56 protein-coding genes (2 of these 56 cut by a window edge) are annotated in these 56,292 nt (G+C 57.4%); 22 read left to right on the top strand and 34 right to left on the bottom strand.

Annotated features, from left to right (window positions below; genetic code table 11):
• The 4 genes from tusC to fkpA all read right to left on the bottom strand — a co-directional run.
• Positions 1 to 96: the 5' portion of a sulfurtransferase complex subunit TusC gene (tusC, locus tag HP564_RS15810; RefSeq protein WP_371244635.1), read on the bottom strand. 264 nt of this gene lie to the left of the window's left edge; the window shows 96 of its 360 coding nt (coding positions 1-96); it begins with the start codon at positions 94 to 96; its stop codon lies off the left edge, out of view.
• Positions 96 to 482, bottom strand: coding sequence for a sulfurtransferase complex subunit TusD (tusD, locus tag HP564_RS15805; RefSeq protein ID WP_371244633.1), 387 nt, complete (start codon positions 480 to 482; stop codon positions 96 to 98). Before tusD ends, tusC begins: the two co-directional genes overlap by 1 nt.
• The gene (locus HP564_RS15800; RefSeq protein WP_371244631.1) at positions 482 to 1,204 is read right to left on the bottom strand and encodes a transcriptional regulator; all 723 of its coding nucleotides are present in this window, start codon (positions 1,202 to 1,204) and stop codon (positions 482 to 484) included. Before HP564_RS15800 ends, tusD begins: the two co-directional genes overlap by 1 nt.
• Before the next feature lie 164 nt (positions 1,205 to 1,368).
• On the bottom strand, positions 1,369 to 2,196 hold the full coding sequence (fkpA, locus tag HP564_RS15795) for an FKBP-type peptidyl-prolyl cis-trans isomerase (protein ID WP_371244629.1): 828 nt from the start codon (positions 2,194 to 2,196) through the stop codon (positions 1,369 to 1,371).
• A gap of 278 nt (positions 2,197 to 2,474) precedes the next feature.
• Here fkpA and HP564_RS15790 point away from each other — a divergent pair, with 278 nt between their 5' ends.
• A complete protein-coding gene (locus HP564_RS15790) occupies positions 2,475 to 2,693 on the top strand; it encodes a SlyX family protein (protein WP_371244627.1) in 219 nt (72 codons plus the stop codon).
• Positions 2,694 to 2,813: 120 nt separating this feature from the next.
• Here the strand turns inward: HP564_RS15790 and slyD are convergent, their stop codons facing one another.
• The 4 genes from slyD to kefG form a co-directional block, all read right to left on the bottom strand.
• Entirely contained in the window at positions 2,814 to 3,365 is a 552-nt protein-coding gene (gene slyD, locus HP564_RS15785; protein ID WP_371244625.1) for a peptidylprolyl isomerase, read from the bottom strand.
• A gap of 192 nt (positions 3,366 to 3,557) precedes the next feature.
• Positions 3,558 to 3,752, bottom strand: coding sequence for a YheV family putative zinc ribbon protein (locus HP564_RS15780; RefSeq protein ID WP_371244623.1), 195 nt, complete (start codon positions 3,750 to 3,752; stop codon positions 3,558 to 3,560).
• Positions 3,753 to 3,773: 21 nt separating this feature from the next.
• Complete coding sequence (gene kefB / locus HP564_RS15775; protein ID WP_371244621.1) at positions 3,774 to 5,579, bottom strand: glutathione-regulated potassium-efflux system protein KefB; 1,806 nt, start codon at positions 5,577 to 5,579, stop codon at positions 3,774 to 3,776.
• Positions 5,579 to 6,130 carry a glutathione-regulated potassium-efflux system ancillary protein KefG gene (gene kefG, locus HP564_RS15770; protein ID WP_371244620.1) on the bottom strand — a complete coding sequence of 184 codons (552 nt, stop codon included), beginning with the start codon at positions 6,128 to 6,130 and terminating at the stop codon, positions 5,579 to 5,581. Before kefG ends, kefB begins: the two co-directional genes overlap by 1 nt.
• A 112-nt stretch (positions 6,131 to 6,242) precedes the next feature.
• On the opposite strand from kefG, the gene HP564_RS15765 reads away from it, so the two are divergent.
• Positions 6,243 to 8,147 carry an ABC transporter ATP-binding protein gene (locus HP564_RS15765; RefSeq protein WP_371244618.1) on the top strand — a complete coding sequence of 635 codons (1,905 nt, stop codon included), beginning with the start codon at positions 6,243 to 6,245 and terminating at the stop codon, positions 8,145 to 8,147.
• A 176-nt stretch (positions 8,148 to 8,323) separates the two neighbouring features.
• Here HP564_RS15765 and tauD read toward each other — a convergent pair whose 3' ends face one another.
• From tauD to tauA, 4 genes are read right to left on the bottom strand one after another with little or no spacing between them, the layout of a single operon-like run.
• Positions 8,324 to 9,163 (bottom strand): taurine dioxygenase, encoded by an 840-nt coding sequence (gene tauD / locus HP564_RS15760; RefSeq protein WP_371244616.1) that lies wholly within the window; start codon positions 9,161 to 9,163, stop codon positions 8,324 to 8,326.
• The gene (tauC, locus tag HP564_RS15755; protein WP_371244614.1) at positions 9,160 to 9,987 is read right to left on the bottom strand and encodes a taurine ABC transporter permease TauC; all 828 of its coding nucleotides are present in this window, start codon (positions 9,985 to 9,987) and stop codon (positions 9,160 to 9,162) included. Before tauC ends, tauD begins: the two co-directional genes overlap by 4 nt.
• Positions 9,984 to 10,751, bottom strand: a complete 768-nt coding sequence (tauB, locus tag HP564_RS15750; RefSeq protein WP_371244612.1) for a taurine ABC transporter ATP-binding subunit — start codon at positions 10,749 to 10,751, stop codon at positions 9,984 to 9,986. The genes tauC and tauB overlap by 4 nt, the downstream gene beginning before the upstream one ends.
• A gap of 10 nt (positions 10,752 to 10,761) precedes the next feature.
• Complete coding sequence (gene tauA / locus HP564_RS15745) at positions 10,762 to 11,742, bottom strand: taurine ABC transporter substrate-binding protein (RefSeq protein ID WP_371244610.1); 981 nt, start codon at positions 11,740 to 11,742, stop codon at positions 10,762 to 10,764.
• A 237-nt stretch (positions 11,743 to 11,979) separates the two neighbouring features.
• Between tauA and HP564_RS15740 the strand changes: the two genes are divergently transcribed.
• The gene (locus HP564_RS15740) at positions 11,980 to 12,960 is read left to right on the top strand and encodes a LacI family DNA-binding transcriptional regulator (protein ID WP_371244608.1); all 981 of its coding nucleotides are present in this window, start codon (positions 11,980 to 11,982) and stop codon (positions 12,958 to 12,960) included.
• 1 nt (position 12,961) lies between these two features.
• Here the strand turns inward: HP564_RS15740 and HP564_RS15735 are convergent, their stop codons facing one another.
• Entirely contained in the window at positions 12,962 to 13,564 is a 603-nt protein-coding gene (locus tag HP564_RS15735) for a LysE family translocator (protein WP_371244606.1), read from the bottom strand.
• 57 nt (positions 13,565 to 13,621) lie between these two features.
• On the opposite strand from HP564_RS15735, the gene HP564_RS15730 reads away from it, so the two are divergent.
• From HP564_RS15730 to HP564_RS15720, 3 genes are all read left to right on the top strand, one after another.
• Positions 13,622 to 14,638 carry a hydrolase gene (locus tag HP564_RS15730; RefSeq protein WP_371244604.1) on the top strand — a complete coding sequence of 339 codons (1,017 nt, stop codon included), beginning with the start codon at positions 13,622 to 13,624 and terminating at the stop codon, positions 14,636 to 14,638.
• The gene (locus HP564_RS15725; RefSeq protein ID WP_371244602.1) at positions 14,635 to 14,853 is read left to right on the top strand and encodes a YheU family protein; all 219 of its coding nucleotides are present in this window, start codon (positions 14,635 to 14,637) and stop codon (positions 14,851 to 14,853) included. Before HP564_RS15730 ends, HP564_RS15725 begins: the two co-directional genes overlap by 4 nt.
• 61 nt (positions 14,854 to 14,914) lie before the next feature.
• On the top strand, positions 14,915 to 15,784 hold the full coding sequence (locus HP564_RS15720) for a phosphoribulokinase (protein ID WP_371244600.1): 870 nt from the start codon (positions 14,915 to 14,917) through the stop codon (positions 15,782 to 15,784).
• A gap of 126 nt (positions 15,785 to 15,910) precedes the next feature.
• On the opposite strand, the gene HP564_RS15715 is transcribed toward HP564_RS15720, so the two are convergent.
• Complete coding sequence (locus tag HP564_RS15715; protein WP_371244598.1) at positions 15,911 to 16,315, bottom strand: OsmC family protein; 405 nt, start codon at positions 16,313 to 16,315, stop codon at positions 15,911 to 15,913.
• A 302-nt stretch (positions 16,316 to 16,617) separates the two neighbouring features.
• Between HP564_RS15715 and crp the strand changes: the two genes are divergently transcribed.
• Together crp and HP564_RS15705 are read left to right on the top strand one after the other, a co-directional pair.
• Positions 16,618 to 17,250, top strand: a complete 633-nt coding sequence (gene crp, locus HP564_RS15710; RefSeq protein ID WP_000242758.1) for a cAMP-activated global transcriptional regulator CRP — start codon at positions 16,618 to 16,620, stop codon at positions 17,248 to 17,250.
• A gap of 58 nt (positions 17,251 to 17,308) precedes the next feature.
• Positions 17,309 to 19,384, top strand: coding sequence for a YccS/YhfK family putative transporter (locus HP564_RS15705; RefSeq protein WP_371244582.1), 2,076 nt, complete (start codon positions 17,309 to 17,311; stop codon positions 19,382 to 19,384).
• Here the strand turns inward: HP564_RS15705 and HP564_RS15700 are convergent, their stop codons facing one another.
• The 5 genes from HP564_RS15700 to ppiA form a co-directional block, all read right to left on the bottom strand.
• Positions 19,385 to 20,605 (bottom strand): aspartate aminotransferase family protein, encoded by a 1,221-nt coding sequence (locus HP564_RS15700; RefSeq protein WP_371244580.1) that lies wholly within the window; start codon positions 20,603 to 20,605, stop codon positions 19,385 to 19,387.
• 88 nt (positions 20,606 to 20,693) lie between these two features.
• The gene (locus tag HP564_RS15695; RefSeq protein ID WP_371244578.1) at positions 20,694 to 21,269 is read right to left on the bottom strand and encodes an aminodeoxychorismate synthase component II; all 576 of its coding nucleotides are present in this window, start codon (positions 21,267 to 21,269) and stop codon (positions 20,694 to 20,696) included.
• Positions 21,270 to 21,310: 41 nt separating this feature from the next.
• Positions 21,311 to 21,907: a putative adenosine monophosphate-protein transferase Fic gene (locus HP564_RS15690; RefSeq protein WP_371244576.1), complete on the bottom strand. Its 597-nt coding sequence runs from the start codon at positions 21,905 to 21,907 to the stop codon at positions 21,311 to 21,313.
• On the bottom strand, positions 21,894 to 22,067 hold the full coding sequence (locus HP564_RS15685; protein ID WP_371244574.1) for a YhfG family protein: 174 nt from the start codon (positions 22,065 to 22,067) through the stop codon (positions 21,894 to 21,896). Before HP564_RS15685 ends, HP564_RS15690 begins: the two co-directional genes overlap by 14 nt.
• Before the next feature lie 111 nt (positions 22,068 to 22,178).
• The gene (ppiA, locus tag HP564_RS15680) at positions 22,179 to 22,751 is read right to left on the bottom strand and encodes a peptidylprolyl isomerase A (RefSeq protein ID WP_371244572.1); all 573 of its coding nucleotides are present in this window, start codon (positions 22,749 to 22,751) and stop codon (positions 22,179 to 22,181) included.
• Positions 22,752 to 23,019: 268 nt separating this feature from the next.
• Between ppiA and tsgA the strand changes: the two genes are divergently transcribed.
• From tsgA to cysG, 4 genes are all read left to right on the top strand, one after another.
• Positions 23,020 to 24,198, top strand: a complete 1,179-nt coding sequence (gene tsgA, locus HP564_RS15675) for an MFS transporter TsgA (RefSeq protein WP_371244570.1) — start codon at positions 23,020 to 23,022, stop codon at positions 24,196 to 24,198.
• A gap of 242 nt (positions 24,199 to 24,440) precedes the next feature.
• Positions 24,441 to 26,981 carry a nitrite reductase large subunit NirB gene (nirB, locus tag HP564_RS15670; protein WP_371244568.1) on the top strand — a complete coding sequence of 847 codons (2,541 nt, stop codon included), beginning with the start codon at positions 24,441 to 24,443 and terminating at the stop codon, positions 26,979 to 26,981.
• Positions 26,978 to 27,304, top strand: a complete 327-nt coding sequence (gene nirD / locus HP564_RS15665) for a nitrite reductase small subunit NirD (protein WP_371244566.1) — start codon at positions 26,978 to 26,980, stop codon at positions 27,302 to 27,304. Before nirB ends, nirD begins: the two co-directional genes overlap by 4 nt.
• Positions 27,305 to 27,388: 84 nt before the next feature.
• Positions 27,389 to 28,753, top strand: a complete 1,365-nt coding sequence (cysG, locus tag HP564_RS15660) for a siroheme synthase CysG (protein ID WP_371244564.1) — start codon at positions 27,389 to 27,391, stop codon at positions 28,751 to 28,753.
• Between the two features lie 120 nt (positions 28,754 to 28,873).
• Here cysG and trpS read toward each other — a convergent pair whose 3' ends face one another.
• The 12 genes from trpS to pilM all read right to left on the bottom strand — a co-directional run bounded on the left by trpS (position 28,874) and on the right by pilM (position 38,777).
• Complete coding sequence (gene trpS, locus HP564_RS15655) at positions 28,874 to 29,878, bottom strand: tryptophan--tRNA ligase (RefSeq protein WP_371244562.1); 1,005 nt, start codon at positions 29,876 to 29,878, stop codon at positions 28,874 to 28,876.
• Positions 29,879 to 29,891: 13 nt separating this feature from the next.
• On the bottom strand, positions 29,892 to 30,572 hold the full coding sequence (locus HP564_RS15650) for a phosphoglycolate phosphatase (RefSeq protein ID WP_371244560.1): 681 nt from the start codon (positions 30,570 to 30,572) through the stop codon (positions 29,892 to 29,894).
• On the bottom strand, positions 30,556 to 31,239 hold the full coding sequence (gene rpe / locus HP564_RS15645; protein ID WP_371244558.1) for a ribulose-phosphate 3-epimerase: 684 nt from the start codon (positions 31,237 to 31,239) through the stop codon (positions 30,556 to 30,558). Before rpe ends, HP564_RS15650 begins: the two co-directional genes overlap by 17 nt.
• 66 nt (positions 31,240 to 31,305) lie before the next feature.
• A complete protein-coding gene (gene dam, locus HP564_RS15640; protein ID WP_371244556.1) occupies positions 31,306 to 32,115 on the bottom strand; it encodes an adenine-specific DNA-methyltransferase in 810 nt (269 codons plus the stop codon).
• A 94-nt stretch (positions 32,116 to 32,209) separates the two neighbouring features.
• Positions 32,210 to 33,253 carry an SPOR domain-containing protein gene (locus tag HP564_RS15635; RefSeq protein ID WP_371244554.1) on the bottom strand — a complete coding sequence of 348 codons (1,044 nt, stop codon included), beginning with the start codon at positions 33,251 to 33,253 and terminating at the stop codon, positions 32,210 to 32,212.
• A 72-nt stretch (positions 33,254 to 33,325) separates the two neighbouring features.
• A complete protein-coding gene (aroB, locus tag HP564_RS15630; protein ID WP_371244552.1) occupies positions 33,326 to 34,414 on the bottom strand; it encodes a 3-dehydroquinate synthase in 1,089 nt (362 codons plus the stop codon).
• A gap of 38 nt (positions 34,415 to 34,452) precedes the next feature.
• Complete coding sequence (gene aroK, locus HP564_RS15625) at positions 34,453 to 34,974, bottom strand: shikimate kinase AroK (RefSeq protein WP_033753090.1); 522 nt, start codon at positions 34,972 to 34,974, stop codon at positions 34,453 to 34,455.
• 363 nt (positions 34,975 to 35,337) lie between these two features.
• Complete coding sequence (gene hofQ, locus HP564_RS15620; protein WP_371244550.1) at positions 35,338 to 36,615, bottom strand: DNA uptake porin HofQ; 1,278 nt, start codon at positions 36,613 to 36,615, stop codon at positions 35,338 to 35,340.
• On the bottom strand, positions 36,545 to 36,943 hold the full coding sequence (locus HP564_RS15615; protein WP_371244549.1) for a HofP DNA utilization family protein: 399 nt from the start codon (positions 36,941 to 36,943) through the stop codon (positions 36,545 to 36,547). Before HP564_RS15615 ends, hofQ begins: the two co-directional genes overlap by 71 nt.
• Positions 36,933 to 37,379: a hypothetical protein gene (locus HP564_RS15610; RefSeq protein WP_371244547.1), complete on the bottom strand. Its 447-nt coding sequence runs from the start codon at positions 37,377 to 37,379 to the stop codon at positions 36,933 to 36,935. The genes HP564_RS15615 and HP564_RS15610 overlap by 11 nt, the downstream gene beginning before the upstream one ends.
• A 40-nt stretch (positions 37,380 to 37,419) precedes the next feature.
• Positions 37,420 to 37,962, bottom strand: coding sequence for a PilN domain-containing protein (locus HP564_RS15605; protein WP_371244546.1), 543 nt, complete (start codon positions 37,960 to 37,962; stop codon positions 37,420 to 37,422).
• Complete coding sequence (gene pilM / locus HP564_RS15600; protein WP_371244544.1) at positions 37,962 to 38,777, bottom strand: type IV pilus biogenesis protein PilM; 816 nt, start codon at positions 38,775 to 38,777, stop codon at positions 37,962 to 37,964. Before pilM ends, HP564_RS15605 begins: the two co-directional genes overlap by 1 nt.
• Positions 38,778 to 38,894: 117 nt before the next feature.
• Between pilM and mrcA the strand changes: the two genes are divergently transcribed.
• Positions 38,895 to 41,447 (top strand): peptidoglycan glycosyltransferase/peptidoglycan DD-transpeptidase MrcA, encoded by a 2,553-nt coding sequence (gene mrcA / locus HP564_RS15595; protein ID WP_371244542.1) that lies wholly within the window; start codon positions 38,895 to 38,897, stop codon positions 41,445 to 41,447.
• Between the two features lie 61 nt (positions 41,448 to 41,508).
• On the opposite strand, the gene nudE is transcribed toward mrcA, so the two are convergent.
• Positions 41,509 to 42,075 carry an ADP compounds hydrolase NudE gene (gene nudE, locus HP564_RS15590; protein ID WP_371244540.1) on the bottom strand — a complete coding sequence of 189 codons (567 nt, stop codon included), beginning with the start codon at positions 42,073 to 42,075 and terminating at the stop codon, positions 41,509 to 41,511.
• Positions 42,076 to 42,468: 393 nt separating this feature from the next.
• On the opposite strand from nudE, the gene HP564_RS15585 reads away from it, so the two are divergent.
• The 5 genes from HP564_RS15585 to pckA all read left to right on the top strand — a co-directional run bounded on the left by HP564_RS15585 (position 42,469) and on the right by pckA (position 48,563).
• Positions 42,469 to 44,604, top strand: coding sequence for an intracellular growth attenuator family protein (locus tag HP564_RS15585; protein WP_371244538.1), 2,136 nt, complete (start codon positions 42,469 to 42,471; stop codon positions 44,602 to 44,604).
• Between the two features lie 86 nt (positions 44,605 to 44,690).
• On the top strand, positions 44,691 to 45,353 hold the full coding sequence (gene yrfG / locus HP564_RS15580) for a GMP/IMP nucleotidase (protein ID WP_371244537.1): 663 nt from the start codon (positions 44,691 to 44,693) through the stop codon (positions 45,351 to 45,353).
• A gap of 12 nt (positions 45,354 to 45,365) precedes the next feature.
• Positions 45,366 to 45,767, top strand: coding sequence for a ribosome-associated heat shock protein Hsp15 (gene hslR / locus HP564_RS15575; RefSeq protein ID WP_371244536.1), 402 nt, complete (start codon positions 45,366 to 45,368; stop codon positions 45,765 to 45,767).
• Between the two features lie 25 nt (positions 45,768 to 45,792).
• Positions 45,793 to 46,665: an Hsp33 family molecular chaperone HslO gene (gene hslO / locus HP564_RS15570; RefSeq protein WP_371244535.1), complete on the top strand. Its 873-nt coding sequence runs from the start codon at positions 45,793 to 45,795 to the stop codon at positions 46,663 to 46,665.
• 278 nt (positions 46,666 to 46,943) lie between these two features.
• Entirely contained in the window at positions 46,944 to 48,563 is a 1,620-nt protein-coding gene (pckA, locus tag HP564_RS15565; protein ID WP_371244533.1) for a phosphoenolpyruvate carboxykinase (ATP), read from the top strand.
• A gap of 33 nt (positions 48,564 to 48,596) precedes the next feature.
• Here pckA and envZ read toward each other — a convergent pair whose 3' ends face one another.
• Positions 48,597 to 49,949: a two-component system sensor histidine kinase EnvZ gene (gene envZ / locus HP564_RS15560; protein WP_371244531.1), complete on the bottom strand. Its 1,353-nt coding sequence runs from the start codon at positions 49,947 to 49,949 to the stop codon at positions 48,597 to 48,599.
• Entirely contained in the window at positions 49,946 to 50,665 is a 720-nt protein-coding gene (gene ompR, locus HP564_RS15555; RefSeq protein WP_001157751.1) for a two-component system response regulator OmpR, read from the bottom strand. The genes envZ and ompR overlap by 4 nt, the downstream gene beginning before the upstream one ends.
• Positions 50,666 to 51,194: 529 nt before the next feature.
• Between ompR and yjbE the strand changes: the two genes are divergently transcribed.
• The 4 genes from yjbE to HP564_RS15535 form a co-directional block, all read left to right on the top strand.
• Positions 51,195 to 51,434, top strand: a complete 240-nt coding sequence (gene yjbE / locus HP564_RS15550; protein WP_371244529.1) for an exopolysaccharide production protein YjbE — start codon at positions 51,195 to 51,197, stop codon at positions 51,432 to 51,434.
• 155 nt (positions 51,435 to 51,589) lie between these two features.
• Positions 51,590 to 52,066, top strand: a complete 477-nt coding sequence (greB, locus tag HP564_RS15545; protein WP_371244527.1) for a transcription elongation factor GreB — start codon at positions 51,590 to 51,592, stop codon at positions 52,064 to 52,066.
• Between the two features lie 101 nt (positions 52,067 to 52,167).
• Positions 52,168 to 54,507 carry a Tex family protein gene (locus tag HP564_RS15540; protein ID WP_371244525.1) on the top strand — a complete coding sequence of 780 codons (2,340 nt, stop codon included), beginning with the start codon at positions 52,168 to 52,170 and terminating at the stop codon, positions 54,505 to 54,507.
• A gap of 130 nt (positions 54,508 to 54,637) precedes the next feature.
• Positions 54,638 to 56,292, top strand: partial view of an alpha-amylase family glycosyl hydrolase gene (locus tag HP564_RS15535; protein WP_371244523.1) — the 5' portion only. 37 nt of this gene lie beyond the right edge of the window; the window shows 1,655 of its 1,692 coding nt (coding positions 1-1,655); it begins with the start codon at positions 54,638 to 54,640; its stop codon lies off the right edge, out of view.

Here is a 56,292-nt window from a genome sequence, read left to right as displayed (position 1 = left end):
GCTCAGCGCCCCTGTTGCCAGCGCGGCATCAAGACCTTCCCTGCCTGCGCTGCTGCCGTGCGGCGAGCGAGTAAAAACAAAGGCGACGCGATTCATTAAAACTGTACCAGTCGATCGCAGCTGAGTGCGGCTTCAGCCAGCGCGCCCAGGCCACTGAGTTCAAATCCCGGCTGCAGATTGCTGCCAGCCAGCTGCAACCGTTCCGCCTCCTGCGCGTTGGTAACCCCGCGGCGCAGCGCGGCCGCGACGCAAATGTTGAGTGCCACGCCCTGCTCCTGATGTAACGCAAGCCAGGCGCGGACAATATCCGTCTCATCGCTGGCTGGTGCCGTCAGTTGGTTGGCGTTCAGCACGCCTTCACGATAAAAAAAGACGCTCTCCAGCTGATGGCCAGCCGCCAGCAGCGCACGCGCAAAAAGCAGTGCGCTGCTGGACTGCTGTGTACCGTATGCCGGACCGGTGACCAGCAAGGTATAGCGCATCAGCGCTCCTGCCCCTGGAAGTCGCCATTTTTAAACTGGCGAATATAGAGGTAGACGGTATGCCTGGAGATATTCAGGCGATCGGCAACCTGACTGATGGCATCTTTTATGTCGAAAATGCCTTTTTCATACAGGTTCAGCACGATCTGGCGATTCTTGGCGTTATTGGAAACGTTGCGATCGGCGCTGACTTCCTCAATGGTGAACTCCAGCGTCTGGGTCACCAGATCCTCGACCGAGCTGGCAAAGTTGACGCTGGAATCCACCTGCTGCATTTCCGGCGGCATAAACGTCGACATAATCTGCGAGAAGGGTACGTCGAGGTTCATGTTGATGCAAAGCAGCCCGATAACGCGCTGCTGGCGGTTGCGAATAGCTATCGTCACCGATTTCATCAGCACGCCGCTTTTGGCACGCGTAAAATAGGCGCGGGAAACGTTGCTGTCTGCACCATGCATATCGTGAAGCATACGCAGTGCCAGATCGGTAATCGGTGAGCCCACCTTACGGCCGGTATGTTCGCCGTTGGCGATACGTACCGCCGAACACTTCAGGTCTTCCAGCGAGTGAAGCACGATTTCACAGTGCGAGCCGATCAACATAGCCAGGCCATCAACGACCGCTTCGTAGGATTTAAGAATATCGTAGTCCGTTTGCTCAAACGGGCGCTGCTCCAGTAAATCGAAGTCGCTCAGTTCGCCGGGATTGAATGGATTTGACATCGAAGACATTACCCTAAATGGCTGGAGCCTGTCTCAGCGCAGCGGGCAGACTCTTTTATTGGGAAAGTTATGCAGTCGATAGTCTGGCAAATGTCGCCTGCTTATGCCAGAGCTTTGTCGTTCAGACGAAATGAAACCGCCGCCCGAAGGCGGCGGTGAACAGATTATTGCGACTTCTTCGCGTCGGCGGCGGGCGCCTGCGCTTTCTCATCTGCCTTAGGTGCAGGTTTAATGTCGAGCAGTTCAACATCAAATACCAGCGTAGAGTTGGCCGGGATACCTGGTACGCCGTTTTTGCCGTAGGCCAGCTGCGGTGGGATAACCAGCTTGATCTTGCCACCTTTTTTAACGTGCTTCAGGCCTTCGGTCCAGCCCGGAATCACGCCGTCAAGACGGAAGGAGAGCGGTTCGCCGCGGGTATAGGAGTTATCAAACTCCGTACCGTCAATCAGCGTGCCTTTGTAGTTCACCACGACCGTATCGCTGTCTTTCGGTGCGTCACCGCTGCCCTCTTTCTCTACTTTATAGAGCAGGCCAGACTCGGTTTTCTTCACGCCGCTCTCTTTAGCGAATTTGTCAGCGAAAGCGGTGCCTTTATCCGCGTTCTCTTTCGCATCTTTCTCCATTTTCGCCTGCGCAGCGCCTTTCACACGGCCTTCGAAGGCCTGCAACGTCTGCTCGATTTCCTGGTCAGAAAGTTTGCTCTTACCGGCAAACGCGTCCTGAACGCCCGAAATCAGCTGATCTTTATCCAGCTTGATGCCCAGTTTTTCCTGTTCCTTCAGGGAGTTGTCCATGTAGCGACCCAGCGAGGCGCCCAATGCGTAGGCTGATTGCTGGTCTTCGTTTTTGAAGGCCGCATTTTTCGGTGCCTGCGGTGCCGCATCGGTCGCAGCAGGGGCTGCGGTCGTTTCGGCAGCCATCGCCAGCGGCGCGTTCAGCGCAACGGCCATGGTGGTAGCTAACAATGTGACTTTAAACAGTGATTTCATCCTTTCTCCAAAACCGAAGCGTGTGACCTCGGCAACTATTGCGGACTAAAGCTCCACACTATAACGGTACGCGGCAGTGGCGAAAACTCCCGCAGCGTAATTACCTGGTTAACCTCCGACCTTTTTTGCATCAGGAAGTTTCATCAGAGATGATGATGCCAGCGCCCATATTCAACCCTTTACCGGCGAAGCGGTAAAAAATCGGGTGATTCTGGCAGGAGAAAACGTAGAATCTGCGCCGGATGCGATAGTCGCAACGCCATAATTGAGGAGCGATCATGCAACAATCAGAGTGGGAACAACGGCTTGAGGCGCTGGAAAGCAAGCTGGCCTTTCAGGAGCTAACCATCGATCAGCTCAATCAGACGGTGGTTCAGCATGAGCTGGAGATGGCGAAGATGCGCGAACAGCAGCGGCTGCTGCTGGACAAGCTAAAGGCGGCCGCGCCGTCGATGATGGCGTCGCAGTCGGAAGAGACGCCGCCGCCTCATTACTGATTTCGTCAGCGGGCTGCGCTCGCGTGAGAGGCTTACCGCGCCAGTCTCCTGGCGCATCTGGAGCCTGAAGGCAAAAAAAAGCCACCTGCGAAGGTGGCCTTGTTATCGGTGTCGTCTGGCTTAGTGGCTGCAGCCGCAACCGCCGTGGCTGCCGCAGCCGCCGTTGCCGTGATCGTGGTCATGATCGTGGTCGTGATGATGACCGTTCTCGCCGTGAACGTGGCCGTGGGCCAGCTCTTCAGCCGTGGCTTCACGGATGGCGACCACTTCTACGTTGAAGTTCAGGTTCTGGCCAGCCAGCATGTGGTTACCGTCAACCACAACGTGCTCGTCTTCGACTTCGGTGATTTCAACCGGAACCGGGCCCTGATCGGTTTCTGCCAGGAAGCGCATGCCGACCTGCAGTTCGTCAACGCCCATAAAGACGTCTTTAGGTACGCGCTGTACCAGGTTGTCGTCATACTGACCGTAGGCATCGTTAGCGGGAATATGCACGTCAAACTTATCGCCGACATCATGGTTTTCCAGCGCTTTTTCCAGACCAGAAATCAGGGAACCATGACCGTGCAGATAGTCTAACGGAGCACTCACCGGTGACTCGTCAACCAACACACCATCTTCTGTACGTACCTGATAGGCCAGGCTCACCACCAGGTCTTTTGCTACTTTCATGATATCTCCTAACCGTTGAGAACTGAGATCCCGTCTCATTGGTCTATTCTTGCGTGCAATAACACCAACCAGAAAGGTTCGGGGCTGAGGCCGCGCATTTTGCTACGCGTTAACCTCAGCCTTAGTGGCGCCGATTGTATCGGAATTCAATCCCGCTGTAAGTTTAAGCGTAAAAAAAGCTGCGCCATTTCGCTACTCGGGATGGAAAATACCGATCACTTGCTCCTGGCTGCGAACCTGATCGCGAACCTGCTTGTCTGCTTCGCGCATCTGATGCCCGCATTTCACGCACTCCACTACGTCGACACTGTTTTCACGCCACATTGCCAGCGTGTCTTTTTCCTGACAGTGCGGGCAAACCGCACCGGCAATAAATCGTTTACGCATGTTAGTTCGCCTGTGTTGCTGTTACTGATCTTCATCCCAGTCGTCTATTTGTCGCTTCTCACGCTGCATCTCACGCTGGAAAATATCCTCCAGCTCGCGCCTCGCCTCACGCACCCGCGAAATCTGCGCATTATCCGTATGATTCGGCATCAGCTCACGCAGCATACGCATGTCGAGACGACGGAAATGGAGCTGTGCGCGCTGCGCCTGGTGCGGATGCATGCCAACCGAAATCAGCGCTTTGCGTCCCAGCTCCAGCGCGCTGGAAAAAGTCTCACGCGAGAACTGCGTCACGCCAGCCTGCAGCAGCTCATGTGCTTCCACGCGTCCGCGTGCCCGCGCAACGATTTCCAGCTGGGGAAAGTGCTGCTGGCAGAGATGCACAATCGCCATGGTATCTTCAGGCTCATTACAGGTAATGACTATTGACTGTGCGCTGGCGGCACCCGCAGCACGCAGCAGTTCAAGTTCGGTGGCATCACCATAGTAGACCTTGTAACCGTACTTGCGCATCAGGCTCACTGCACTGATGTCGCGCTCCAGTACCGTAATTCTCTTATTATTAGCCATCAGCAGACGGCCCACCACCTGCCCCATTCGTCCAAAGCCCACCACGATCACCTGCGGCTGATCATCTTCGACAAAAGGCTTCTCACTGTCTTCATCGGTGTCGTTAAAGCGACGCGCCAGCAGTCGGTCAATTCCCTGCATCAGCAGCGGCGTGGTCATCATCGACAGCGTCACCGTAACCAGCAGCAGCGGCAGCTGATCGCCAGAAAAAAGATGTACCGATGACGCCGCTGAAAAGAGCACAAAAGCAAATTCTCCGCCCTGGCTCAGCACGCCGGCAAACTGCTGACGCTCGGAGCTGCGCAGCCCGTAGAGGCGAGCCAGCACATACAGCACCAGCGTTTTCACCGTGACCAGAATTAATACGCCAAGCAGGATCTCAATGATGTGCGTATAAAGCACGCCCAGATTAAGCGCCATACCGACAGAGATAAAGAAGAGGCCGAGCAGCAGCCCTTTAAAGGGGTCGATAGCCACTTCCAGTTCGTGGCGATATTCGCTCTCTGCCAGCAGGATGCCTGCAATAAAGGTCCCCAGTGCCATCGACAGTCCAAGCGCATCCATAAACAGCGCCGAGCCGAGCACCAGCAGCAGCGCGGCGGCGGTAAAGACCTCGCGCACGCCAGAAGCAGCGATAAAGCGAAAAATGGGTCGTAGCAGGTAGCGCCCGCCCACCAGCATGCCAGCGAACGCCAGCACCTTCATGCCGAGCTTCATCCAGTCAATGTTGCCGCTGTCGCTGCCTGCCAGCAGCGGCACCAGCGCCAGCGCCGGGATCACGGCTAAATCCTGAAACAGCAGCACCGAGAAGCCGAGCTGCCCTGCCTCACTGCGGTTCATGCCCTTATCACGCATCAGCTGTAACGCCATCGCGGTTGAGGACATTGCCAGGCCAATACCGCCAATCACCGCCGCCTGCCAGCTAAAGTCACTCAGCCACAGCAGGGCGCCAAGGATGCCGGCAGAGATCACCACCTGCGCCGCACCCACGCCAAAAATCGACCGCCGTAGCGACCAGAGCTTTGAAGGGTTTAGCTCCAGACCGATGATAAACATCAGAAACACTACGCCCAGCTCGGAGAAGTGCAGGATCTCCTCGACGTCACTGATAAAGCCCAATCCCCAGGGACCGATAGCAATCCCTGCCAGCAGATAGCCGAGCACCGCGCCAATCCCCAGCCGTGCAGCAACGGGCACAATCAGCACCGCCGCGACCAGATAAATGACGCCTGCGGTCAGCAGCGTTTGTCCTTCCATTACAGACCTCCGTCGGGCAATGGCGCAGCCAGCCATTCGCCGTATGCGCGCGCAAACTGATTCATCACCTCTTTTGGCTGACGTCGCGCCCAGTAGAGCACCATTGGCGTCATCCAGTGCATACGGCACATCTGTGCAGTGAGCTCGAACGGACGCATGATGTCTGCTACGGGATAGCGGTTAAGCCCGCTCTGGTGATAGGCCGTTTCTGGCTCGCCAGTGGTGATGACGCTGCGCCAGTATTTGCCTTCCAGCGCGTTGCCGTCGGCACCGTTGGCGAAGCCGCGCGACAGCACGCGATCAAGCCACTCTTTCAGCAGCGCCGGGCAGCTGTAGGTGTAGAGCGGATGCTGGAAAACAATCACCTGATGCTCGCGCAGCAGCTGCTGTTCATAATGGATATCAATAAAAAAATCGGGGTAGTGCGCATACAGATCGTGTACGGTGACATTCTCCTGTTTTTGCGCCGACTGCAGCAGAACCCGATTGGCTATCGACTCCTGCGTTTCTGGATGCGCGTAAAGCAGCAATACTTTTGCTGGCTGCGACATAGTTATCCTCTTCCAAAGCGTCGTCACGGCGGCGGTTTTCCGCTACCATGCATGCGCAATACACTCTAATTATGTTGTGTGTAATTTAACATATTCTGACGATACGGCGCTTATGATTGTCTTCTCTTCTCTGCAAATCCGCCGCGGCGTTCGCGTGCTGCTTGATAACGCTTCCGCCACCATCAACCCAAGCCAGAAAGTGGGTCTGGTGGGTAAAAACGGCTGCGGCAAATCCACTCTGCTGTCGCTGTTAAAAGGCGAGATCAGCAGCGATGCGGGCGGCGTGACCTTTCCCGGAAACTGGGCGCTGGCCTGGGTTAACCAGGAAACGCCAGCCCTGAGCAAAGCGGCGCTGGAATACGTCATTGACGGCGATCGTGAATACCGCCAGCTGGAAGCAGAACTGGCCGATGCCAACCAGCGCAACGACGGCAACGCGATTGCCCTGCTGCACGGCAAGCTCGACGCGATCCAGGCCTGGAGCATCCACGCTCGTGCCTCTGGCCTTCTGCACGGACTCGGCTTTAGCCAGGAGCAGCTGGCGCGCCCGGTAAGCGATTTCTCCGGCGGCTGGCGCATGCGCCTAAACCTGGCACAGGCGCTGGTATGCCGTTCCGATCTGCTGCTGCTCGACGAACCGACCAACCACCTCGATCTCGACGCGGTAATCTGGCTGGAGCGCTGGCTGAAAAGCTACGAAGGCACGCTGATTTTGATCTCGCACGACCGCGACTTTCTCGATCCGGTGGTCGATAAGATCATTCATATCGAGCAGGAAAGCCTGATTGAATACACCGGCAACTACACCTCATTTGAGCGGCAGCGCGTAGCGAAGCTGGCCCAGCAGCAGGCGCTGTTTGAAAGCCAGCAGGAAAAAGTAGCGCACCTGCAAAGCTACATCGATCGCTTTCGTGCCAAAGCATCCAAGGCAAAGCAGGCGCAGAGCCGCATCAAGATGCTGGAGCGCATGGAGATGATTGCGCCAGCGCACGTCGATAACCCGTTCAGCTTCCGCTTCCGTGCGCCGGAAAGCCTGCCCAATCCGCTGCTGAAGATGGAGAAGGTCACCGCTGGCTACGGTGACCGTATTATTCTTGACGCCATCAAGCTCAACCTGGTGCCGGGCTCGCGCATCGGCCTGCTGGGGCGCAACGGCGCGGGCAAATCAACGCTGATTAAGCTGCTGGCGGGCGAGCTGACCCCGCTCGACGGCGAGGTCGGGCTGGCAAAAGGCATTAAGCTTGGCTACTTCGCGCAGCATCAGCTGGAGTATCTGCGCAGCGACGAGTCGCCACTGCAGCATCTGGCGCGCATTGCGCCGAAGGTGCTGGAGCAGCAGCTGCGCGACTATCTGGGCGGCTTCGGCTTCCAGGGCGACAAGGTCAGCGAAGTGACCGCGCGCTTCTCCGGTGGCGAAAAGGCGCGGCTGGTGCTGGCGCTGATCGTCTGGCAGCGCCCTAACCTGCTGCTGCTCGACGAACCCACTAACCACCTCGATCTCGATATGCGCCAGGCGCTGACCGAAGCACTCATCGACTTTGAAGGCGCACTGGTGGTGGTCTCGCACGATCGCCATCTGCTGCGCGCCACCACCGACGATCTCTATCTGGTGCACGACGGTAAGGTCGATGTCTTCGCCGGCGATCTGGAAGATTATCAGCAGTGGCTAAGTGACCTGCAAAAACAGCAGGCGCAGGCGAACGCCGCGCCGAAGCAGGAGAATGGCAACAGCGCGCAGGCGCGCAAAGATCAGAAGCGCCGCGACGCTGAACTGCGCGCTCAGACGCAGCCGCTGCGCAAAGAGATTGAGAAGCTGGAAAAGCAGATGGCGAAATGGCAGAGCCAGCTCTCCGAAGCGGAAAACCAGCTCGCCGACGGCGATATTTACGATCCCGCGCGCAAAGCCGACTTAACCGCGGCGTTGCAGCGTCAGGCGGAGAGCAAAGCGGCGCTGGAAGAGGTCGAGATGGCGTGGCTGGATGCGCAGGAGCAGCTGGAGGCGATGCTCGCCTCCTGACGGTTAGCCTTTGGCCTTTGGCCTTTAGCCTTTAGCCTTTAGCCTTTAGCCTTTAGCCTTTAGCCTTTAGCCTTTAGCCTTTAGCCTTTAGCCTTTAGCCTTTTACAGACTTAAAACAATCGTACCGGCGCAGCAACGTCGTCGCAGCCCGGTACGGACATTTTAACAGAGACCGCTTAAAAAGGCCGATCCCCCAGCACCGTCGCCCGGTGCATCACTCGCCTTGCCGGATAATAATCTGCATTCGCATAGTGCTGCGTCACGCGGTTATCCCAGATCGCCACATCGTTCGGCTGCCAGCGCCAGCGCACCTGAAACTCCGGTTTGGTCGCATGGGCATAGAGCAGCTCCAGCAGCGCGTGACTCTCTTTTTCGCTCAGCTCAATGATGCGCGTGGTAAATCCCTCATTCACAAACAGCGCCTTGCGCCCGCTGACCGGATGCGTGCGGACCACCGGATGCTGCACTGGTGGATGTTTCGCCACCGCTTGCTGCCAGCGCTGATGCTCCTCCTCGCTGCGTCGATATTTATATTCCTGAAAGGATTTCTTAAAGTCGTGTTCGGCGTGCAGCCCTTCCAGCAGGGTTTTGATCGGAGCCGACAGCGTGTCATACGCGGCAATGCCGCTCGTCCAGAGCGTATCGCCACCCGAAGCGGGCAGCAGCTTTGAGGCCAGCATGGCTATTGCGGGTGGTGTATCAATAAAGGTGACATCAGTGTGCCAGTTATCGTTGTCTGGCGGGTTATCCTGATGGGTATCCAGCACGATAATCTCGTCAACGCCTTCGGCGTGCGGATAAACCGGATGAATATGGAGATCGCCGAAGCGTGCCGCCAGCGCACGCTGCTGGTGGGGCGTAATCACCTGGTCACGCAAAAACAGCACCTGATGGCGCAGCAGCGCATGGTAAAGCTGCTCAAACTGGCTGTCGCTCAGCGGCCGCGCTAAATCGAGATGGGTGACCTGCGCGCCAATGTAAGGGCCAAGCGCCGTGATATTCAGCTTTTCGTTCATGGTTGTTCTCCGTTCCAGGGCGTCAGCCGACGCTGCAGGGCGCGCAGCCCGAGTTCTAACGTAAACGCAATCAGCGCAATAACCGCAATGCCTGCCAGCACCACATCGGTGGCAAGGAATTCACCGGCGGACTGCACCATAAAGCCGAGCCCGCGCGTCGCTGCAATCAGCTCCGCCGCCACCAGCGTCGACCAGCCAACGCCCAGCCCGATCCGCAGACCGGTCAGGATCTCCGGCAGCGCCCCCGGCAGAATCACAAAGCGCAGCAGCTGCCAGCGGCGGGCACCCAGCGCCTGCGCAGCGCGAACACGCACCTGCTGCGTATTTCGCACGCCTGCCAGCGTTGACAGCGTCACCGGCGCAAAGATAGCCAGATAAATCAGAAGGATTTTTGAGGTTTCACCGATGCCAAACCAAATCACCATCAGCGGCAGGTAGGCGAGTGGCGGCACCGGGCGATAGAGTTCAATCAGCGGATCGAGCAGGCCGCGCGCCGTTTTACTCAGCCCCATGGCGATCCCTGTCGGGATACCGATCGCCGCCGCCGCGAACAGCGCAATCAGCATACGCGTCAGGCTGGCCGCCAGATGCTGCCAGAGCGTGGCATCCATAAACCCCTGCGGGCTGGCGATCAGCAGCAGTTTGCTCAAAACCTGCTGCGGCGCAGGCAGAAACAGCGGGCTAATCAGCCCCAGCGCCGTGACGCTCCACCAGATTAGCAGCAGCAGCGCCAGGCTAAGCAGGCTCAGGCTAAACTGCCGGGAAAAAGGCCAGCGCACGCGGCGTCGCCCCGCCGGGGTTTTGTCATTGATTACCGCGCTCATACAAACGCCTCCCGCTGCTCAAATACCTGGCTCAGTACATATTCACGCTTTTCAATAAAGGCAGGATCGGATTTGATGGCGCGGCAGGGCTCGCCCGCGGCGAAGCGCTGGCCAAAGTTAAGTTTCAGGCGTTCAACAATGCGGCCCGGTCCCGGCGAGAGCAGCACCAGTTCGCTGGCGAGAAAGACCGCCTCTTCAATATCGTGCGTGATCAGCAAGATTTGCTTGCCGCTGTCGCGCCATAGCGTCAGCAGCAGCGTTTGCATCTGCTCGCGCGTAAAGGCATCCAGCGCGCCAAAAGGCTCATCAAGCAACAGCAGCTGCGGATCGGCCGCCAGCGCGCGGGCGATGCCTACGCGCTGGCGCTGGCCGCCTGAAAGCTGCCAGACAGGCCGGTTTTCTGCCCCTTCCAGCCCTACCTTTTTAAGCAGGCGGCGGGCGATAGCGTTACGTTCGCTGCGCGCTATGCCCGCCAGCTGAAGGCCAAACGCAACGTTATCCAGCACGTTACGCCACGGCAGCAGCCCTTCATGCTGAAATACGACGCCACGCTCTGCACCCGGTCCGCTGATGGGTTTGCCCTCCAGCGTAATGCTGCCAGACTCCACCGGCAAAAACCCCGCAATCAGATTAAGCAGCGTGGTTTTGCCGCAGCCAGACGGGCCCAGCACCACCAGCAGCTCACCCTTATCGAGTTGCAGACTAATATCCTGCAAGGCAGGGCGTCCGGCATAACGCGCATTAAGATGAGCGATGCGCAGCATGGCGATCTCCTTACTGTTTCGCTAATGGCTCGACAAAGCGGCTGGTGACAAAATTGCTGTAATCAGCCTTCGCCTGCGGCACTTTGCCCTGCTCTTTCAGGAATATCGCCGTATCGACGATCGCCTGGTTAACCGGCTTGCCCAACTGTTCCACCTGCTGCTGCGCAGTAAGATAGGTATTGCCCTTTACCAGGCCTGGCACCTGCGCCTCCGGTACGCCACTCAGGCGCGACAGCTTGCTCAGATTATCCGGCTGCTGCAGCCAGCGCTCCGGGTTGTTGAGATAGGCTTGCTGCGCGTCGATAGCGCTACGGGCAAATGCGGTCACGACTTCAGGATGCGCGCTGGCAAAATCTTTGCGCACCACCCAGACGTCAAGCGTTGGCGAGCCCCACTGACCGACCTGTGAAGAGTCCGTCAGCACTTTACCTTCTTTCTCCAGTTCGTTAACGGCAGGGGCCCAGACATAGGCACCGTCAATATCACCGCGTTGCCAGGCCGCAATAATAGCGGGCGGTTGTAGATTGATAAGCTGCACCTGCGTCGGCTTGATGCCCCAGTGCTTTAGCGCGGCCAGCAGGCTGTAGTGTGTGGTGGAGATAAACGGCACGGCGATGCGCTTGCCGATTAAATCTTTCGGGCTGTCGATCCCTTTCTTCACCACCAGCGCTTCGGAATTGCCGAGCTGCGACGCCAGCAGGAAGGCTTCGATGGGTAACTGTTGCGTCGCGGCAACCGCCAGCGGGCTGGAGCCGATGTTGCCAATCTGTACATCACCCGAGGCCAGCGCACGCAACACACCGGCACCGCTGTCAAATTTGCGCCAGTCAACGGTCGCGCCACTCTCTCTGGCAAAGGTGTCGTCCGCCTGGGCCACCTTTGCCGGTTCCGCAGAGGTCTGGTAAGCCACCGTGACATTCACGGCCTGCGCCTGAAACACCAGCAGCGACAGCGCTGCGGCCAGCATGGATAACGATCTTTTCACTGCCATGAGGGGGTACTCCGCCGGGATGGTTGATGAGCGCAGTGTCGCCAGCGGCGATGATTTCATAAAGGAATTAAAAATTATTCTTAATAAACAGACGTTCTTAGATCATGATCGGCAAAGAAGATGCAAAATTCGGGAAAAGCGAGCCGCAATAATTCAGACAAATTGTCAGGCGCTCACATTGCCGCTGTGCTATTGATAGGGGCTGACTCTTAACCTGCGAGAAAGGTATGCGGCAATATGTCTATTGAGAAGGTCGCCCTGTTGGCGGGCGTCTCCAAAGCTACGGTATCCCGTGTACTCAACGATCATCCTGGCGTAAAAGCCGACACGCGCGATCGGGTGCTGGCGGCCATCTCAACCAGCGAATACCAGCCCAACCTGTTAGCGCGTCAGCTGCGTACGGCGCAAAGCCACATGCTGCTGGTGCTGATTTCCGACATCACCAACCCGTTCTGCTCGCGCGTCGTGCAGGGTATCGAAGCAGAGGCCGAAGCGCAGGGCTATCACATTCTCCTCTGCAACTCTGCCTCACAACTGCAGCGTAAATCGGCCTATCTGGGCCTGCTCACCGGCAAAGTGGTAGATGGCGTCATCAGCCTGGACGCCGCGTCTACGCTAAAGGAGATCGCCGGAATTATCGGTGATGCGCCCTGGGTGCAGTGTGCCGAGCACGATCCCGCAATCGCGGCATCCTCTGTCACTATCGACAACCGCGGCGCGGCGCGAGAAACCATACGCTATCTGGCAGGCAAAGGTCGCCGGCGTATTGGGCTGGTTAACAGCGATATGCGCTACCTTTATTCACACGAGCGTGAAGCAGGCTACTACGAAGGGCTGGAACAGCTGGCGCTGTCGTGGCACGGCGTGGCCTATGCCGATGAGATCTCCTGCGAAGCGGGAAGTCAGGCGCTACGCCAGCTGTTGCAGCAGGCTGAGCCACCGGATGCTGTGCTGGCTGTATCAGATGTGCTGGCGTTAGGCGTGGTGCACGCGGCGCAGGAGGCGGGCCTGCGCGTGCCGGAGGATGTGGCGGTTGTGGGCTTTGACGGCATACCTTTTACCCGCAGCCTGAATCCTCCGCTGACCACCATCGAGCAGCCGATGTATCAGCTTGGCGCGCGCAGCGTACAACTGCTGCTGCAGCGTATTCGTCGTCCCGATTCGGCGGTCGTACGTGAAGTTCTGGCATGGCAGCGCATTGAGCGCGCCTCCAGCTAGCTCAGCGCCAGATAAGCAGCACGCAGGCAGCGGTCAGCAGGCCCATTGCCAGATTGAAAATAGTCCAGGCGCGGCGGCTCTGCAGAATACGGCCAATCAGCGCGCCGAACCCGATCCAGATTGCGCCGGCCACCAGATTGACCAGAAACATGCCGGCGCTGATCGCCGTTACCGAATGCAGATAGGCGCTGCCCGCAAGGCTAAAGCTTGCGATGGCGCCGAGCGCCATCAGCCAGGCTTTCGGATTGATCAGCTGTAGCAGGCCGCCTTGCCAGAAGGGCATTGGTTTTGGTGGTGCGTCGCCGGTTTCCAGCTTTTCATAGGCGGCCGTGGCAATTTTCCACGCCAGCCAGAGCAGATAAAGGCTACCGGCAATTTTGAGGATAAGGTGCAGAGCGGGATAGAGCAGGATTAGCCCCCCCACGCCAAACGCCACCATCAGCAGCATGACCTGCATGCCAATCATGATGCCGACCATTAACGGCAGCGTGCGCCAGAAGCCGAAATTGGCACCGGACGCAGTGAGTAACATATTATTGGGGCCAGGCGTGATGGCGGCGACCCAGAGAAAACCTAACATAGAGAAAAACAGGCTCAGTTCCATTAGCGGGTGCTCCTCATCCCAGACTCACTACAACCCTAACGAAGCTAACAGTGTGATATGGATCAGACAAGTGCTTGTGACATGAATTTTACGCCCGACGCGACAGCCAGCTTTATGCCGCCGCGCAGCCTGCGCAATCCGCATCTGCAGACGGTTTTGCCACGCCTGGTGCGTCGCCGTATTTTACTGCGCCCATACTGGCAGCGGCTCGATCTGCCGGACGGAGATTTTGTCGATCTCGCCTGGAGTGAAGATCCCCGGCAGGCGAGCCACAAGCCGCGCGTGGTGCTGTTTCACGGTCTGGAGGGCAACTTTCACAGCCCTTACGCCCACGGGCTGTTGCACGCCTGTCAGCGTCAGGGGTGGCTCGGCGTAGTGATGCATTTTCGCGGCTGCGGCGGCGAACCGAACCGACTGCACCGCATCTATCACTCTGGCGAAACCGAAGATGCGGCTTTTTTTCTGCACTGGCTGAAGACGCGCTGGGGCGATGTGCCGACCGCTGCAGTCGGCGTATCGCTTGGCGGCAACATGCTGGGCTGCCTGCTGGGAAGACTGGGTGACGCCGCTCCGCTCGACGCTGGCGTCATTATTTCTGCGCCGCTGCTGCTGGAACCGTGCAGCCTGAAGCTCGAACAGGGATTTTCCCGTTTTTACCAGCGCTACCTGCTTGATCAGCTAAAAAAGAATGCCGAACGCAAGCTACGTGCCTGGCCGGGGACGCTGCCGGTTGACCTGCTGCAGCTCAGAGCACTGCGTCGCCTGCGTGACTTTGACGATGCCATCACTGCCCGCGCGCACGGCTTTGTTGATGCGCAGGATTATTATCGTCGCGCCAGCGCCCTGCCGCTGCTCAAAAACGTACGTAAACCCTTGCTGATTGTGCACGCGAAGGACGATCCTTTTATGACGGATGAGGTGATCCCGCAGTCGGATCAGCTCTCAGCCAGCACCACCTATCAACTCACGCCGCATGGCGGACACGTTGGCTTTGTCGGTGGCACACTGCGTCAACCGCAGATGTGGCTCGAACAGCGCGTGCCGCAGTGGCTTACACAGTGGCTTAGCTCATGATGATTCCCTGGCAACAGATTGACCCTGAAACCCTCAACAACCTGATTGAAGCCTTTGTGCTGCGTGAAGGCACCGACTACGGCGAGCAGGAGCGCAGCCTGGCGCAAAAGGTCGACGATGTGCGTCGTCAGCTGGAACGTGGAGACGCGGTGCTGGTCTGGTCGGAACTGCACGAAACCGTCAATATCATGCCGCGCAGCGAATTTCGTGGCTGATGCGCCACCGCGCTTTTCATGTTAACAATGCCTATCGCCCGACGTTACAGGAAGCTTCAACATGTCAGCACGACACCCGATCATCGCGGTGACCGGCTCCAGCGGAGCCGGGACCACCACCACCAGCCTGGCGTTTCGCAAAATTTTTCAGCAGTTCAACCTGCATGCCGCCGAACTGGAAGGCGACAGCTTCCATCGCTTTACGCGACCAGAAATGGATATGGCGATCCGCAAGGCACGCGATTTAGGTCGCCATATCAGCTACTTTGGGCCGGAAGCCAACGATTTTGGCCTGCTTGAGCAAACCTTCAGTGATTACGGCAGCGCAGGCAAAGGCCAGTCGCGCAAATATCTGCATACCTATGATGAAGCGGTGCCGTGGAACCAGGTACCCGGCACCTTTACGCCCTGGCAGCCGCTGCCGGAAAATACCGACGTGCTGTTTTACGAAGGACTGCACGGCGGTGTGGTGACGCAGCAGCATAACGTGGCGGAAAAGGTGGATCTGCTGGTTGGCGTGGTGCCGATCGTTAACCTGGAGTGGATCCAGAAGCTGGTGCGCGACACCAGCGAGCGCGGCCACTCACGCGAAGCGGTTATGGACTCAGTGGTGCGTTCAATGGAAGATTACATCAACTTCATTACGCCGCAGTTTTCGCGTACTCACATCAACTTCCAGCGCGTGCCAACCGTCGATACGTCTAACCCCTTCGCCGCGCGCGAGATCCCGTCGCTGGATGAGAGCTTCGTGGTTATTCACTTTCGCGGACTGGAGAATATCGACTTTCCCTACCTGCTGGCGATGCTCCAGGGATCGTTTATTTCGCATATGAATACGCTGGTGGTGCCGGGTGGCAAGATGGGGCTGGCGATGGAGTTAATTATGGCACCGCTGGTGCAGCGGCTGATAGAAGGAAAGCAGATCGCCTGACGACGGAAGCAGCAGACGGCCTGGCCACGCAAAAGCGACAGACGCACCCAGCGATAAGGTGCGTCATTACGCAGGGCAGCGCTGAGTAAGACGTGCTGTCCTTGTCACCGGCACCAGCGGTTTGGCTTACTGCGCCACAACCTCATAGCTGTGGGTAATGTCGACCCCTTTGCCCAGCATCAACGCCACCGAACAGTACTTCTCCGCTGACAGATCTACCGCGCGCGCCACGGCTTTGTCGCTCAGCGCCTTGCCGGTAACCACGAAATGAAGATTAATATGGGTAAACAGGCGCGGTGCCTCTTCACGGCGTTCCGAGGTCAGCTTTACCTCGCACTCCACCACATCGTTGCGGCCCTTTTGCAAAATAGAAACCACATCGATGGCACTACAGCCGCCAGTCGCCATCAGCACCATTTCCATCGGGCTGGGCGCTTTATCGCCCGAGTTACCGTCCATCAGGATCTGATGCCCTGAAGAGGACTCACCCAAAAAGGTTAATCCTTCGATCCACTTCACTCTTGCCTGCATTGTTTTTCCCTCGAGAATAGCCTGTTTGCCGCCAGAGTACGCGTTCACCTGACAAACAGCAATCCAGAGTAATCCCCCCTCTGCTGAAGCGAGACAACAGAAGACAGCTGACAAAAGCTGTGCTACAAACAGTGCTGAAAATAGTTTCGTCTTATTAAGGACGAAGGCGGGACACCTCAAGCGCCTGGCGCAAAATGGAACCCCGAATAATCTCCCTCTCGGGAAACGCTTGAAGCTTTCATCGCCTGGCAGAGAATATGACTCTGCATTTTGGGCACGATTACAACAGAGGATAATAGCGAATGGTTCTCGGCAAACCGCAAACAGACCCTACACTCGAATGGTTCCTGTCCCATTGCCATATTCACAAATATCCATCCAAAAGTACGCTGATTCATCAAGGTGAGAAGGCTGAAACGCTTTACTACATCGTGAAAGGTTCCGTTGCGGTACTGATCAAAGATGAAGAAGGTAAAGAGATGATCCTCTCTTACCTGAATCAGGGTGATTTTATTGGCGAGCTTGGCCTGTTTGAAGAAGGTCAGGAGCGCAGCGCCTGGGTACGTGCAAAAACCGCGTGCGAAGTGGCCGAAATTTCTTACAAGAAATTCCGTCAGCTTATTCAGGTGAATCCGGATATTTTAATGCGTCTCTCTTCGCAGATGGCGCGCCGTCTGCAGGTTACCTCGGAAAAAGTGGGCAATTTAGCTTTCCTCGACGTGACCGGACGTATTGCACAAACCCTGCTCAACCTGGCAAAACAGCCAGACGCCATGACGCATCCCGACGGCATGCAAATCAAAATTACTCGTCAGGAAATTGGCCAAATCGTTGGTTGCTCACGCGAAACCGTGGGCCGCATTTTGAAAATGTTGGAAGACCAGAATCTGATTTCCGCCCACGGCAAGACCATTGTCGTGTACGGCACCCGCTGATTTCCTCTCTCTCCCGGCGTGATGTTTCTGTCACGCCGCTACTGTTTTCAGTGAAGTGATGTGGCGTCGAATCATCTATCACCCCGAAGTTAACTATGCGCTGCGGCAGACGCTGGTGTTGTGCATTCCTGTGGCGCTTGGCTGGCTGTTTGGCGATTTGCAAAAAGGCCTGCTCTTCTCTCTCGTTCCCGCCTGCTGCAACGTGGCTGGCCTGGACACGCCGCATAAACGCTTTTTCAAACGCCTGGTGGTCGGCGGCTCGCTGTTTGCGCTCGGCAGCTTTCTGATCCAGCTGCTGACGCTAAAAGGCGTCCCGCTGCCTGCCGTGCTTTTTGCCTTGCCGCTGCTGCTGGGCGTGACTGGCGAAATCAGCCCGCTGCACGGTCGTCTGCTCCCTGGCACGCTGGTCGCGGCTATCTTTACCCTTAGCCTGATTGGGCGTATGCCAGTCTATGTGCCACCGCTGCTCTACATTGGTGGCACGCTCTGGTACGGGCTGTTCAACTGGTTCTGGTTTTGGCTGTGGAAAGAGCAGCCGATGCGTGAAACCCTGAGCCTGATCTATCGCGAGCTGGCGGATTACTGCGACGCGAAATATACGCTGCTGACCCAGCTCACCGATCCCGAAAAAGCGCTGCCGCCGCTGCTCGCGCGCCAGCAGAAAGCGGTTGATCTGATTAATACCTGCTACCAGCAGATGCACATGCTCTCTGCCAGCCGCGACAACAGCCATAAACGGCTCATGCGCGCTTTTCAGGTAGCACTCGATTTGCAGGAACATATCTCTGTCAGCCTGCATCAGCCAGAAGAGGTTCAGAAGCTGGTCGAGCGCAGCCATGCGGAAGCGGTGATCCGCTGGAATGCCAAAATTATTTCAGCACGGCTACGTGCGCTGGCCGATGCCATCCTCTATCACCAGCTACCGAGTCGCTTTGAGATGGAAAAGCCGCTCGGCGCGCTGGAGAAGATCACCCGTCAGCACCCCGATAATCCCGTCGGGCATTTCTGCTTCTATCATTTCAGCCGTATCGCCCGGGTGCTGCGCACGCAAAAACCGCTCTACCAGCGTGACCTGATGAGCGATCGCCAGCGCCGCCTGCCCCTGCTGCCCGCCCTGCGCAGCTACCTCTCCTTTAAATCTTCAGCGCTGCGCACGGCGGCACGCTTTGCGGTGATGTTGATGTTTGGCAGCGCGCTGGCGATGCTGTTCGATATTCCCAAGCCTTACTGGATCCTGATGACCATTATGTTTGTCAGTCAGAATGGCTACAGCGCCACCCGCGTGCGTATTCAGCACCGGGCGTTGGGCACCTTTGCCGGGCTGGTCATTGCCGCCGCCTCGCTACGCTTTGCCGTGCCGGAATCCCTGGTGCTGCTGTTTATGCTGGTGGTTACGCTACTCAGCTATCTGGTCACGCGCAAATATTACGGCTGGTCGATGATTGGCTTTACCGTTACGGCGGTCTATTCGCTGCAGCTGCTGTCGCTGAACGGCGCGCAGTTTTTACTTCCACGCCTGATGGACACGCTGATGGGCTGTTTGATCGCCTTCGGCGGAATGCTCTGGCTATGGCCACAATGGCAGAGCGGGCTGCTTCGCCAGAATGCGCACGACGCGCTGGAAACCTGTCAGGATGCGCTGCAGCTGCTGCTGGGACCCGAGCAGGAGGCGAAAAAGCTGGCCTATCAGCGTATGCAGGTTAACCAGGCGCATAATGCGCTGTTTAACTCGCTCAACCAGGCGATGCAGGAGCCGGGCTTTAACGCCCAGTACCTGAAAGACATGCGCCTGTGGGTCACGCACAGCCAGTTTATCGTCGAGCATATCAATGCCATGACCATTCTCGCGCGCGAGCACACGATGCTGACACCCGATCTGGCGCAGCGCTACCTGCAGTCATGCGAAATCGCCATCCAGCGCTGCCAGCAGCGGCTGGAATATGACGGGCCTGGCTCACAGACCAACATCATGGAAGAGGTCAATAATTTGGGTGAAGGGGCGGTCACGATTCTGGAGCAGCATGTGCGCCGTATCCTGGAGCACCTGAACGTGATGCATACCATTTCGTCACTGGCGTGGAGCCAGCGGCCACAGCATGGCCGCTGGCTCATCAGGCATTTACGTAAAGGTTAATCAGGCTGCCAGGACGCCTTCCACCGCGCGGGCGAAACGCGCCATACCCTCTTCAATGTCGGCTGGCTCAATAACCAGCGAAGGCGCAAAGCGGATCACGTCAGTGCCCGCTACCAGCACCATCAGGCCTTCGGCCGCTGCCGCATTGAGAATGGCGCGCGCTTTTCCCGCATGCTGCGGTTTTAGTGCAGCGCCGATCAGTAGTCCTTTGCCACGAATCTCTGTAAAGAGATCGTGCTTCGCGTCGAGCGCCTTCAGGGCCGTCACAAACTGCTCGCGACGCGCCTGCACCCCTTCCAGCACTTCTGGCGTATTGATCACGTCCAGCGCCGCTTCGGCCACTGCGCAGGCAAGCGGGTTGCCGCCATAGGTGGTGCCATGCACGCCTGGCGACATGGTCGAGGCGATCGCATCGGTGGTCAGCATGGCGCTCACCGGGAAACCACCGCCCAGCGCTTTCGCGGTGGTGAGGATGTCGGGCGTGACGCCATAGTGCTCGTAGGCAAACAGCTTGCCGCTGCGTCCCATGCCGCTCTGCACCTCATCCAGCACCAGCAGCGCCTGATACTGGTCACACAGCTCGCGCAATCCCTGCATAAACTCAGGGGTAGCCGGCGTTACGCCACCCTCCCCCTGAATGGGTTCGACCACGATGGCGCAGGTATGGTCGTCGATAACCGCTTTTACCGCCTCCAGATCGTTAAAGGGAACGTGCACGATATCCGCAGGCTTCGGACCAAAGCCGTCGGAATACTTTGGCTGGCCGCCAACGGAAACGGTAAAGAGCGTGCGGCCGTGGAACGCATTATGGAAAGCGATGATTTTACTTTTGAACGGGCTGTGGCGCTGGCAGGCGTAGTAGCGCGCCAGCTTGAAGGCGGCTTCATTGGCTTCCGCGCCAGAGTTAGCGAAGAAAACGCGCTCGGCAAAGGTTGCATCGATCAGCTTGCTGGCCAGGCGCAGCGCAGGCTCATTGGTGAAGACGTTACTCAGGTGCCACAGCGTTTCGCCCTGGTTTTTCAGCGCCGCCACCAGCGCCGGATGGCAGTGGCCGAGCGCCGTTACGGCGATACCGCCGGAAAAATCGATATACTCTTTTCCCTGCTGATCCCAGACACGGCTGCCCTTGCCCTTCACCGGCACAAAGTGCGCAGGTGCATAAACAGGCAATATCACCTTATCAAACGTTTCCCGCGTTACCGCTAATTTCTCCGATGCCATCGACGACCACCTTTGATTATTTATTAAACCACGATGAAATATTAGTCATAAAATATGCATAACAAATCAATCAAAGGCAAACATATCTTCAGGTTTCCAGAAAATTATGCAGCAGCTGGTGCCCCTGTTCACTCAGGATACTCTCTGGATGAAACTGCACGCCCTCCAGCGCCAGCGTCCTGTGACGAAATCCCATGATCTCATCCGGCTCCCCCTCTTTCAGGCTCCAGGCCGTAATTTCGAATTCATCAGGCAGCGAATCGCGCGCCACGATCAAAGAGTGATAGCGCGTCACGGTCAGGGGATTATTGAGGTTGCGGAATACGCCTTGATGGTTATGAACGATAGCAGAGGTTTTTCCATGCATGGCCTGCCGAGCCCGGACCACTCTGGCCCCATAGGCCTGTGCAATGGCCTGATGCCCCAGGCAAACGCCCAGCACCGGAATGCGTCCGGCGAAATGGCGAATGGCGTCCATAGAGACGCCAGATTCATCCGGCGTACAGGGACCCGGTGAAATCACCAGATGTGACAGCGGTAGCGCCGCCATCTCATCCAGCGTGATGGCATCGTTGCGTACCACGCGCACCTGCGCGCCAAGCTCGCAAAAATACTGGTAAAGATTCCAGGTAAAGGAATCATAGTTGTCGATTAGCAGCAGCATGGTCTGTCCTGACAGAGAAAACCGCCGCTATTCTACGCGTTTTACAGGCTGGCGCGACTCACAACACGAGCAAAGACGGCTTCCAGCGGGGCCAGATCGCCATTTGCGCCGGCCTGGTTTGCCTCACGCCACTGCTGCGCCTCTACGTGCTGCCACTCGAGGAAGTACCCGGCATGCAGCGCCAGCTGCTCAAAGAAAATGCGCTGAGCGCGGCCATTTCCCTCGCGGAAGGGATGCAACATATTGATTTCGCAATAGTAGTGTGCAATGCGCGCTACAAACGACTGCTGTTCCAGGTTGCGCAGCCCCTCTTCCTCTTCCAGCGCGTCCATCAGCGTGTTGCCCTCTTTTTCGATATATTCGAAATGGCAAAACGGCGTGTCGTCGCGCCAGATATCAATGGTGCGCAGCTCGCCTGCCCAGCTGTAGAGGTCCTGAAACAGCGTGCGGTGAATATGACACAGAAAAGGCAGGCCAATGGTAGCGGGTCCCAGCTCCAGCGTGGCGAGGCGCGCACTGCTGAACGCCAGCTCAGCCTTACGCAACTGTGCGGCATCGTGAATATTCAGACGATTTTTCAGCACGTCATCGTTTTGCCACAGGTAGGGATCGCGCGCGACAGCACTATTCGGCACCATACTGTCTCCTCAGCGAGTCGAGTCTCGCTTCAGCCTGGTCGTAGGTGCTGACGGGCTCCGCCAGGGTAAAACCCTCCAGCCGACAGCTGGCCTGATAACTGGCAATGCGTCGCTGCTGCCAGAGCGTATTTTTCTGTTTCTCGGTGAGTTTATTTGCCATGCCGCCTCCTGCTCGGGGTTGTCCAGACTCTTGAAGCTGAGTATAGGAGCTAATTTCCCCTTTGCCGGAGAGGGGCAAGGCAACGCCGCCACTGGATGGCGGCGCAATACGTCAGGGCAGGACTTTCGCAGACAGGATAACTACTGGTTTTACCGGAACATTTTGATAAGGACCGACATCTTTGGTCGGGACCTGAGAAATTTTTTCAGCCACGTCCATCCCTTTCACAATTTTACCAAATACCGCGTAGCCAAAGTCGCGCTGGCCGTGATCGAGGAAAGCGTTATCGGCGACGTTGAGAAAGAACTGGCTGGTTGCGCTGTCTTTCTCTGCGGTACGTGCCATTGAGATGGTGCCGCGCAGGTTGCGCAAGCCGTTATCCGCCTCATTTTTGATGGGTGCACGGGTCTGCTTCTGCTGCATATCCGTTGTAAACCCGCCGCCCTGCACCATAAAGCCAGGGATCACGCGGTGAAAAATCGTATTGTTATAGAAGCCGTTGTTAACGTATTCGACGAAGTTGTTCACCGAAACCGGTGCTTTTTGGTTGTTCAGTTCGAGTTCGATGTTACCGGCGGAGGTGGTGAGCAGGACGTGCGTATCGCCTTTAGCAGCCAGCGCGGAGACAGAAACGGTGGAGAGCGCAAGCAGGGCGACGGCCGCAGTAAAAGTACGTTTAAGCATGAATAATTCCTTCCTTACCTTGGAGAGCAGCTTTTAACGAGATTGATTGTAAAGAGCATAAAATACAAGAGCCAGCGTGTTTTACCGTTATTTACGCACGGTGGCCTGTGCGCCTGCCCCCTGCACACGCAAACGTTTTCGTGATATAAATCACATTATCAATGAAATCTGAAAACTGATTTTCAGTCTTTATTTATTAAGATCACAGTTCCGTTTACACTTTCTGACAGTTTTATGCCGCCCTCTCTGTTTTCCACAGGTTCACAACATGACAAATCGTAATCGTATCGGGCTTACCTGGATAAGCTTTTTCTCATACGCGCTAACCGGCGCGCTGGTGATCGTTACCGGCATGGTTATGGGCGACATCGCGAAGGACTTTCAGCTGCCGATTGAAAGCATGGGCAACACCTTTACGTTCCTTAACGCCGGCATTCTTGTTTCGGTTTTCCTGAACGCCTGGCTGATGGTGATTGTGCCGCTGAAGCGCCAGCTGATATTTGGCTTTATCCTGATGGTGCTGGCGGTGCTGGGATTAATGACCAGCCGCGATCTCTCTGTTTTCTCGCTCTGCATGTTCGTGCTGGGCGTGGTCAGCGGTATCACCATGTCAATTGGTACTTTCCTGATTACCCACCTGTATGAAGGGCGTCAGCGAGGTTCGCGCCTGCTGTTTACCGACTCCTTCTTTAGCATGGCCGGTACGCTGTTTCCCGTGCTGGCTGGTATTTTGCTGGCGCGCGCACTGCCCTGGTACTGGGTCTACGTCTGTATCGGGATTATCTATGTAGCGATCTTTATCCTGACGCTGTGCGTCGAGTTCCCTGTGCTGCGTAAGCCAGAGAACAGCCCAACGGCGGAGAAAGAGAAATGGGGCATCGGCGTGCTGTTTCTTTCCATCGCGGCGCTCTGTTATATCCTTGGTCAGCTCGGCTTCATCTCCTGGGTGCCGGAGTACGCGACCAAAACCATGGGCATGGACATTGCCAGCGCAGGCCAGCTGGTTGGCAATTTCTGGACGGCCTACATGGTAGGCATGTGGGTGTTCAGTTTCCTGCTGCGCTTCTTTGACCTGCAACGCATCCTGATGGTGCTGGCAGGCGTCGCAACCGTCCTGATGTACTGGTTCGTCACCGCGTCAGACGCCAGCATGCTGCACTGGATCATTATGATTCTGGGCTTCAGCTCCAGCGCTATCTACACCACCATCATCACGCTCGGCTCCCTGCAGACGAAAGTCTCTTCGCCGAAGCTGGTCAATTTTATTCTGACCTGTGGCACCGTGGGCACCATGCTGACATTTGTCGTCACCAGCCCCATCGTGAAGCAAAGTGGCGTTCATGCCGCACTGCTGACCGCAAACGGCCTTTATGCCGTGGTATTTGTGATGTGCGTTCTGCTGGGCTTTGTCACCCGCCATCGCCAGCATGGCCATGTGATGCATTGACAGCAAACCGGGCGGCGCAGGCCGCCCTTTTTTGGCACCTTTACGCCCGCCTTTACCCTCTCGCCTGAACATCGCCCCGCTAAAAAGTCGCCTCCGCTTTCCAGAGAAGCAAATAATCAAAAAACACCAGTAAACAGCAATCTACCTCAAAGTAGGTATACGAAAAGGCGCTTGATGTATATCAATATGCGCGAAAAATGGCGCGCTATTGTAGCGCCAGTTTCCGCAATTTTGAGGCAAGCATGAGCAAACACAATGTCGTGGTGATTGGTAACGGCATGGTTGGGCATCGCTTTATTGAAGAGCTGATCGACAAGGCCGAACCCGGCCAGTTCGCACTAACCGTCTTCTGTGAAGAACCCCGCGCCGCCTACGACCGCGTTCACCTTTCCGCCTGGTTCTCTCACCATACCACTGAAGAACTCTCTCTGGTCCGCGAGGGCTATTACGAAAAACATCAGGTTGAGCTGCTGTTGGGCGAGCGTGCCATTACCATTAATCGTGATGAAAAGCTGATCCACTCTAATACCGGCCGTGCCGTTCACTACGATACCCTGATTTTTGCCACTGGCTCTTACCCCTGGATCCCCCCCATTCAGGGAGCGGAGGGGCCAGATTGCTTCGTTTACCGCACCATTGAAGATCTGAACGCTATCGAGGCGTGTGCGCGACGCAGCAAACGGGGCGCCGTCGTTGGCGGTGGCCTGCTTGGCCTGGAAGCGGCAGGCGCGCTGAAAAATTTAGGCATTGAAACGCACGTGATTGAGTTTGCCCCGGTGCTGATGGCGGAACAGCTCGATGTACAGGGTGGCGAGCAGCTGCGCCGGAAAATCGAAGAGATGGGTGTGCAGGTGCATACCAGCAAGCATACTCAGCAAATTGTGCACCACGCCAGCGGCGGCAAGACCCTGCAGTTTGCCGACGGCAGCACGCTGGATGTCGATTTTATCGTATTTTCTACAGGCATACGCGCGCAGGACAAGCTGGCGAAGCAGTGCGGCCTGGCACTCGGCCAGCGTGGCGGCATCGCCATAGACGACCGCTGTCAGACCAGCGATCCCGCGATCTACGCTATCGGCGAGTGTGCCGCCTGGCAGAACCGCACCTTTGGTCTGGTTGCGCCGGGATACAAGATGGCGCAGGTCGTCAGTGACGTGCTGCTCAACCGCGACAATGCTTTTCATGGCGCAGACATGAGCGCCAAACTGAAACTGCTCGGCGTTGACGTTGGCGGCATTGGCGACGCCCACGGCCGCACGCCTGGCGCACGCAGCGTTGTCTGGCTGGATGAGCGCCGTTCGGTCTATAAACGCCTGGTCATCAGCGAAGACGGTACTACGCTGCTGGGTGCCGTGCTGGTGGGGGACACCAGCGACTACGGCAACCTGCTTCAGTTCGTACTCAACGCTGTGCCGCTCCCTGAAAATCCAGAGCAGCTTATCCTGCCCGCAGGCAGCGGCGAAAAAAGCGTCATGGGCGTTGACTCACTGCCGGACAGCGCACAGATTTGCTCCTGCTTCGACGTCAGCAAAGGCGATATCATTCAGGCGGTTCAGCGTGGCTGCCATACCGTAGCTGCGCTGAAGAGCGAAACCCGCGCCGGAACCGGCTGCGGCGGCTGTATCCCACTGCTGACGCAGGTGCTGAACAGCGAGCTGAGTCGTCAGGGCATCGAAGTTAACACCCATCTCTGCGCCCACTTCCCCTACTCACGTCAGGAGCTTTACCATCTGATCCGCGTGGAAGAGATCAAAACCTTCAACGCGCTGCTGGCAAAATATGGCGCAGGCTATGGCTGCGAGATCTGTAAGCCTACCGTCGCCTCCTTGCTGGCATCATGCTGGAATGACTACGTGCTTGCGCCACAGCACACCCCGCTACAGGACAGCAACGACCTCTTCCTCGGTAATATCCAGAAAGATGGCACCTACTCCGTGATCCCGCGTACGCCGGGCGGCGAAATTACGCCGCAGGGACTGAAAGTCATTGGCGAAGTCGCCACGCGTTATCAACTCTACACCAAAATCACCGGCTCACAGCGTATCGGTCTGTTCGGTGCCCAGAAGGACGATCTGCCCGCTATCTGGTCGCAGCTGATCGACGCGGGCTTTGAGACCGGCCAGGCCTACGCGAAAGCGCTGCGCATGGCGAAAACCTGCGTGGGCAGCACCTGGTGCCGCTACGGCGTCGGCGACAGTCTTGGCTTCGGTGTCGAGCTGGAAAACCGTTATAAAGGCATCCGCACACCGCACAAAATGAAGTTTGGCGTTTCCGGGTGTACGCGTGAGTGTGCCGAAGCGCAGGGCAAAGATGTCGGCATTATTGCCACAGAGAAAGGCTGGAATCTCTATGTCTGCGGCAACGGCGGCATGAAGCCGCGCCATGCTGACCTGCTGGCCGCTGATCTCGATCGCGACACGCTGGTCACCTACCTTGACCGCTTTATGATGTTCTATATCCGTACTGGCGATCGCCTGCAGCGCACCTCTCTCTGGCTGGAGAGCCTTGAGGGCGGCATCGACTATCTGCGCAGTGTCATTATCGACGACAAGCTGGGTATTAACAGCAAGCTGGATGCCGAGCTAAGTGCGCTGCGCGCGCGCGTTCACTGCGAGTGGAAAGCGACGGTGGACGATCCCGCCCAGCACGCCCGCTTTGCCCACTTTATCAACACGCCGCAGCGCGATCCCGACGTGCAGATGGTGCCTGAACGTCAGCAGCATCGTCCGGCGCGTCCGGCAGAGCGCATCGCCGTTACCCTGATTGAGGAGAGCGAAGAATGAGTCAGTGGAGAGCCGTTTGCGATATCGAACAGATTCTGCCCGCAACCGGCGTGTGTGCGCTGGTGAATAATCAGCAGATCGCTATTTTCCGGCCGCATCACAGCGATGAGCTGTTCGCGATGAGCAATATTGATCCCTTTGCCCAGGCCAGCGTTCTGTCGCGCGGCATCATTGCCGAGCACGACAATACGCTCTGGGTCGCCAGTCCGCTGAAGAAGCAGCGCTTCCGCCTCAGCGATGGCTACTGCATGGAAGATGCGGCGCACTCTGTCGCCACCTATCCCGTGCGCGTCAACGCAGGCAAGGTCGAGGTTTGCGCCTGACCTCCCCCTCTCCCTGATGCTATGCTGCGCTGCCGGTAACGCGCTTACCGGCAGCATGCTCTCCTCTCGCTTTCAGGACGTTTTATGGATTATTTCCCTCTCTTTTGCCGCCTTCAGGGCAAGCGCTGTTTACTGGTAGGCGGCGGCGACGTTGCCGAACGCAAAGCGCGTCTGTTGATAGCGGCGGGTGCCGATCTGTACGCTGGCGCGCAACATTTTTCTCCGGCCTTTCACCAGTGGGCTGCTAACGGCGAGCTGACGCTGATAGACGGCGCGTTTGAGGCTGGGTGGCTGGAAGCGTGCTGGCTGGTGGTCGCCGCAACAAACGATGACGCCGTTAATCAGCAGGTCGCGGCGGCAGCCGAAGCGCGTCGCATCTTCTGCAATCTGGTCGATGCGCCCGAGCAGGCCAGCGCCATCATGCCGTCCCTTATCGATCGCTCGCCACTGATGGTGGCGGTCTCTTCCGGCGGCCGCGCGCCGGTGCTGGCGCGCCTGCTGCGCGAGAAGATAGAGGCTATGCTGCCGCAGCACCTCGGCCAGCTGGCATCGCTGGCAGGCACGCTGCGCACACGGGTCAAACAGCGTTTTGCCTCTCTGGCGCAGCGCCGCTATTTCTGGGAGCGCTTTTTTACCAGCGATCGGCTGGCGCAGACGCTGGCCAACGGCGACAGCGCAAAGGCGGCCCAGCTTGCCGACTTGCTGTTCAGCGCAGAGCTGCCGACGCAGGGCGAAGTGACGCTGGTAGGAGCCGGGCCAGGGGATGCCGGCCTGCTGACGCTGAAAGGGCTACAGCAGATCCAGCAGGCGGATGTGATTGTCTACGATCGGCTGGTTTCAGAAGCCATCCTGAACCTGGTACGGCGCGACGCCGAGCGCATCTTCGTCGGCAAACGCGCCGGGCACCACTGCGTGCCGCAGGCAGAGATCAATCAGCTGCTGCTGGAGCAGGCACAGCGCGGCAAACGGGTGGTCAGGTTAAAAGGCGGCGATCCCTTTATTTTCGGGCGCGGCGGTGAAGAGCTGGAGACGCTGGCGCAGCATCAGGTTCCGTTTAGCGTGGTGCCGGGCGTGACCGCAGCCTCAGGCTGCGCGGCCTACAGCGGCATTCCGCTGACGCATCGCGATCATGCGCAGAGCGTGCGGCTGGTCACCGGTCATTTACAGCAGGATAACGCGCTGGAATGGCAGAAGCTGGCTGCTGAACAGCAGACGCTGGTGTTCTATATGGGGCTGGCGCAGGCAGCCCATATTCAGCAGCAGCTGATCCATCACGGTATGCGCACAGATATGCCGGTGGCACTGGTGGAGAATGGCACCAGCACGCAGCAGCGCGTGGTAAGCGGCACGCTGGAGCAGCTCAGCGAGCTGGCACAGCAGGTAGAGAGTCCGTCGCTGATTATTATCGGCAGCGTGGTCAGTCTGCGCGACCGGCTGCGCTGGTTTTAACCTGACGGCGAGAGAGGAGGATCGACGCGGGATGGCGTCCCTGCGAGATCCCCCAACCGTTTACGGGATTATCTGCGGTCTGGAAAGGCGGAAAAGCATCCGCCTTTAACGTGTTTGTAATCAGGGCGCGGCAACAAAGCCGATAGCTTCATAGACCTTTTTCAGCGTCTCCTGCGCACGCTCACGTGCCTTCTGTGCGCCGTCACGCATGACCTGCTCAAGGAAAGCTTCGTCGTTACGATAGCGGTTGTAGCGCTCCTGCAACTCCGACAGCATGCCAGAAACCGCATCCGCCACTGCACCTTTCAGGTGGCCATACATCTTGCCTTCGAACTCCGCTTCCAGCTCGGCAATGCTCTTGCCTGTCACGCCCGACAGGATATCCAGCAGGTTTGATACGCCCGCTTTTTCCTTCACGTCATAGCGCACCACTGGTGGCTCTTCGGAGTCGGTAACGGCACGTTTGATCTTCTTCACCACCGATTTCGGATCTTCCAGCAGGCCGATAACGTTATTGCGGTTGTCATCAGACTTGGACATCTTACGCGTCGGCTCCAGCAGCGACATCACGCGCGCACCCGATTTCGGGATAAACGGCTCAGGTACGCGGAAAATATCACCGTAGATCGCATTGAAACGCTGCGCGATATCGCGGCTCAGCTCCAGATGCTGCTTCTGATCTTCGCCTACCGGCACCTGGTTGGTCTGATAGAGCAGAATATCCGCCGCCATCAGCACCGGATAATCGAACAGGCCGGCATTGATGTTCTCTTCATAGCGCGCTGACTTGTCTTTAAACTGCGTCATACGGCTCAGCTCGCCAAAGTAGGCGTAGCAGTTCAGCACCCAGCTTAACTGGGCATGCTCCGGTACGTGCGACTGGACAAAGATGGTGCTTTTGCTGGGATCGATGCCGCAGGCGAGGTAGAGCGCCAGCGTATCCAGCGTGGCCTTACGCAAGGCAGCAGGGTCCTGGCGAACGGTGATGGCGTGCAGATCGACGATGCAGTAAATGCAGTGAAAATCGTCCTGCATCTGCACCCACTGACGCAGCGCACCCATATAGTTGCCAATGGTAAGTTCGCCGGACGGCTGTGCGCCGCTGAAAACAATGGGTTTGCTCATGCTTGTGTCCTGATTAGTGCAGCCCGAGAGCGGGCAAAAGTTCATCAAAAGAGTCGAGAGTCAAATTAGGGTTGCTGCCGGAAATCGGCTCACCGTAGTTGTAGCCATAGGTCATGGCGACATTAGGCACACCTGCCGCCTGCGCCGCCTGAATATCGTTACGTGAATCGCCAACAAACAGCAGCTGATCGGGCATAACGCCAAAATGGCCCAGCACCAGGAAAATCGCCGCCGGATGCGGCTTTTTCACGATCACATCATCACCGCCGATAATCAGCGTAAAGGCGTCGGCAATGCCGAGTGACGCCAGCAGCGGCGCAACAAAAGGGGTTGGCTTGTTGGTGACAATCGCCAGTGGCAGCCCTTTCGCGTGCAGCGCCAGCAGCGTCTCTTTTACCTGTGGAAACAGCGTGCTGCCCGCTTCCACCGTGTCAGCATAGTGTTTATCGAACAGCGCACGCGCATCGCGCTGCTCATCGGGCTGCGGCTCACGGCCCAGCGCCCAGGTCAGCGCACGCGACATCATGATGTCTGCGCCATTGCCGATCCAGGTGGAGGTGCGTGCCAGGCCAGCAGGCGGCAGCTGCAGGTCGGCCAGCGCCCGATCAATTGCCTGTGCCAGGCCTGGCGCACTGTGCACCAGGGTACCGTCAAGATCGAACGCCAGCGCGCGAATATCAGTGAAATGAGCCATTAACCTTCTCCAGTTCGTGACGCATTTCATCAATCACTTTTTTGTAATCGGGATGGCCAAAGATGGCAGAGCCGGCAACGAACATATCCGCGCCCGCCGCAGCGATCTGCGCAATATTGTCGATTTTTACCCCCCCGTCGACCTCAAGACGGATGTTGTAGCCGCCCTGATCGATGCGCCTGCGCGCTTCGCGCAGTTTATCCAGCGTGCCTGGGATAAAGGACTGCCCGCCGAAGCCCGGGTTAACGGACATAATCAGGATAACGTCGAGCTTGTCCATCACGTAGTCAAGATAGCTAAGCGGCGTTGCTGGATTGAACACCAGGCCCGCTTTGCAGCCGTGCTCTTTAATCAGCTGTAACGTACGGTCAACGTGCTCGCTCGCCTCAGGATGAAAAGTGATATAGCTGGCACCTGCTTTTGCAAATTCCGGGATCAGCGCATCCACCGGTTTTACCATCAGGTGTACGTCAATCGGCGCGGTAATGCCGTAGTCGCGCAGCGCTTTCAGTACCATTGGTCCCATCGTAAGATTGGGAACGTAGTGATTGTCCATCACGTCGAAATGCACCACGTCGCCGCCAGCGGCCAACGCTTTTGCGGTATCTTCACCGAGGCGGGCAAAATCCGCCGCAAGGATGGAAGGGGCCAGCAAATATTGTTTCATCCGATTCTCCCAATGTTGTGCGCCAGCCAGCGGGCTGACGTAATGCCTGGTCGCGGACGAAACAGGCTAGCTATAAAGAGCCAGCAGTTCGTCTACCTTGGTGCGACCCGTTATGCTCCGGCTAATAGAACGCCGCGCTTTCACCACATGCAATTCTGCATTCTGATACCAGAGACGCGTCAGAGCGGTATCGTGATTAGAAATCAATACCGGAATTCGGCTCTTTTGCGCCTGTTCCGCCAGCTCAGCCAGATGCTGCTGCTCGCGCAGGCTAAAGCTGTTGGTGTGGTACGCTGTAAAATTTGCTGTCGCCGACAGCGGCGCATAGGGCGGATCGCAATAGATCACCGAACCTTCCTGCGCGCTGGTCAGGGTAACATCGTACGATTCGCAGACAAAGGTCGCCTTTTGCGCGCGTTCGGCAAACCATAACAGCTCGGCTTCAGGGAAATACGGTTTTCGGTAACGGCCGAAGGGCACGTTAAACTCGCCGCGCAGATTGTAACGACATAAACCGTTATAGCCGTGCCGGTTCAGATAGAGAAACAGCAGCGCGCGCTCGTAGGGATCGCTGCTGGCGTTAAAGGCGGCGCGGCGCAGGTAGTAGCATTCCGACGTATTACCTTCCGGTGAAAACAGCCGACGCGCATCCTCGATGAAGCGTGCGCTGCGGTCTTTAACGATGTTATAGAGATTGATCAGGTCGCTGTTGATATCAGCCAGATGGTAGCGCGCATAGTCGGTGTTGAGAAACACAGAACCCGCGCCGACAAAAGGCTCGATCAGGCAGTCGCCTTGCGGCAGATGGCGTCGAATATCATCCATCAGAGGAAATTTTCCTCCTGCCCATTTCAGGAAAGCGCGATTTTTCTTCATGCTGTCGTGGTTATACATCTTATTGTGGAGCTGTGGCGGACCGACAGCAGAACGGCGCTTATCAACGGGGCCGGATTAACCGGCCCCACATAGTTTACTGGCTGGCTTCTTTCTTAACCTGGCTTACGGGCTTCACCCAGGGGTTTTGCGCACGGACTTCGGCGGGTAGCGAGGCCACTGCGCGTCGGGCCTCTGCCGAGCTGGCGTAAGATCCACTGACCAGCACGTACCACGGCTGGCCGTTGCGCGTGGTTTTATAAACGTGATAGTTGCTGAGATTTTGCTTTCTGGCCCAGGCGTTCAGGCTCTCCTCGCGCGAAGCGCCGCTTAGCTGAAGCGTATAGTTACCCGCCGGCAGCGGCTTGCTGGAGGCTGCGCCGCTACTGGCTGTCGCACGGCTACCTGTCGAGCCGCTGATGGCCGGACGCGCTGGCGTCGTGTGCGTACGGCTTTCGCTGCCAGAAGATTTGGCCGCAGCGCTGTTTTTGTGTGCGGGTTCGCGAGACGTGTGCGTCGGAGCAGTGGTGCGAGGGGCCGTCGGGCGCGTCGCCGCAGGCGCTGTGATAGCGTTGCTGCTGCTGTTGCCTGCGCTACCGCTGACGGTGGCCGGTGCGGTGGGCAGTGAACTGCCACTTTGCGCGGCATTATCAACCTGCTGCTGCTGATTGCTCAGCGCGCTGTTGAGATCGCCGGGTAACGTTACGCGCTGCTGATTAGCTGGCGTATCAACGGGGGCTGCCTGAGTCGGGGTAGAAGAAACGGGCGGCATAGAAACATCGCGCGGCGCATTGCTGTCGGCCGGGGCCGTGCCTGCTGGCGCGTTTTCTGTCGGCGCACTCTGTCCACCGCTCATGGCCGTTGAACCGGAGAGGTCGATGCTCTTTTCACCGCCATTGCTGGCAGTAGAAGCCGGTGCATTATTCGCACTGTTACCCGCGCTCGGCTTGCTTTCATCCGGGCCTTTCAGCGCCGAACCAATGCCGAGTACCAGCAAAAGCAGGACCAGAATGCCGATGCCCATCATCATATGCTGGCGCGAAACCGGCACTTTGGGTGCAGAAGACGTCTTACGCGGGCGCGATGGACGGCGGTCGCTGGCGTCAGGTTTTAACTCATCTTCCGGTTTAAACTCATCCATTTTGCCTCCTCCGTAAAGCGGCATTCGGCCATGCGCACCCCGCGCGCCGCGTCACCACTTAACTGCTTTTGTTCAGGGTTTTAGACAGTCGTTAATCGCAGCCAGCACCATATCATGCGCCACGCCGCTGCGCACTTCGGCACGGCCTATTGCCAGCGGTAGCACCAGACGCAGTTCACCAGCCAGCACTTTTTTATCGCGCAGCATATGTGGCAAATAGGTGTCTGCCGTCATGCTTTCCGGTCCCTGCACGGGCAAACCCGCACGCTGCAACAGCGCGATAATGCGTCGCGTATCCGCCTCGCTGAACTGGCCCAGCCGCTGCGCCGTACGCGCCGCCATCACCATACCCGCCGCGACAGCCTCGCCATGCAGCCAGTTGCCGTAGCCCATATGCGTCTCAATGGCGTGGCCAAAGGTATGCCCCAGATTCAGCAGCGCACGCTGGCCGTGCTCATGCTCATCCGCAGCGACAACCTCTGCTTTAAGCTCGCAACAGCGGCGAATGCACCAGGCGATTGCCTGTTCATCCAGCGCCAGTAGCGCATCAAGATTTTGCTCCAGCCAGCTAAAGAAGTCGCCATCCAGAATGATGCCGTACTTAATCACTTCTGCCAGGCCTGATGCCAGTTCACGAGGTGGCAGCGTACGCAGACAGTCGGTGTCAATAATCACCGAAGCAGGCTGATAAAACGCGCCAATCATGTTTTTGCCGGACGGATGGTTTACCGCCGTTTTACCGCCGACCGACGAATCGACCTGCGACAGCAGCGTGGTGGGCACCTGAATAAAGCGCACGCCGCGCTGATAGCTGGCGGCAGCAAAGCCGGTAAGATCGCCAATCACGCCGCCACCCAACGCAATCAGCGTGGTGTCGCGACCGTGTGGTTTTTTGAGTAACGCGGTAAAGACGTCATCCATCACGGCGAGCGTTTTGTATTGTTCGCCGTCGGGTAAAATCACCTGATCCACCTTGACGCCCGCTGCCGTCAGCAACGCCGACAGGCGCTCAAGATAGAGCGGAGCCAGCGTCTGGTTAGTGACCAGCATCGCATTATCGCCCGCTTTTAGCGGCCAAAAAGAAGCCGGATCCTTGAACAGTCCGGCGGCGATGGTAATGGGATAGCTACGCTCTCCCAGTGAAACAGTGATCTTCTCCATGATGCTCGATACCTGTTACTGAGCCTTTCGGCATGGGATCAGTTTTTTTCCAACATGTGGATAATCTGGTTAGCCACCACTTTAGCACTTTGATCGTCAGTACGAATGGTGACATCCGCGATCTCTTCATAGAGCGGATTACGCTCGCCAGCCAGCGCTTCAAGCACTTCGCGCGGTGGGGAATCGACCTGCAACAGCGGGCGCTTTTTATCGCGCTGCGTGCGTGCCAGCTGTTTCTCAATAGTGGTTTCAAGATAGACCACCACGCCGCGGGCGGAGAGACGATTGCGTGTTTCACGGGATTTAACGGAACCACCGCCAGTTGCCAGGACAATGCCCTGCTTTTCGGTCAGTTCGTTGATGATTTTTTCTTCGCGGTCACGAAATCCAGCTTCGCCCTCGACGTCAAATACCCAGCCCACATCCGCTCCGGTACGTCGCTCAATTTCCTGATCGGAATCGAAAAATTCCATATTGAGTTGCTGAGCTAACTGACGACCAATAGTGCTTTTGCCGGCACCCATCGGCCCAACCAGAAAGATATTGCGTTTCTCTGCCATTTTTGTCGGTATTACTAAGAATTCGTTGATGATACCCCGCGTGCAGCTAACTAGCTGGCGGGACAGGAACTGAGACCTCATGAGCGTTAGCAAGAGTCAGATGAAAAATTATCTCAACACTCAAGGGCGTTTGGCAACCGAATAAATCGCCCCCCGGCATTCCTCTTGCGGGGCCGGTGTGCGATATGCGAAACGATGCGCATTAGCGCTGCGCTTTTACGCGCCGCCTTAAGAGAAGAGATATCTGACCCTGACGGATACGCGCCGTCGGGACGGTTACAGCGTTCTAAAAATCGCTAAACCTTGTAAGCTAATTCCTGCCCTGCGTCAACGCAGTTGGCACCACGGAACGTATTTTCCGGTTTATCCGGACGTAAGCGCTGCTTCCCTGACCAATCGAGGCGTAATAAAGATAACCAGCTCGCGTTTTTTATTTTCGGCGGTCTGGTGGCGAAACAATGCGCCCAGTAGCGGAATATTGCCGAGCACCGGAACACGGTTTTCCCCCTGGCTGCGCTGCTGCTGGAAAATACCGCCCAGCGCCAGCGTCTCGCCATCTTTTACCGTGACCTGTGTTTCGATCTCCTGTTTATCAATTGACAGCGCGCTGCTGTCACCGCTTTCGACAATGCGGCCCGGCACGTTCTGGCTGATACGAATTTTCAGTTGAATACGGCCGTTGCCCAGCACCCTGGGCGTCACCTCCATTCCTAATACTGCCTCTTTAAACTCAATGGTCGTGGCGCCACTGGTGCCTGCTGAGACCTCATAGGGAATTTCACTGCCCTGCTTGATCGTCGCTTTTTGCTGATGCGAGGTGAACAGGCGTGGGCTGGCAATAATATCCACCTGGTTCTCCTGCTCCAGCGCGCTCAGCTCCAGATCCAGCAGGCGGCCGCCAACGCGCGCCAGCGTGACGCCTGCGCTCATTCCCGGTGAGCTGACCGCCAGGGGAATTGCCATTCGTGGATTGCGTAGCGCTGCCGTTGCTGCGTCTGAACCAGAAGAGAGGGTCCAGTTCACGCCAAGCTCACGCAATGTCTCTTCGCTGATGGTGACAATCTGTGCCGCCAGTTCTACCTGCTCAAGCGGCACATCCAGCGCCCGCAGCCAGCGTTCAGCATCATCAAGCGCTGCCGGCGTATCACGCAGCAGCAGCGCGTTAGCACGTGCGTCCAGCGTCACGCTGCCGCGCGGCGTCATCAGGGTTTGTCGCTCACCTTGCAGGCTGCGAAACACCTCTTCGGCACTGGCGTAGTGCAGCGTCACGTTTCGCAGTGCCAGCGGCTGTTGCTGTTCGCGGGCCGCGTGCTCTGCACGCTCTGCCTGCTGCTTTTGCTGTTGCCAGCTACCGGGATAAACCAGTAGTACATTTTCCTCTTCCACTACCTTAAGGTCGGCAAGCCGCGTGACCAGCGACACCGCCTGCCGCCAGGGAAGATCGTCGAGCCGAAGCGAAAGCCGACCCTTAACGCCCGGCGCGATGAGCAGATTGACGTGCTGATACTCTGCCAGCGCCTGAAGGATCTGTTCGACCGGCGCGTCATCAAAATTCAGGCTAAGCCGCTGATTATCGTTGTCCCTGGCGAAGGCGGGCGGCAGGCAGATACACGCCAGCAGAAAGAGAGCCATCCTGAGCATAAACGCTTCCTTTTAATGAGAAGGTGGTGGACTGGGGTGCACAGCCGCTGCGCGTCCTCAGCGTCAGGCTGCGCCGATCAATCGCACTTAATTGCCAGCCCGGTAGTGCGACGGGTTCTGTGGGTGCAATTGTCAATACCGCGTTTTGTGGCGAAACCAGCCTGGCACGGAGTCCAGGCTCGCGTCCCAGCACCCCCTGCAGCCGCCAGCCGGTCAGCACGGCAGGAGGTGCCTCACACAGGCTTTGCGCTGCAGGCTGGAAAGGATCGCGTGGAGCGGCACAAAGGCTGGCGGTGATAAACCAGAGCATGATGAGTTCAGCGCGCATCCTGTTTCTCCAGCCAGACACTGACCCGTAACCGCCCCTGCTCCGCCTCCAGCAAAAAGCGGGAGGGGAAAGGGGTAGCCGCCTGTGCCAGTTCCGCAAACAGTGGCTGGAACTGCGGCCAGGCCAGCTGTAGCGTCAGCATTCGCGGCTCTGCTTCCGGCTGCCATTTCTCCAGCTGATGACCGCGTGCTGCCAGTAACGCCTCAAGTCGTGCGCTGCGCGTGGAGAGACTGGGCGCACGCGCCAGCTCAGCAAGCTGTGCATGCATTTGTGTCTCGGCAGGCAGCGCCCTGAGCTGCATTAGCTGATGCTGATAAGCGTGCTCAAGCAGGCTCACCTCAGCATGCACCCTCTGCTGCGCCAGCCGCCGGGGCTGAATCAGCATCAGCCATAGCGCGAGTGCCATCATCGCCAGCGCCGTCGTTGTAAACGTCATTTGCCTGCGCAGCGACAGGTGCAGCCACACATCCAGCAGGTTATTCACTGTCAGATTCGCGGGTTTGCGCACGCAGCGCGAAATGATAAAGACCATCCTGCTGCCGCTGCACGCTGCCCTGCATCACCGCGCTAAACAGCGGTAGCGCTTTCAACTGCTGACGAAATTCGCGTATTGCCTGCATGTCTTGCGCCCCGCCCTCTATGCGCAGCTGTGCAGATGATTTTTCTATACGCAGTAGCCAGAGGCGATCCGGCAGCAATGACGGAAGCAGCTGCCAGAACTGATGCCAGCGTATCAGACGGTCGGTATGGTACTGCGTCAGCCGTCGCGCTGCCTGTCGGGCCAGCAGCTGCTGGTGTAGCGCCTGCTGATGACTGAGCCGCTGCTCAATCGCCGTCAGCGCGTCACGCGCCTGCCGCTCCGCGGCCTGTAGCTGCTGGCTGCCACGCTCAAGCCGCCACAGCTGTAGCGCCATCGAGAGCAGCAAGAGCACGAGCATGACGCAGGCAAAGGTAGTGCTGATGCGCCGCTTGCGCTGCAGGCGCGCATCGCGCCACGGCAGTAGATTTACCGCAACCATCAGCTGTCCTCCGGACGCAGCGCCAGCCCAGCGGCAATACAAAAGGGGGCTTCCTGCTGCGGCAGCGGCGGCTGCCGGCAGGCAAACAGGCTGAGCGGTGAGAAAGGCGTGAAGGTATCTGGCAAGGCAATATGCGCCGGTACACAGCCATAGCGCACGCTGGCCGACGGGAAACAGCGCTGCGCCAGCGTCTCGGGCGCGATCGCGCAATCGGCATAACCAACAGGGACGTTGCTGGTGCGGCTATACCAGAGCCAGTGCGTATCCTGATGTAACAGCAGGGCAGCACCTTCTTCCAGACCGCCCAGTTGGGCCGTCAGCGCCAGCGCATGCGTCGTCAGCTCAAAAACGGCAGGTTGCAGGCCGCTTTGCTGCAACGGCGTCAGCCACTGAGCTATCGCTTCCCGCCGGGCAGCGGTGACACAGAGCTGATTCTCCCGATCGCTGGCGCGGTAGTCCAGCGCCAGCACGTCCGCGTCAACCGGAAAAAGCCGCTGCGCGGCGGCTGTCACGTAGCGCCCCAGTGCTGGCTCCTGTAAATGCTGCGCTGGCAGGGTCAGCGGCCGCTGCAATACCAGCTGGGCAGGCAGCCCGACGCGCAGCGAGTAGCGTTGCGGCAGCTGCTGTTGCAGCTTACACAGCGCCGCCTGTAACGCAGGCGAAGATTGCAGCATGCCGTTTCTTAACGTATCTTTCGGCAGCCCTTGCTGCCACCAGCGACGCAGCTGCCAGCCGTCACGACGACGTTGAATAGCGAGGGCACAGAGCTGCGTATTCTGAATATCCAGTCCGACTTGCCATGTCTGAAAAGCCATGCGCGCGATCTCCTTATCTACAGGGGTAAAAGGACGTATCAAAGCGTCTGGCTTGCCTTTATACTACCGCGCGGTTGTTTATAAACTGCCCAAACGACAACAGATGGGAAATTCCAGGTGAAGTTCGTAAAGTATTTATTAATCCTTGCAGTGTGTTGCATCTTGCTGGGAGCTGGCTCGATTTATGGTCTGTACAAATACATAGAGCCGCAGCTGCCGGACGTAAACACGCTGAAAGATGTACGTCTGCAAACGCCCATGCAGGTGTACAGCGCGGATGGCGAACTGATCGCCCAGTACGGGGAAAAACGCCGTATCCCGCTTACTCTTGAGCAAATGCCGCCAGAGATGATCAAGGCTTTCATTGCAACGGAAGACAGCCGTTTCTATGAGCACCACGGCGTCGATCCGGTCGGCATTTTCCGCGCGGCCAGCATTGCGCTGGTGTCAGGCCATGCTTCGCAAGGCGCGAGTACCATTACTCAGCAGCTGGCGCGTAACTTCTTCCTGAGTCCTGAGCGCACGCTGATGCGTAAAATCAAGGAGGCGTTTCTTGCTATTCGCATTGAGCAACTGCTGAATAAAGATGAGATCCTTGAGCTTTACCTGAACAAAATCTACCTTGGCTACCGCGCTTATGGCGTCGGTGCCGCCGCGCAGGTTTATTTCGGTAAACCCGTCGATCAGCTTTCGCTGAGCGAAATGGCGATGATCGCTGGCCTGCCTAAAGCACCATCGACCTTTAACCCTCTCTATTCCCACAGCCGTGCGCTGGCTCGCCGCAATGTGGTGCTGGCGCGTATGCTGGACCAGCACTACATCACCCAGCAACAGTATGATGAGGCGCGTAATACCCCGCTGGTTGCGAACTATCACGGTCCGGAAATTGCCTTCTCTTCACCTTATCTGACGGAAATGGTACGCCAGGAGATGGTGAAGCGATACGGCGATGGCGCTTACAACGATGGCTATAAGGTTTACACCACCGTTACGCGCCGCCTGCAACAGGCAGCCCAGGACGCGGTACGCAATAATGTGCTGGCCTACGATATGCGTCACGGCTACCGCGGCCCCACCAGCGTGCTGTGGAAAGTCGGCGAGCAGGCGTGGAGCCAGGAGCAGATCCTGAAAGCGCTGAAGCCACTGCCGGCTTACGGACCGCTGTTGCCCGCCGTGGTGACCCAGGTCAGCAGTGACGAAGCCACCGCTCTGCTCAAAGATGGCTCCAGCGTGTCGCTGGGCCTCGCAGGCGTGCGCTGGGCCCGTCCGTTCAAATCCGATACGGTACAGGGCGCGACGCCGAGAAGCGTGTCGCAGGTGATCCAGACGGGCCAGCAGATTTGGGTGCGTAAAGTCGACAACGCCTGGTGGCTGGCACAGGTGCCAGACGTTAACTCGGCGCTGGTCTCACTCGATCCGCAGACCGGTGCGGTACGCGCGCTGGTGGGCGGCTTCGACTTTAACCAGAGCATGTTTAACCGTGCAACGCAGGCGCTGCGTCAGGTCGGATCCAATATTAAGCCATTCCTCTATACCGCAGCGATGGATCGCGGTCTGACGCTGGCGTCTATCCTGAACGACGTCCCGATCTCTCGCTGGGACGCGGGTGCAGGGGCCGACTGGCGACCTAAAAACTCGCCGCCCACCTATGACGGTCCGATTCGTCTGCGTCAGGGTCTGGGCCAGTCGAAAAACGTGGTGATGGTGCGCGCCATGCGTGCGATGGGTGTCGATTATGCGGCAGAGTATCTGCAACGCTTCGGTTTTCCGGCGCAGAACATCGTGCATACTGAATCGCTGGCGCTGGGCGCGGCCTCCTTTACCCCGCTGCAGGTCGCGCGTGGCTATTCGGTGATGGCAAACGGCGGCTTCCTGGTTGACCCCTACTTCATCAGCAAAATTGAGAACGAGAAAGGTGACACGCTTTTTGAAGCGAAGCCGCGTATCGCCTGCCCGCAGTGCAATTTGCCGGTGATTTATGGCGATACCCGCAAAGCGCTGGCGCTTAACGAAGAGAGCGTCGAGAACGTTGCCACCTCCGATCAAAACCAGAACCAGCCTGCGCCGCAGCCTGCCCTGGAGCAGGTACCTGCCCAGCCGCAGGCAGACAGCACACAGGCGTATGCGCCGCACGTCATCAACACACCGCTGTCGTTTTTGATCAAAAGCGCGCTGAATTCCAACGTCTTTGGTGAACCCGGCTGGATGGGCACGGGCTGGCGTGCCTCACGCGATTTGAAGCGCAACGATATTGGCGGCAAAACCGGTACCACCAACAGCTCGAAAGATGCCTGGTTCTCAGGTTACGGTCCTGGCGTGGTAACAACCGTATGGATCGGCTTTGACGATGCACGCCGCGATCTTGGTCGCAGCACGCTGTCGGGCGCGATTCCCGACCAGATTTCCGGCTACGAAGGCGGCGCGAAGAGCGCACAGCCCGCCTGGGATGATTATATGAAAAGCGCGCTGGACGGTGTACCGGTGCAGCCGCTGACGCCGCCGGAGGGTGTCGTTACGGTAACCATCGACCGCAGCACCGGCAAGCTGGCGAACGGCGGCGGCAATACGCGCCAGGAATATTTTATTAACGGCACGCAGCCAACGGAATATTCCGTGCACGACGTCGGCACCACCATTATGGATAACGGTGAGAGCCACGAGCTGTTTTAATTCGTGATAACAACGTAAAAGGCCGACACTACTGTCGGCCTTTTTACTGGGTGTGTGCGGCTCAGTAGCTAAGTCTGCCCTGCTGCACCAGCCATTCACGTACCAGGAACAGCGCGCTGACGTTACGTGCCTCGCGAAAGTCGGGCTCCTGCAACAGCGCCAGCAGCTTGTCGAGCGGCCAGCGATGCTCAATGAGCGGCTCTGGCTCATCACCTTCCAGCCGCTCAGGATAGAGCCCTTCGGCCACCACAATGTTCATTTTGCTGGAAAAGTAGGACGGTGCCATGGTGAGCTTGCTGAGAAACTCCAGCTTTTCGGCTCCCAGGCCCACCTCTTCTTTCAGCTCACGGTTCGCCGCTTCAAATACCGTTTCGCCAGGATCAATCAGTCCTTTAGGAAAACCCAGCTCGTAGGTTTCCAGCCCAACCGCATACTCCTGAATCAGCACGACCTGATTATCGATAATGGGCACAATCATTACCGCCTCGCGTTCGGACGGCTTCATGCGCTCATAAACGCGTCGTGCGCCATTACTGAAGGCGAGATCGACCGATTCGACGGTAAATAACCGCGAGCGTGCCACCGTTTCTACATTGAGGATGTCGGGTTTTATTAACGGGTTTTTCATATCAGCCTCAGACTTTCAACGCCGTGCGATGCCGGGAACACGTCAGCTTACCTGACCAAAAGCGTTTGTGCGACAGCGAGTTTAGCGGCTTATCCTCGCACACCCTCGTGCAGAACGGTAACAATGCATTGTTATAGCCGCTAACCTTTTTGCCATAAGTCAACGTCATCCGTTAAAATTCAGAAAAGACCGATGTTTAATTCAGTTTTTGCTAGTTAACATTCGCGCAAGGCATGCTGAAATATTTTCTAATTTAATGATTTTGCGCGTTATTTCCTCCGGCATTTCACTTGTCAGAGTGGTTAATTCCCGCCAAAATTGTCTTAAATAACAGTTCTATCTGGGAGCATACGTCCAACGTGAAGGCGGGATTTTGGCTGAATTGAGCAAAGCATGAGCACAATCCTCATTTTATTATTCATCGTGCTGGCCTGCTCAGGTTTGGCAGGTATTGGCTTCTGGTATGCAATGCGGCGACGTCCGCCGTTGGCGAAACCGCTGCCCTTTATCAGTCCACCTTGCCGCAAACTCACCGACGACGAACGCCGCGCGGTGGAGAAATATGTCGCCTCGCTTGCGAGACCGTCACGCCTTGCTGTGCCCGGCGAAAAACATGCGCTCTATGATAATCTCACGCTCACTGCCCAGAGCAACAATGTCTATCCGGTAACACGCGCCATTACCCGCTATGGCCTGTCAACCGACGATCCGCACAAGTGGCGCTACTACCTCGACGAAGTGGAAGTGCATCTGCCCCCGCACTGGGAACAGTACATCAACGATGAAAATTACGTTGAGCTGATCCGTACCCAGACCATTCCACTGGTGATTTCCCTCAATGGTCACTCACTGGTTAATTACGGCACGGACCAGCCGTCGCTGCCCACGCTGGTGCGCCCCGGTTCGACTAACGCCTCAATTCGCAAAGAAGAGAGCGAAAACGTTGAGCTGTTGCAGGTGCGCAAAGAAACGCTGGAAGAGTACCAGCTGACGCGTCCGGACGGCACGCGTGAAGCCGTCACCATCACGTTCGCCTTTTTGCTGTTTTTTATCAGCCTGCTGGTACCCACCAGTTTCATGCTCTGGCTGGTGCTGCTGGGATGCGCCATGATTGGGGTCGGCACCTGGTCACTGTTTCACATTCCCAGTCAGAAACGCATGCGCGATATTCACTGTCTGCGCGGTGCCCCCAAGCGCTGGGGTCTGTTTGGCGAATCGAACCAGGAACAGAGCAATATCACGCTGGGTATTATCGATCTTGCCTATCCGCCGCACTGGCTACCTTACGTGGCGCACGACCTGGGACAAACTACCGACGTTGAAATCTATCTGAACCGGCAGGTAGTACGACAGGGCCGCTTCCTGTCCCTGCAGGATGAGGTGCGCAACTTCCCTATTCAGCGCTGGCGCAAAAACGTGGTGCTGGCCTGTGGCTCGCTGCTGGTGATGGCGCTGCTGGTTAGCTGGATCCCCCTTAGCATGCCTGTGAAGCTCAGTCTGGCCTGGATCAAGGGCACCGAAACGCTGGAAGTGAACAGGGTAGACCAGCTGGCAGCACAGTCGCTGCACGTCGGTGATATTTTAAAGGTTACCGGCACCGGCATGTGCTCCGTTCCCGATAATTATCAGAGCAACCGAAGCTACGCCTATATGCCGTTCGACTGTTCAGCCATCTACTGGAATAACGCTTCCCCGCTGCCGCAACCGCAGTCGGACATCATTGATAAAGCATCGGCGCTGCTGGAGGCGACCACGCGTCAGCTGCATCCGGAAACCAACACCGATCCCAAACTTAATCCTCAGCTCGCGTCAGCTATTCAGAAATCGGGCATGATTCTGCTGGATGATTTCGCCGACCTGGTGCTGAAAACGCAGGATCTCTGTAGCCAGCCGCAGGACTGCGTCAGGCTCAAAAATGCATTGGTTAATCTTGGCAACGCCAAAGACTGGGATACCCTGGTACGCCGTGCCGACTCCGGGCAGTTGAGCGGGATGAACGTGCTGCTGCGCCCGGTAAGTGCGGAGGCGCTGGAAAATCTGGTCAGCACCGCCACGTCCAGCTTCTTTTTTCGTGAGACGCGCCGCGCGGCCGAAAATCTCAACAGCCCGCCGCCAGGCGGTTACCTGATTGCCAGCGACGAGGGCCGCCAGCTGGTGAACCAGCCGCAGCCCTCTGTCTCTCTGTTCGATCTGGATGCGCCTTCACAGTGGCGCGAGCTGCAACGGCTTTCAGGCATGCTGCTGCATACCCCGTTCAGCGCCAGCGGCATTATTACTGGCCTGTCGGTGGATGCTAACGGTACGCACCATATCGCCCTGCACAACGAGCCGGATGCCATGGCGATGTGGCGCCATCTGGGTACCGTACTGCTGCTGACGATCCTGCTGGCCTGTGCGCTGGTTAACGCCTTGCTGGCGCTGCGTCGCATTCACCGCAATCGTCAGCGTATGGCCAATATTCAGCAATACTATGACAAATGCTTTAATCATAACCTCAGCACCATGCAGAGCGTCCGTCCGATGTTTTGACGTCGCTCTTCTGCCAGCAGCCCCCTGCTCTCTCCTGTACTGTTCTGTGCTACCCTGTCGCCCACTTTTTATTGTGGAACCTCCTGATGACGCTGAACTGGTCGCAAATTGATACCGTACTGCTGGATATGGACGGCACGCTGCTGGACCTGGCCTTTGACCGTCATTTCTGGCTGGAGCATGTGCCGCTAACGCTGAGCGAAACGCGCGATATTACACTTGCTGAGGCGGAGTCGCTGATTGCGGAAAAGTACCAGGCCGTGGCGCATACGCTAAACTGGTATTGTCTGGACTACTGGGCAACGGAGCTGGCGCTGGATATTCGTGCCATGACCTTTGCCAAACGCAGCCTGGCAACGATGCGCGACGATACCGTGCCGTTTTTGCAGGCGCTGCGTCAGGCAGGAAAACGCACCATTCTGCTGACCAACGCCCATCCGTACAATCTGGATATCAAACTGGCGCAGACAGGTCTTGCGCCACACCTTGATTTATTGCTTTCCACCCATACCTTTGGGTATCCGAAAGAGGACCCGCGCTTGTGGCAGGCGGTGGAGCAGCACACCGGATTTGATCGTCCGCGAACGCTGTTTATTGATGACAACGAGACCATTCTCGACGCGGCAAAAAGCTGGGGCATCGGCTGGTGCTTAGGCGTCAGCAACCCCGACTCCGGGCGTCCCGATCAGGTCTTCCAGCGTCACGCGGCGGTCCGCGATTTTCGCACCCTGTGCAGCGCGCTGGCGTAAACGGGAGCAGCAATGAAAGAGAAAAGTAGCGAAGAGGTTCGCCTCGACAAATGGCTGTGGGCGGCGCGCTTTTACAAAACCCGTTCACTGGCGCGCGACATGATTGAAGGCGGCAAGGTGCACTACAACGGCCAACGCAGCAAGCCAAGCAAGCTGGTTGAGCTGGAGGCAGAGCTGACGCTGCGCCAGGGCAACGACGAGCGCACCGTCATTGTAACCGGTCTGAGTGACAAACGCGGCCCGGCAGAGGTGGCGCAGCAGCTTTACCGCGAAACCGCCGCCAGCATCGAAAAAAGGGAAAAAACCGCGCTGGCGCGCAAGATGAACGCGCTCACCATGCCGCATCCCGATCGCCGCCCCGACAAAAAAGAGCGCCGCGATCTGCTGAAATTTAAATTATCGGGCGACGAATAAGCTTCGCCCCAACGAGAGAAACGTTATGTCTGTACAAGATCAACTGCATCGTTACCTGTTTGAGAATGTGGCCGTGCGCGGCGAGCTGGTGAATGTCAGCCACACCTGGCAGGAAATTATCAAGAACCATGACTATCCGGTACCGGTGCAGACGCTGCTGGGCGAACTGCTGGTGGCGACCAGCCTGTTAACCGCCACGCTAAAATTTGACGGCGACATTACCGTACAGCTTCAGGGTGACGGCCCGCTGTCGCTGGCGGTTATCAATGGTAACAACCGTCAGGAGCTGCGCGGCGTGGCGCGTGTGAAGGGCGAAATCCCGGCCGACAGCACGCTGAAAAGCATGGTGGGCACGGGCTATCTGGCGATCACCATTTCTCCTGAGAAAGGGGAGCGCTATCAGGGCGTTGTTGCTCTGGAGGGCGAAACGCTGGCAGCCTGCCTCGAAGACTACTTTATGCGCTCTGAGCAGTTGCCGACCCGCCTGTTTATTCGTACCAGCGAAAAAGGCGCAGCGGGCATTCTGCTCCAGGTGCTGCCCGCACAGGATACCGAAACCGAAGACTTCAACCATCTGGCCACGCTGACCGAAACCGTGAAGACCGAAGAGCTGATCGATCTCCCCGCGACTGACGTGCTGTGGCGCCTCTACCATCAGGAAGAGGCCACCGTCTTTGATCCGCAGACGGTAAGCTTTAAATGTACCTGCTCGCGCGAGCGCTGTGGTGAAGTACTGAAAACGCTGCCTCAGCATGAGGTAGATGAGATTGTGGAAGAAGATGGTCAGGTCGATATGCACTGTGACTACTGCGGCACGCACTACGTTTACGACGCCGTCGATATTGCTGCCATTCGTAAAGGTGGCAGCGACAGCGAAAACAGCGAAAGCATTCACTGATTTATCTCTGGGCGGTTTTGCCGCCCTTTTTCCTTCTGCGTTATCCCCTTAATTTCCCACGTAAAATAACCATTCTCCACTAACTTTAGTTTCAAAAGCGGTGCTTTTTGCTGCTTAACGCGCCCTGGTTCGCATTTCTGAGGGAGAACGCTTTTCCCACAGGCTAAGAAGAGTACACTGCGCGCGATCGTGCATCCGCCCGACAGCGTTCGACGGGGTTTGTGCGACACCTATAACTATTCGCCTGTGCAGTACCAAACGACTTAAGGAGCAGTCACATGCGCGTTACCGGCCTGACTTCGCAAGATCTTGCCGCTTTGGGCATCGAGGGCACCACGGAAGTGGTCCACAACCCCGATTTCGATACGCTGTTTACCGAAGAACTTCGCCCAGAACTGGAAGGTTATGCGCGCGGCATCCTGACGCAAAGCGGCGCAGTCGCGGTCGATACCGGCATCTTCACCGGACGATCGCCCAAAGACAAATATATTGTCCGCGATGAAACCACACGCGACACGCTGTGGTGGAACGATCGCGGAACCGGCAAAAACGACAACCAGCCGCTGTCGCCAGAAACCTGGCAGCAGCTGAAAACCTGCGTCACAAAGCAGCTCTCGGGCAAACGTCTGTTTGTGGTTGACGCCTTTTGCGGTGCCAACGCCGATTCGCGCCTCAGTGTTCGCTTTGTTACTGAAGTGGCCTGGCAGGCGCACTTCGTCAAAAATATGTTTATTCAGCCGAGCGAGAGCGAACTGGCGGAATTCAAACCTGACTTCGTGGTGCTGAACGGCGCGAAATGCACGAACCCTGACTGGCAAGCGCAGGGTCTGCACTCAGAAAACTTTGTGGCGTTTAACCTGACCGAAGGGATGCAGCTGATTGGCGGCACCTGGTACGGTGGCGAAATGAAGAAAGGCCTGTTTGCGGTCATGAACTACCTGCTGCCGCTGCGCGGCATTGCCTCGATGCACTGTTCGGCCAACGTCGGCAAAGCAGGCGATGTGGCGGTGTTTTTTGGCCTCTCCGGCACCGGCAAAACCACACTCTCTACCGATCCAGAGCGTCAGCTGATTGGCGACGACGAGCACGGCTGGGACGATGACGGCGTCTTCAACTTTGAAGGCGGCTGCTACGCCAAAACGATCAAACTCTCTGAGCAGGCCGAGCCGGAAATCTACCGCGCTATCCGCCGTAATGCGCTGCTGGAAAATGTGGTGGTGCGTGAAGATGGTAGCGTTGATTACGACGACGACAGCAAAACCGAGAACACCCGTGTCTCTTACCCGATCGATCATATCGACAATATTGTGCGTCCGGTGTCAAAAGCGGGCCATGCGAAGAAGGTCATTTTTCTTACCGCAGACGCCTTCGGCGTGCTGCCGCCGGTATCGCGCCTGACGCCGGAACAGACACAGTATCACTTCCTCTCGGGTTTCACGGCCAAGCTGGCGGGCACCGAGCGCGGCGTCACGGCCCCCACCCCCACCTTCTCTGCCTGCTTTGGCGCGGCGTTTCTGACGCTGCACCCGACGCAGTATGCGGAAGTTCTGGTGAAGCGGATGCAGGCGGCGGGCGCGCAGGCTTACCTGGTTAACACCGGCTGGAACGGCAGCGGTAAACGTATTTCGCTGAAAGATACGCGTGCGATCATCAACGCGATTCTGGCGGGTGAGCTGGACAACGCTGAAACAGAAACGCTGCCAGTCTTTAACCTGCAGGTGCCGACGGTGCTGGGTCAGCTCGACGCCGCGACGCTCGATCCACGTCGCAGCTGGGAGAGCGAAGAGAAGTGGCAGGAAGCCGCACGCGATCTGGCACAGCGTTTTATTACCAACTTTGAGAAGTATACCGATAACGCGGCAGGTGCCGCGCTGGTGCAGGCCGGCCCGGTACTCTGAATCACAGGGCGCGGCACACGCCGCGCCCTGCTGTTAACTCTGCGCTACGCTGACAGCCGTTGAGGGCTCGGCCAGCGGCAGCCAGGCGCGAATACGTAATCCTCCGCGCTCGCTCTCTCCAATCTCCAGCGATCCCTGATGCGCATCAATAATACGCTGCACAATCGCCAGTCCGAGGCCCGTTCCGCTGGTACTGCGCGCGCTGTCACCGCGTACAAAGGGTTGCAGAAGATGCGCCAGCTGTTCCGGCTTAATTCCAGGACCGTCATCCTCAACCTGAAACCAGGCGCGATGCAGCTCGCGGCCGCTACTTACCTTGATCCAGCCGTTGCCGTAGCGTGCGGCGTTAACCACCAGGTTGGCGACTGCGCGCTTGATCGACAGCGGGTTGATATTCAGTATCAGCTCTTCGGGCATGACGGCATTCTCAATCTCGCGCTCGTAGCCGCTTTCGGCCGCCACGACCTCTCCCAGAACGCTATTGATATCGGCGCGCTCCGTCTGAATCTCCTGACCGGTACGCAGATAATCGATGAACTGCTCAATAATGGCGTTGCACTCTTCGATATCTTTGTTGATCGATTCGGCGAGGTAGCCATCCTCTTCGCCCATCATCTCCGTTGCCAGACGGATGCGCGTCAGTGGGGTACGCAGATCGTGACTGACGCCTGCCATCAGTAGCGTTCGGTCATCCGCCAGTTGCTTGACGCCCGAGGCCATCTGGTTAAAGGCACGCGTCACCGATCGCACCTCCGACGCGCCATATTCGCGCAGCGGCGGCGGAATGATGCCCTTGCCCACCTGTATCGCCGCATGTTCAAGATCCACCAGCGGTCGGTTCTGGATGCGAATAAAGAGCCACGCGCCGCCGATTGCCAGCAGCATGATCGCCAGCGTATAACGGAAAAGCGGCGAGAAGTCGCCCTGATGAATTTCAGTCAGCGGAACGCGAACCCAGATATCGGGTGACAGCCAGGTTTTCAGCCAGACGACGGGCGAGTTTTTGTTGACCTCAACGCGCACATCGGTCGGACCACCCAGCTGCTGCCCCATCTGTTCGCTAAGGAATTCATAGTGCTGCGCCCAGCGCAACCCGCTCTCTTCAGCCGCCGCGTTGGTATACAGGGAGATGCCCAGCTCGCGGTAAATTTCGCGACGAAACGCAGGCGGTACCTCCAGCTGCGTACCATCTTCCAGCTGTAGCCGGTCGGTCATCAACATGCGCACTTCATATGCCAGCACTTTATTAAACTGCTGCAGGCTGGGAAGAATGGCAAAGTTAAGCACCACCAGGTAGGTCGTCACCAGGCTGACAAACAGCAGGGTAACGATCAATAACAGGGTGCGGGCGAATGAACTGCGAGGCGAGAAGCGCAGTCGCCTCATGCTTTAGAACCGTCCGGAACGAATACGTAGCCTAAACCCCATACCGTCTGGATATAACGTGGGTGTGCCGGATCCTCTTCTACCATGCGGCGCAGGCGTGAGATCTGGACGTCAATGGAACGCTCCATGGCGCTGTATTCGCGGCCACGTGCCAGGTTCATCAGCTTATCGCGCGACAGGGGCTCACGAGGATGGCTGACCAGCGCTTTCAGTACCGCAAATTCACCGCTGGTAAGCGGCATCGGCTCATCCTCACGAAACATTTCACGCGTGCCGAGGTTCAGCTTGAATTTGCCGAAGGCGATGACTGCCTCTTCCTGCGAGGGTGCCCCTGGCAGCTCATTCGCCTGACGACGCAGTACTGCGCGGATACGCGCCAGCAGCTCACGCGGGTTAAAAGGTTTTGGAATATAGTCATCGGCACCGATCTCCAGCCCGACAATACGATCCACCTCTTCTCCCTTCGCCGTCACCATAATGATCGGCATCGGGTTGCTCTGGCTACGCAGGCGACGGCAAATTGACAGGCCATCTTCGCCGGGCAGCATCAGATCCAGCACCATCAGATGGAAAGATTCACGGGTCAGCAGACGATCCATCTGCTCGGCATTGGCGACACTGCGCACCTGAAAGCCCTGCTCGGTGAGATAACGTTCCAGCAGCGCACGCAAACGCATGTCGTCATCAACGACCAGAATTTTGTAGTTCTCTTGCATTTTCTACTCCCAAAGGCGCGATTGCCTGAGCCGATATTGTTAAAAAAGTTGCCTGCCTGCGACAGTCATTAATGGTTTATATTCTAGCCGAAATTGTTACAAAGCATATTAAACAGGAGCTTATCTTTAATTTTGCCGCTGTGTTAATAACAATGCCGTGCCGTTAGTCCGGCTTAAAAACGATCCGGCAAATCTGAAAGTCAGCCTTTTTTTCTGCTAAACGTCGGCAGTAAAAACTGTCCAGCCATTAATCAAACCGGCAAATCAACCAGTTAACCTGCAATTTGGCTTAAGCGCTATCGGTTGGGGTCCGCCCCCATGCAGGCAGAGCGCCGCGCCATCGCGCAACAGCATAAAACTCCAGCAACAATTCGCCCTGCCGCAGGCTTCTCTCGGATTAGCGCCATTTCCATCACGATTAAGTCCATTTAAAAATAAAACACGTCAAATCAATCAGTAAAGCTACCTTTCCGCGCTTTGTGAATTGCACCACACTGCTTGCACACGCTTCACTACAGAGATGGCAATAATGAAAAAAACGTTGTTAGTGCTGGGTGCGCTGGCCACCCTGAGTCTTAATCCTGCCTGGGCTGCGACCGCAACCGGCGAGGCCGCGGGTGCGCAGGCGTCGACTACCGCGCAGGGTAACTCTAACGCAATTGGCGTAGGTGCGGTTGCCGCGCTGCTGGGTATCGCCCTGGCGACCGCTGGCGGCGGTGATAAAGGCACCTCATCCTCGACCACGACCGCTACCGTGGCGGGAAAATAACGATTCCATCTGCTCTCCCTTTTTTGTACCTGCCCGTTTCGCCGCCGGGGAAGTCAACATCAGGTTTTCACCGTTGAAAACCTGTTCCCCGACTCTTTTTTGCCGCGCCTGCTTTGTTTTACACTGCCTGTTTCTCCCCTTCTGAGTCGATACGCATGAAAACCCGACTGATTACCCGCGAAGGCTTTAACAAGCTGAAAGCCGAACTCGACTATCTCTGGCGCGAAGAGCGTCCCGAAGTCACGAAAAAAGTGACCTGGGCGGCCAGCCTCGGCGATCGCAGCGAAAACGCCGATTACCAGTACAACAAAAAACGCCTGCGCGAAATCGATCGCCGCGTCCGCTATCTGACAAAAAGTCTGGAGTCGCTGCGCATCGTTGACTATTCACCGCAGCAGGATGGCAAAGTCTTTTTCGGGGCCTGGGTGGAAGTCGAGAATGATGAGGGTGAGGTAAAACGCTTCCGCATCGTTGGCTACGACGAGATCTTTGGCCGAAAAGATTACATCTCTATTGACTCGCCGATGGCGCGCGCGCTGCTGAAAAAAGAGGCTGGCGATGCGGCCACCGTTGAGACGCCAGCGGGCCCGGCGCTCTGGTACATCAATGAAATTACCTACCCCGATGCCTGATTCAGAATATCGCTTAAAGCCACCCCCATCGCTGGCAATTTCACCTTTCAATCCGTATAACTGTCCCCTGTTTTTTTAACCCTGTAAGCAAGACAGAATCGATGATGAAAGATCTCAGCCACATTATTGCCAGTGAGCTGCAGGCGCGTGCGGAGCAAGTAGAAGCTGCCGTGCGCCTGCTGGACGAAGGGAACACCGTGCCGTTTATCGCACGCTATCGTAAAGAGGTAACCGGCGGCCTGGACGATACTCAGCTGCGTCAGCTTGAGACGCGCCTGGGCTACCTGCGCGAACTTGAAGATCGCCGTCAGTCGATTCTGAAGTCTATTGATGAGCAGGGAAAACTGACCAGCGAACTGGCCAGCGCCATCACCACCACCCTCAGCAAAACCGAACTCGAAGACCTCTACCTGCCCTATAAACCCAAACGCCGCACCCGGGGTCAGATCGCCATTGAAGCGGGTCTGGAGCCGCTTGCCAATACGCTGTGGCAGGATGCGTCACAGGATCCTGAGCAGCTGGCCGCCCGGTATGTGGATGCCGATAAAGGCGTTGCCGACGTGCGTGCTGCGCTGGACGGCGCGCGCTATATCCTGATGGAGCGCTTCGCCGAGGATGCGGCGCTGCTGGCAAAAGTGCGCGACTACCTGTGGAAAAACGCGCATCTGGTTTCGCGCGTGGTGGAAGGTAAAGAGCAGGAAGGGGCGAAGTTCCGTGACTACTTTGATCATCACGAAGCATTGAGCAGCGTGCCGTCGCACCGCGCGCTGGCTATGCTGCGCGGCCGCAATGAGGGCGTGCTTCAGCTCTCGCTGAACGCCGATCCGCAGTTTGACGAGCCGCCGCGCGAAAGCTATGGCGAAACGCTGATCGCTGAACACCTCAATTTGCGTCTGAATGGTGCACCGGCCGATAACTGGCGCAAAGCGGTTGTAAGCTGGACCTGGCGCATCAAGGTCATGCTGCACCTCGAGACCGAGCTGATGGGCACGGTACGCGAGCGGGCGGAAGATGAAGCTATCAACGTTTTCGCCCGTAACCTGCACGATCTGCTGATGGCGGCCCCGGCGGGGATGCGCGCCACAATGGGCCTCGATCCCGGCCTGCGTACCGGCGTGAAAGTTGCGGTGGTGGACGCCACCGGTAAGCTGGTTGCCACCGATACCATTTATCCTCACACCGGCCAGGCGGCAAAAGCTGCCACCGTGGTGGCGGCCCTGTGCGCAAAATACCAGGTTGAGCTGGTCGCGATTGGCAACGGTACCGCCTCACGCGAGACCGAGCGTTTCTTCCTCGACGTGCAGAAACAGTATCCGCAGATCACCGCGCAAAAAGTGATTGTCAGCGAAGCTGGTGCGTCAGTTTATTCCGCCTCTGAGCTGGCGGCGCTGGAGTTTCCGAACCTTGACGTCTCGCTGCGCGGCGCGGTCTCTATCGCCCGTCGTTTGCAGGACCCGCTGGCGGAGCTGGTAAAAATCGATCCCAAATCGATTGGCGTGGGTCAGTACCAGCATGACGTCAGCCAGAGCCAGCTGGCGAAGAAGCTGGACGCGGTCGTTGAGGATTGTGTTAACGCTGTCGGCGTGGATCTCAATACCGCCTCGGTTCCGCTGCTGACCCGCGTGGCCGGCCTGACGCGCATGATGGCGCAGAACATTGTCAGCTGGCGTGACGAAAATGGTCGCTTCAATAACCGCCAGCAGCTGCTGAAAGTCAGCCGCCTCGGCCCGAAAGCCTTTGAGCAGTGTGCGGGCTTCCTGCGTATCAACCACGGCGATAACCCGCTGGATGCCTCAACGGTGCACCCGGAAGCCTATCCGGTGGTGGAACGCATTCTGGCCGCCACCGAACAGGCACTGAGCGATTTGATGGGTAACCCCTCTGCCTTGCGCAGCGTGAAGGCGGTCGATTTTACCGACGAGCGCTTCGGCCTGCCAACCGTGACTGACATCATCAAAGAGCTGGAAAAACCTGGCCGCGATCCGCGCCCGGAGTTTAAAACCGCGCAGTTTGCCGAAGGCGTGGAAACCATGAACGACTTGATGCCGGGCATGGTGCTGGAGGGTGCGGTGACTAACGTGACCAACTTCGGCGCTTTCGTTGATATTGGCGTCCATCAGGATGGCCTGGTGCACATCTCTTCGCTGTCAGATAAGTTTGTTGAAGATCCACATCAGGTGGTTAAAGCGGGCGATATCGTGAAGGTGAAAGTGCTGGATGTCGATCTGCCGCGCAAACGTATCGCGCTGACCATGCGTCTGGATGAACAGCCTGGCGACAGCAACGCACGCAGCAGCAGTAACGGCAGTGGCCGCAGTGTACCGCGCGACACGGCCCGTCCAGCGGGCGGGGCAAAAGCTCGTCCGCGCCAGACCAGTCAGCCGGCAGGCAACAGCGCTATGGGTGACGCGCTGGCTGCGGCCTTTGGTAAGAAACGCTAAGATCTGCGCGCCCTGCTTATTCGTGGCCGGGCGCGCGTAATCCCTCACTAAAGTTGAAAATCCCCTTCTAAACGCTACGCTGAAAACACGCCTGCATAAAAATAACCCGGGACGTGGCACCCAACTCGCGATGGAAACGATCACTGCGCTGCTCGATAAAATCTATGCCGATACCTTTCCTCAGGGGGCGCGTGAGCGTTTGCTCAGTCACATTGCCGCCGCGCGCGACGCCATTAAACTGCCACGCAAAGCACACTGGGACGAGCGGGACGTGGTGCTGATCACCTACGCCGATCAGTTCCGTGAGCCTGCATGCCCTACGCTGCAAAGCTTTTCCCGTTTCTACCAGCAGCATCTGCAATCCACCTTTTCGCTGGTACACCTGCTTCCCTTTTTTCCTTACTCGTCTGACGACGGCTTTTCCGTTATTGATTACCATCAGGTCAATCCGCTGTGCGGCGAATGGTCAGATGTCGCCCGGCTGCACCAGGAAACGCGCCTGATGTTCGACTTTGTCTGCAACCATATGTCTTCGCACAGCGCCTGGTTTAAACACTATCTGGCGCTCGATGCTGGCTGGGACGATTTTTTTATCAGCATGCCGCCCGCGACCGATTTAAGTGGTGTCACGCGGCCGCGTACCTCCCCATTACTGACGCCGTTTGAAATGGCAAACGGCGAGATGCGCTTTATCTGGACCACCTTTAGTGCCGATCAAATCGACCTTAACTTCGGCAACCCGGAAGTGCTAATCCGCATGGTGGACGTGCTGCTCGACTACCTGCAAAAGGGAGCCGACTATGTTCGCCTTGATGCGGTTGGCTATATGTGGAAAACACCCGGCACGCGCTGCATCCATCTGGAAAAAACCCACCTGCTGGTGAAGCTGTTTCGCGCCATTGCCGATACGGTTGCGCCCGGCACGGTGATCCTCACCGAAACCAACGTGCCGCATAAAGATAATGTCAGCTACTTCGGCGACGGCCACGATGAGGCGCAGATGGTTTATCAGTTTTCGCTGCCGCCGCTGGTGCTACACGCGATCCATTCCGGCTCAGGACGCGCACTGCGCCAGTGGGCAGCGGCTCTTGAGCCGGGCAACGGCGGGACCACCTTTTTTAATTTTCTCGCCTCACACGACGGTATCGGGCTGAACCCGGCGCGCGGCATACTTTCTGAGGTGGAGATCGTGGCGCTGGTGCGTGATCTGGCGCTGGAAGGGGCGCTGGTCTCCTATAAAAACAATCCAGATGGCACCACCAGTCCGTATGAGATCAACGTGACTTATCTCGATGCCCTGAATCGGCAGGATGACAGCGACGACACGCGTCTGCGCCGCTTCCTGCTGGCACACGCCATATTACTGGCGTTTCCGGGCGTGCCCGCCATCTACATCCAGAGTATTCTTGGGTCACGCAATGACTATGAAGGCGTTAAAGCCGCAGGTCACAACCGCGCCATTAACCGGCAAAAATTTGATTTAAAAGAGATAGAAGAGGCGCTGGCAGAGGGCGACACGCTGCGCCACGCGATCTACACCCGCCTCAGTCAGCTGATCCAGCTACGTACGCGCCAGTCCGCCTTTCACCCCGATAATCCCATGATGCTGTTCGACAGCGATAATGCATTGCTGGTTTTAAAGCGCTATGCGCCGCAGGATGCGAGTCATGGTCTGCTGTGCGTGTTTAATCTGAGTGCAAAAACCGTTCTGGCTACGCTGCCAGAGGCGCGGCTTTTTCAGGATGTCATTACAGAGGAGAAAATAGATGGCACCCAGCCTGTGTC

It is taken from the genome of Pantoea sp. KPR_PJ (assembly GCF_041386365.1).
Lineage (GTDB): Bacteria > Pseudomonadota > Gammaproteobacteria > Enterobacterales > Enterobacteriaceae > Pantoea.
This window is presented reverse-complemented; position numbering and strand designations above follow the sequence as displayed.

Coding starts and splice junctions, on each gene's coding strand:
- tusD (WP_371244633.1), bottom strand. CDS start 482: ATGCGCTATACCTTGCTGGTCACCGGTCCGGCATACGGTACACAGCAG.
- HP564_RS15800 (WP_371244631.1), bottom strand. CDS start 1,204: ATGTCAAATCCATTCAATCCCGGCGAACTGAGCGACTTCGATTTACTG.
- fkpA (WP_371244629.1), bottom strand. CDS start 2,196: ATGAAATCACTGTTTAAAGTCACATTGTTAGCTACCACCATGGCCGTT.
- HP564_RS15790 (WP_371244627.1), top strand. CDS start 2,475: ATGCAACAATCAGAGTGGGAACAACGGCTTGAGGCGCTGGAAAGCAAG.
- slyD (WP_371244625.1), bottom strand. CDS start 3,365: ATGAAAGTAGCAAAAGACCTGGTGGTGAGCCTGGCCTATCAGGTACGT.
- HP564_RS15780 (WP_371244623.1), bottom strand. CDS start 3,752: ATGCGTAAACGATTTATTGCCGGTGCGGTTTGCCCGCACTGTCAGGAA.
- kefB (WP_371244621.1), bottom strand. CDS start 5,579: ATGGAAGGACAAACGCTGCTGACCGCAGGCGTCATTTATCTGGTCGCG.
- kefG (WP_371244620.1), bottom strand. CDS start 6,130: ATGTCGCAGCCAGCAAAAGTATTGCTGCTTTACGCGCATCCAGAAACG.
- HP564_RS15765 (WP_371244618.1), top strand. CDS start 6,243: ATGATTGTCTTCTCTTCTCTGCAAATCCGCCGCGGCGTTCGCGTGCTG.
- tauD (WP_371244616.1), bottom strand. CDS start 9,163: ATGAACGAAAAGCTGAATATCACGGCGCTTGGCCCTTACATTGGCGCG.
- tauC (WP_371244614.1), bottom strand. CDS start 9,987: ATGAGCGCGGTAATCAATGACAAAACCCCGGCGGGGCGACGCCGCGTG.
- tauB (WP_371244612.1), bottom strand. CDS start 10,751: ATGCTGCGCATCGCTCATCTTAATGCGCGTTATGCCGGACGCCCTGCC.
- tauA (WP_371244610.1), bottom strand. CDS start 11,742: ATGGCAGTGAAAAGATCGTTATCCATGCTGGCCGCAGCGCTGTCGCTG.
- HP564_RS15740 (WP_371244608.1), top strand. CDS start 11,980: ATGTCTATTGAGAAGGTCGCCCTGTTGGCGGGCGTCTCCAAAGCTACG.
- HP564_RS15735 (WP_371244606.1), bottom strand. CDS start 13,564: ATGGAACTGAGCCTGTTTTTCTCTATGTTAGGTTTTCTCTGGGTCGCC.
- HP564_RS15730 (WP_371244604.1), top strand. CDS start 13,622: ATGGATCAGACAAGTGCTTGTGACATGAATTTTACGCCCGACGCGACA.
- HP564_RS15725 (WP_371244602.1), top strand. CDS start 14,635: ATGATGATTCCCTGGCAACAGATTGACCCTGAAACCCTCAACAACCTG.
- HP564_RS15720 (WP_371244600.1), top strand. CDS start 14,915: ATGTCAGCACGACACCCGATCATCGCGGTGACCGGCTCCAGCGGAGCC.
- HP564_RS15715 (WP_371244598.1), bottom strand. CDS start 16,315: ATGCAGGCAAGAGTGAAGTGGATCGAAGGATTAACCTTTTTGGGTGAG.
- crp (WP_000242758.1), top strand. CDS start 16,618: ATGGTTCTCGGCAAACCGCAAACAGACCCTACACTCGAATGGTTCCTG.
- HP564_RS15705 (WP_371244582.1), top strand. CDS start 17,309: ATGTGGCGTCGAATCATCTATCACCCCGAAGTTAACTATGCGCTGCGG.
- HP564_RS15700 (WP_371244580.1), bottom strand. CDS start 20,605: ATGGCATCGGAGAAATTAGCGGTAACGCGGGAAACGTTTGATAAGGTG.
- HP564_RS15695 (WP_371244578.1), bottom strand. CDS start 21,269: ATGCTGCTGCTAATCGACAACTATGATTCCTTTACCTGGAATCTTTAC.
- HP564_RS15690 (WP_371244576.1), bottom strand. CDS start 21,907: ATGGTGCCGAATAGTGCTGTCGCGCGCGATCCCTACCTGTGGCAAAAC.
- HP564_RS15685 (WP_371244574.1), bottom strand. CDS start 22,067: ATGGCAAATAAACTCACCGAGAAACAGAAAAATACGCTCTGGCAGCAG.
- ppiA (WP_371244572.1), bottom strand. CDS start 22,751: ATGCTTAAACGTACTTTTACTGCGGCCGTCGCCCTGCTTGCGCTCTCC.
- tsgA (WP_371244570.1), top strand. CDS start 23,020: ATGACAAATCGTAATCGTATCGGGCTTACCTGGATAAGCTTTTTCTCA.
- nirB (WP_371244568.1), top strand. CDS start 24,441: ATGAGCAAACACAATGTCGTGGTGATTGGTAACGGCATGGTTGGGCAT.
- nirD (WP_371244566.1), top strand. CDS start 26,978: ATGAGTCAGTGGAGAGCCGTTTGCGATATCGAACAGATTCTGCCCGCA.
- cysG (WP_371244564.1), top strand. CDS start 27,389: ATGGATTATTTCCCTCTCTTTTGCCGCCTTCAGGGCAAGCGCTGTTTA.
- trpS (WP_371244562.1), bottom strand. CDS start 29,878: ATGAGCAAACCCATTGTTTTCAGCGGCGCACAGCCGTCCGGCGAACTT.
- HP564_RS15650 (WP_371244560.1), bottom strand. CDS start 30,572: ATGGCTCATTTCACTGATATTCGCGCGCTGGCGTTCGATCTTGACGGT.
- rpe (WP_371244558.1), bottom strand. CDS start 31,239: ATGAAACAATATTTGCTGGCCCCTTCCATCCTTGCGGCGGATTTTGCC.
- dam (WP_371244556.1), bottom strand. CDS start 32,115: ATGAAGAAAAATCGCGCTTTCCTGAAATGGGCAGGAGGAAAATTTCCT.
- HP564_RS15635 (WP_371244554.1), bottom strand. CDS start 33,253: ATGGATGAGTTTAAACCGGAAGATGAGTTAAAACCTGACGCCAGCGAC.
- aroB (WP_371244552.1), bottom strand. CDS start 34,414: ATGGAGAAGATCACTGTTTCACTGGGAGAGCGTAGCTATCCCATTACC.
- aroK (WP_033753090.1), bottom strand. CDS start 34,974: ATGGCAGAGAAACGCAATATCTTTCTGGTTGGGCCGATGGGTGCCGGC.
- hofQ (WP_371244550.1), bottom strand. CDS start 36,615: ATGCTCAGGATGGCTCTCTTTCTGCTGGCGTGTATCTGCCTGCCGCCC.
- HP564_RS15615 (WP_371244549.1), bottom strand. CDS start 36,943: ATGCGCGCTGAACTCATCATGCTCTGGTTTATCACCGCCAGCCTTTGT.
- HP564_RS15610 (WP_371244547.1), bottom strand. CDS start 37,379: ATGACGTTTACAACGACGGCGCTGGCGATGATGGCACTCGCGCTATGG.
- HP564_RS15605 (WP_371244546.1), bottom strand. CDS start 37,962: ATGGTTGCGGTAAATCTACTGCCGTGGCGCGATGCGCGCCTGCAGCGC.
- pilM (WP_371244544.1), bottom strand. CDS start 38,777: ATGGCTTTTCAGACATGGCAAGTCGGACTGGATATTCAGAATACGCAG.
- nudE (WP_371244540.1), bottom strand. CDS start 42,075: ATGAAAAACCCGTTAATAAAACCCGACATCCTCAATGTAGAAACGGTG.
- HP564_RS15585 (WP_371244538.1), top strand. CDS start 42,469: ATGAGCACAATCCTCATTTTATTATTCATCGTGCTGGCCTGCTCAGGT.
- yrfG (WP_371244537.1), top strand. CDS start 44,691: ATGACGCTGAACTGGTCGCAAATTGATACCGTACTGCTGGATATGGAC.
- hslR (WP_371244536.1), top strand. CDS start 45,366: ATGAAAGAGAAAAGTAGCGAAGAGGTTCGCCTCGACAAATGGCTGTGG.
- hslO (WP_371244535.1), top strand. CDS start 45,793: ATGTCTGTACAAGATCAACTGCATCGTTACCTGTTTGAGAATGTGGCC.
- pckA (WP_371244533.1), top strand. CDS start 46,944: ATGCGCGTTACCGGCCTGACTTCGCAAGATCTTGCCGCTTTGGGCATC.
- envZ (WP_371244531.1), bottom strand. CDS start 49,949: ATGAGGCGACTGCGCTTCTCGCCTCGCAGTTCATTCGCCCGCACCCTG.
- ompR (WP_001157751.1), bottom strand. CDS start 50,665: ATGCAAGAGAACTACAAAATTCTGGTCGTTGATGACGACATGCGTTTG.
- yjbE (WP_371244529.1), top strand. CDS start 51,195: ATGAAAAAAACGTTGTTAGTGCTGGGTGCGCTGGCCACCCTGAGTCTT.
- greB (WP_371244527.1), top strand. CDS start 51,590: ATGAAAACCCGACTGATTACCCGCGAAGGCTTTAACAAGCTGAAAGCC.
- HP564_RS15540 (WP_371244525.1), top strand. CDS start 52,168: ATGATGAAAGATCTCAGCCACATTATTGCCAGTGAGCTGCAGGCGCGT.